We start from the raw sequence: 57671 nt of genomic DNA on the forward strand, positions 1-57671 counted from the left end.
TCACATACTTTCGCGCCATAATTTGCCGTATACCGATACCGTCACGCCAGACAAACCCAAAAACAGTGTTACGTCAGTAGTGATCCCTTCTGCAGGGGCCGACTATATTGAAGAGGCTTGTCTGTGTGCAGAATTTGCCGATAAATTCGCGACCGCATTACAGGAAATCGTGATTGTTACCGATCAGGATGCCAGCCATTTCCGCCCGTTGCCTGAGAAAGTCCGCATCGTCACGCTTAACCCTGAGACCAAATCCGGTGACTATCGTTATAAACAAATTTATCTCAGCCGCCTGATCAAACTGATGGCACCTTTGCAGGCCAAAACTGACGGTATTTTGATGATCGATTCCGATCTGAATTTACTCAAAATGCCTGAAATTCAGTTGCATGAAAATCACATTTACTCAAGTTTCCGCCAGGGAAAAATGATTGCCAAACTGGACGGTTGTGATCCTGAGATAATCCCGGCGTATTACAAAAACAGCGTGCGCCCTTATATTGTTGATCATGTCAACGGCGCTTTCTTAGCCGCCACCCGTAAAACCTGGGAGCGTTTGTGCCCGCTGTGGATTATGTTTTTCAGAGATACCTGGAACCTTCTGCCAGACAATCAGCCACCGACTGATCAGCTACCTCTGGCCGCCATGCTGGATACACTGGATATCAAAAGCGTCAATCTGGGCGACTGGATGAACTGGCCGGTATCGAAAAAAATTGGCGGTACGCCATCGGTTATCCCGAAAGAAGTGATTGGCGCTCATGGCGGCTTCCCGCTGACAGAATGGCAAAAATATCTGGCTTCACCGGATAATGAACTGTTATTCAAAGGGCAGGATTACACCCGTAAAGTACGTTATCTGACGGATGCCGAGAAAAAAACGGCCGATCCTGCGGCGTAACAACTGCGCCATTTTCAGCAAAAAGCCCGCTATTTCAGCGGGCTTTTTGCGTTCCCGGCGTACCGGATTACCAGTTGAGTATCACTTTGCCTGAATGCCCGGAGCGCATTGCATCAAACCCTTTCTGGAATTCATCAATAGGAAAATGGTGCGTAATGAGAGGGGTAAGATCTAATCCTGACTGAATCAGGGCGGCCATTTTGTACCAGGTTTCGAACATTTCCCTTCCGTAAATGCCTTTAATAAACAGCCCTTTGAAAATCACCTGATTCCAGTCGATCGCCATCTCAGTGGAGGGAATGCCCAGCATCGCAATCCGGCCTCCGTGATTCATGGCGTTGAGCATGCTGCGAAATGCGGACGGTGCACCTGACATCTCCAGTCCGACGTCAAACCCTTCCGTCATACCCAGTTCATCCATCACATTCTGCAAGCTTTGCTGACTGACGTTCACTGCACGCGTTACGCCCATTTTACGCGCCAGTTCCAGACGGTATTCGTTCATATCTGTAATGACAACATGGCGGGCACCAACGTGTTTACAAATCGCAGCGGCCATGATGCCAATCGGGCCGGCACCGCTGATCAGGACATCCTCACCGACCAGATCAAACGACAATGCGGTATGCACAGCATTCCCGAAGGGATCAAAAATCGCAGCCAGATCATCGGAAATATTGTCCGGGATTTTAAACGCATTAAAAGCAGGCAATACCAGATATTCCGCAAAAGCACCCGGACGGTTTACCCCGACGCCCTGCGCATTGCGGCACAAATGTGTGCGTCCTCCGCGACAATTACGGCAATGTCCGCAGGTAATATGCCCCTCACCCGACACCCGGTCGCCGATACTGAAACCTTTAACTTCCTGGCCGATACCCACCACTTCGCCGACATATTCGTGTCCGACAACCATCGGCACGGGAATCGTTTTTTGTGACCACTCATCCCAGTTGTAGATATGCACATCGGTGCCACATATGGCCGTTTTACGGATTTTGATCAGCAAATCGTTGTGCCCTAATTCAGGTACCGGCGCATCCGTCATCCAGATGCCTTCTTCTCGTTTGAGTTTTGCTAAGGCTTTCATCGACATTCCTCAGGCGATCACGCCAAGTTTTTTGCCAATACGGGTGAAGGCTTCAACGGCCTTTTCGATCTGTTCCGTGCTGTGCGCCGCTGACATTTGAGTACGAATGCGCGCCTGTCCCTGAGGCACCACCGGATAAAAGAAACCGGTGACGTAAATCCCCTCCTGCTGCAAAAGCGATGCAAATTCCTGAGCCAGACGGGCCTCGCCCAGCATCACCGGGATAATCGCGTGATCGGCACCCGCCAGCGTGAAACCAGCGGCGGTCATTTTTTCACGGAACAGTCTGGCGTTGCTGAGCAAACGTTCACGCAGGTCGTTGCCTTCTTCGAGCATGGAAAGCACTTTAAGCGAGGCGGAGACAATCGACGGTGCCAGAGAATTAGAAAAGAGGTAAGGCCGCGAACGCTGGCGCAGCCAGTCGATCACTTCCTGACGCGCTGCGGTATAGCCGCCGGAAGCACCGCCCAGCGCTTTGCCGAGCGTGCCGGTGATGATATCCACACGCCCCATCACATCACAATATTCGTGCGTTCCCCGCCCTTCGGCTCCGACAAAACCAACCGCATGAGAATCATCGACCATTACCAGCGCGTCAAATCGTTCAGCCAGGTCGCACACGCCTTTCAGATTAGCAATCACACCATCCATCGAAAATACACCGTCGGTTGCCACCAGAATATGGCGGGCACCGTCGTCTTTTGCCTGCTGCAAACGGGTTTCCAGTTCAGCCATATTGTTGTTGGCATACCGGTAACGCCTGGCTTTGCATAACCGGACGCCGTCGATTATTGAGGCGTGATTCAGCGCATCCGAAATGATGGCGTCTTCTTCACCCAGTAATGTTTCGAATAACCCGCCGTTGGCATCAAAACAGGAGGAATAGAGGATGGCATCATCCATACCGAGAAAGTCAGCCAGACGGTGTTCGAGCTCTTTGTGCGTATCTTGTGTACCACAGATAAAGCGGACCGAAGCCATGCCGAAACCGTGGCTGTCGAGACCAGCTTTTGCCGCGTCGATTAATGCAGGATGATTGGCCAGGCCAAGGTAGTTGTTAGCGCAAAAATTGATGACCGGATGGCCGCCAGCAACGGCGACTTCTGCCTGCTGGGGCGTGGTGAGAATGCGTTCTTCTTTAAACAGCCCTTCAACCCGAGCCTGATCCAGCTGATCTTCCAGCTGCCGATAAAACGAAACAGACATACAGTATTCTCCTGAAATGACTCATTCACGGAATACCTTACTAATCTGCATATGAAATAACGATGAAAGTGCTCACAATATCTTTGTTTTGCAGCATAGTTCACGCCTTACGCCCTGAAACATAAGAATCCCTGTTATAGGACACCTTCCCAATGTGAGCTTCATAATGAAGTGTTATGATATTACCCATTATACAGGCTGTGCATGGTGCGCAGTTCTTCAAATGATTAAAGGTGAATCCCATGATAATCGTCACTGGCGGCGCTGGTTTTATCGGCAGCAATATTATTAAATCGCTCAATGATATGGGATACCGCGATATTCTGGTGGTGGATAATCTGAAAGACGGCACCAAGTTCGTCAATCTGGTTGATCTGGATATTGCGGATTATTGCGACAAAGAAGATTTCATCGCCAGCATCGTCGCCGGCGACGATCTGGGTGATATCGACGCCATTTTCCATGAAGGCGCGTGCTCTTCCACGACCGAGTGGGACGGCAAATACATGATGGATAACAACTATCAGTACTCCAAAGATGTTCTGCATTATTGTCTGGATCGCAGTATTCCCTTCCTGTATGCCTCTTCCGCAGCAACCTATGGTAGTCAGAGCACCAGCTTTGTAGAAGATCGCCAATATGAGCAGCCGCTGAACGTCTACGGTTACTCTAAGTTCCTGTTTGACCAGTATGTACGCGAAATTCTGCCGCACGCTGAATCTCAAATCTGTGGTTTCCGCTATTTCAACGTTTACGGACCGCGTGAAGGCCATAAAGGCAGCATGGCGAGCGTAGCATTCCATCTGAATAATCAGATCAAAGCCGGGGAAAACCCAAAACTGTTCTCTGGCAGCGAAGGCTTCAAGCGCGATTTCATCTATGTAGGTGATGTGGCAGCCGTGAACCTGTGGTTCTGGCAAAACGGGGTTTCAGGCATTTTCAACTGCGGTACCGGCCGTTCGGAATCCTTCCAGGCTGTAGCAGACGCCGTTGTGGCGTACCACAATTCTGGCGATATCGAATACATTCCTTTCCCGGAAAAACTCAAGGGCCGCTACCAGTCTTTCACGCAGGCCGATATGACTGCCCTGCGTAACGCCGGTTATGACAAGCCCTTCAAAACAGTGGCTGAAGGTGTGACGGAATACATGAGCTGGCTTAACCGCACAGTTTAAGCCCTGCACCTTGAGGAATGGATTAACGGTATGAAAATACTGGTAATTGGGCCGTCATGGGTCGGTGACATGATGATGTCACAAAGTCTTTATCGCACCCTGAAAGCTGCGCACCCCGACGCTCAGATTGACGTGATGGCACCTGCATGGTGCCGTCCTTTACTTGATCGCATGCCGGAAGTGCATCAGGCGCTGGCAATGCCGCTGGGCCATGGAGCGCTGGAATTGGGCGAGCGTCGTCGTCTGGGTATTTCACTGCGCAATGAGAAATATCAGCGCGCATACGTTCTGCCTAACTCGTTTAAATCGGCGCTGATACCTTTCTTTGCCCGTATTCCTCAGCGCACCGGCTGGCGTGGCGAAATGCGTTATGGCCTGCTCAATGATTTGCGGGTACTGGATAAACCCGCATTCCCACTGATGGTTCAGCGTTATGCCGCACTGGGCTATGATGCCCGGCAAATCAAAACTGCCGCTGATCTTCCGCAACCTGTTCTGTGGCCGAAATTAGCGGTCAGCAACGCGGAAGTCACTGCGGTTAAAACCGCCTTCTCTGTGGATAATACCCGCCCGCTGATAGGTTTCTGCCCTGGCGCGGAATTTGGCCCGGCAAAACGCTGGCCTCATTATCACTACGCGGTGCTGGCTGAAAAGCTGATCAGCGAAGGCTATCAGGTGGTGCTGTTTGGTTCCGCAAAAGATAACGCTGCAGGTGAACAAATCCGCCTGGCGCTGACAGAAAACGCACAGCCTTTCTGCCTCAATCTGGCGGGGAAAACCTCCCTGGATCAGGCGGTCGTGATGATTGCCGCCTGTCATGCGGTGGTCAGTAATGATTCAGGTCTTATGCATGTTGCCGCTGCTCTGGATAAACCGCTGGTGGCACTTTACGGGCCCAGCAGCCCGGACTTTACGCCACCACTCAGTCATCAGGCAAAAGTTATACGTCTTATCACCGGCTACCATAAAGTCCGTAAAGGCAATGCGGAAGAAGGCTATCACCAAAGTTTAATTGATATTCAACCCGGGCAGGTTTACCAGGAACTCACCCAGTTGCTGAACGCAAGGAAGGAGCTTTAATGCGGGTTCTCATCGTCAAAACCTCGTCCATGGGCGACGTTCTGCATACTCTTCCGGCGTTAACGGATGCGATGCAGGCCATTCCTGGGATCCGCTTTGACTGGGTTGTGGAAGAAGGCTTTACCCAGATCCCCGGCTGGCATCCTGCCGTTGATCGCGTGATACCTGTCGCCATCCGCCGCTGGCGTAAAAACTGGTTCGGTTCTGAAACCCGGCATCAACGCTGCGATTTCAAACGCGAAGTTCAGTCTCAAACCTATGATGTCATCATCGATGCTCAGGGTCTGATGAAAAGTGCAGCACTGATCACCCGCGTCGCCAAAGGCGAAAAACACGGGCAAGATTGTAAAAGTGCCCGCGAGCCATTCGCCAGCTGGTTCTACAATCAACGCCATGAAATCGATAAAAAGCAGCATGCGGTAGAGCGTACCCGGGAGTTATTTGCGAAAAGCCTGGGTTATGAAAAGCCATCAGGCCAGGGGGATTACGCTATTGCGGCACGTTTCCTCTCCCATCTTCCTGCTGATACGCAGCCGTATCTGGTGTTTCTTCATGCCACCACCCGCGCAGATAAGCACTGGCCGGAAGAGCACTGGCGTGCGCTGATCAGCATGTTCGACGGGCAAAATATTTGCATCAAACTTCCATGGGGGGCAGACCATGAATATCAACGCGCATTGCGCCTGGCGGAAGGTTTTCCTTATGTCGAGGTGCTGCCTAAACTGAGCCTGGAAAAAGTTGCTGAGGTTTTAGCGGGGGCGAAAGCGGTCATTTCTGTTGATACCGGGCTGAGCCATCTGACCGCCGCGCTGGATCGTCCCAATATCACACTTTACGGACCGACCGATCCCGGCTTGATTGGCGGGTATGGAAAGAATCAGTTTATCCTCAAAGCCGATGACAACGCATTGAAAAACTTATCTGCAAAAAGCGTCTTTGAACGTCTGAGTGATCTGCTGGCGGCGAAAGAGGAAATGAACTGACCATGAGCTACGTGATTATTTTCATCTTGCTGTGGCCGTTCAAAATGCTGATGAAGCCTTTTCATCAGGGAAAGGGACGAAATCTGGTCATACAAACCGCCAAAATTGGTGACTTCGTCAATATTACGCCTTTACTAAAACACTTAAAAAAATCAGATGTTTTGCTCAGTAAAACGGTTATGCCTTTGGCTTCACATGATGCGACGATTGATTCTATTTATCTCATTGAAGATTATAAAAAATCTTTAGTCAGTAAAATTGGTCTCGCCTTTCACCTGCTTAACCGCTACGACAATGTTTATCTGCTGCAACCTAACAGCGTTAATGCTTTCTATGCCGCCTTCTGTAACGCCAGGCATAAAGCCTTTCTGATTGCTTATACCCGCAAGTGGTATCACGGGATTTTTTATCAGACGGCAGACGTTGTTCGTTTACACCAGAAAACTGATTTCACGCTGGAAAGTTACCTGAAGCTGGCAGATCCCAGCCTCAGCGCAGACAGTTATACTAAACATGCCACCCTTCCTTTGTGGGTGCCTGAAAAAATCTTGCCGGAGCTGGCTGAAAACAAGCAGATCAAAATAGGTATCAGCATTTCGGCAGGCAATAAAGCGAAAACAATTCCAACGGCAGTGTGGATCAAAATCCTTAACGCCCTGAAGGATATTCCTTGTCAGTTTTATATTTTTGGCCCGGAGAATGAGCAGAAATACCTTGACCAGTTGCTGGGAAAACTCAGTCACCGCGAAAATATCACTAGCCTGATCGGTAAGCTAAAATTGCATGAAGTCCCTCATGCCATTTCTCAGATGGATATGTATATCGCCTCAGACTCCGGCAATGTATATATCGCTGATGCCATGAAGATACCGGTGGTCTGTTTAGCGGGGCCTTGTGACTTAGCCGAACAACATCCGACCTATGCGCCGCTCATCCTGACACCAGAAGATAAGCAACTCGCGCCTGAATCGTTCATTTTCTCAGCACCTTATCAATTCAGGCACAGCGCTGAAGAACTCTTTTCCCTCAGTGATTCACAACTGGAGAAAATACGTTCATTTGTTATAAGCAAAACAAGTCAGGTACAAAACTATGTCTGACCATGAATACCTGAGCTACCTCGAGCATAAAGAAGAACTCGTAAACCATTTAGAGGATTCAGCCTTCCCTGTGGTTCATATCGCATTCGGAATAAATAATGCGTATGCCCGTGGTATGGGGATCACTGTCTTTTCTGTTCTGAAAAACAATCCTGACTTAGCGTTTCATATTCATATATTTGGCAGTGCGCTCGATGACAAATCAAAAGATCGGCTGCTCGAGCTGGCAGTAAATCAACCGCTGGCCATAACCTGTTACGTATTCAAAGAGTCTGCGTTCACGGATTTGCCGCTGATGGGCCGCTACCCGCAGGCTATTTATTACCGTTTGTTTACTCCTTATATCCTTTCTGATGTCACCTCAAAATTACTCTATCTTGACGCGGACACATTATGTTTAGGCAGTTATAAGGAGCTGAACGAGATGGATATCAGCGCCTGTACACTGGCGGCTGTCAATGATACGCGGCGGGCCAGAAATAAACTTTGTTCACAGTTAAGCCTGACAAAGGGTAACTACTTTAACTCAGGATTTTTATACATCAACATCCCTCAGTGGATCGAAAAAAATACCACTGAGCGGATCATCCAGGCGCTTTCCCGTCAGGGAAATGAATTTAAATTCCCTGATCAGGATGCACTTAATATTGTCCTTGAACATGAAGTTTTGCTACTTCCTAAAAAGTACAATTTCGTGTGTGATATTATTTTAAATAAAGTAGGGAACAAAGTTGATATTCCTAAAGATACCATCCTGATTCATTACACAGGTAAATGTAAACCCTGGCATCTTTGGGGAATGGGAGAACTGGCTGATGTTTATGATCACTATTATGCTCAATCTCCATGGCAAGCAGTTCCACATGACGTGCCTGTTTCCTACAAAGAAATGAAACGTTATGCGCAAGCGCTCTGGTATAAGGGTCGCTACCTGACCAGTTTGTGCTGGATGTCCAAGTATATGAACAAGAAGATTTTCAGGAAAAGTCCTTTATGATCAACGTGCTAATTGATAATATAAAGAAATCGTCTCTGGACGATAAACTGGCATCAGTATTTTTTTTATTTATTACTATCTCTATTTCTTTCTTTATGTATTCCGGTGAAATTACCCGTAATTTCTTTTATATCGTCACCTATATTTCAGTCATATACTTTATCTATATTACTCTACGGGTTGAAAAGAAAATTCACTTCTATCCTGTAGCCTGCATAATTCTGCTCCTGGGTATCAGCAAGTTACTTTGGGTTATGCTGACCGTCAACCATCAGTATCCGCTTATTGCATACCATTACCAAATCAGTGGCAAACGACTCATACTGGCATCATTCATCCTTTATGCCATTGAGCATAATATTCATAAATGGAAAATCCCCACACTGACAGTACGCACGGGCATTTCCATTATGACGCTTCTGTTTTTAATCATATCAGCAACGCGCATCGCTTATTATTTAAAAACAGGCGACCGTATTCAAATAAACTCTGATGCCCCGACATCCGGTGCCTATACATTCACGATTTTTTCCTTACTGGTCATGTACAGCCTGAAATATCATGCTTTAAAACATTACCGATTCATTTGCCTGATTGTAATGACCATGACATTTGCTGTACTTGCGGCCACCGAAACTCGTTCAGCAATGCTACTTTTTACGCTCATTAGTGCAGGCAGCGTCATTTACGACTTTGTCAAAAGTTCCCATACTTCTAAAATGATATACGGTTTTGGCATCACCGCTTTGATTATTGCCGCCGTTCTCTCAGGCCATCCTTATTACAATAAGGTACTCACCCGCCTCGACAACCTTCAGAACGAGGTCGCCTCATATCATGAAGGCAACCGCAATACTTCAGTCGGCGCGCGTTTCTCAATGTGGCGCGCCGGATTGAATGTTTTCGAACAACACCCGTTTGGTCAGTCTGCTGACAGCCGCAATGCACTGGCGACAACGTTCATCGATCAGCATGAAGGCGGCAATCCGGAAGCGTTACGTAATCTGCAGTTCCATCTGCATAATGACATTATCGATACCTTGTCATTACAGGGAATTTTCGGCGCATTGATTATGGTACTTTTCTTCGCTGTATTATTGCTCTATCCCTTCAGACTGATACCCAAAGGTTACGAATTTTTATTGCTGTCGGTTCCGGTAATTTACTTCAGTCAGGGCGATACCCAGTTTTATAATCGCGAATCACCGTATTTTATTGTGCTGGTCTTCGCCTATCTGTTGATGCTGAGAATGAGGACGCGGCCCTCTTTAGAAAAACAATGATTTTTCCGGGCTGTGAGCTCGCACCGGCCCGGTTGTTTGCCATCTTTATCAGTGGAAAATCTGTGATATGCCTTTAACAACGACATCGGACAACATTAAGCTCAGCGCGATTATTCCCCTGTATAACGCCGGGGAGATGTTCCGAAACTTTATGGATTCGCTCGTCGCCCAGACGCTGGAAAACCTCGAAGTCATCATCGTTAATGATGGCTCGACAGATGGTTCCGAGCGCGTTGCGCAAGAATACGCCAGCAAATACCCGCATATTCGCGTCATTCATCAGGCTAACGGCGGTGTTTCACGTGCGCGCAATGCTGGCCTGGATGTCGCCAAAGGTCAGTATGTCACTTTTCCGGATGCCGATGACATACTCTATCCGGACATGTATAAAACGCTGATTGAGCTGTGTGAACAAGATGATCTGGATGTCGCACAATGCAATGGTGAACGTTATTTTGTCAGCTCAGAAAAAGTTAAACCCATCATCCCCACCGATCGTTTAACGTCGACAGCCGTTCTGGATGGCCCGGACTGGCTTAAAATGGCGCTGGCAACAAACCGTTATTTGCACGTTGTATGGCTTGGAGTCTACCGTCTCCAGCTCATTAAAAAGCATAATCTGTATTTTGAACCGGGCCTGCATCATCAGGATATTCCCTGGACAACCGAATTAATGTTCAACGCACGCCGCGTGAAATATACCCAAAAGGTTCTTTATCGCTATTACATTCACGGCCAGTCAATCAGTAACCAAAAAAGAACTGGAATGAAAAACGTTGAATATCAAAGGCATTATCTAAAAATAGCCAAAATGCTTGATGCGTTAAATGAGCGATATAAAGACCAGGTAAAGATCTATGCGGAGTTTCCAAGACAGGTCACCCGTGAAGCCCTGACGGTCTGCCATTCTGTCCGCCGTGAGCCTGATCAGGCCGCCCGGAAAGCCATGATCGACGATATTTACACCTCCGGCACACGCAAAATAATGCTGCGTAACGCGCGCGGACTTAAACAATGGTGGCAACTGTTATTGTGGCTGTATCGCCTCCATAACCTGCGTAAAAAACTCGGTTAATCTGTTTCAGAAAGAGACGATTCCATTATGTCTTTAAGTGGAATCTAACTATTTCTTAAATGAAGTTATTTATCTTTCTATATCAGGAGGATAAATAACTTCACACCATACGATTCTTCACCTAAAATCAATTCACTATATTCTACTATCAGATAATAGAATGCCTAATTCAGAAGCCAAATACGCAGCATTCAGACCCCAAAGAATTCTTCTGGTGAAACTCCGTCATCATGGAGATATGGTGCTGACCACGCCGGTGATAAACAGGCTACGTGAGCATTATCCCGATGCTGAAATTGATGTGCTTCTGTATAAAGAAACCCGCCCTATTCTTAGTGAACACCCGGCCCTTTCCTATATCCATGTGATTGATAGAACATGGAAAAAACAAGGTGTCCGCTATCAGTTACAGCAAGAATATCAGCTACTCAAAGCGGTACGCGAACGACATTATGACCTGGTGATTAATCTGGCCGATCAGTGGCGTAGCGCGCTGATTTCCCGCTTCAGCGGTGCGAAAGTTCGTTTAGGATTCGACTATAAAAAACGACGTTCTGCTTTCTGGCGGGCAGGTCATACACAATTAGTGACCACCGAAAATCACAGCCTCCTGCATACTGTCGAACAGAATATGTCGATTTTGTCCCCTCTTGGCATCTCCACCGATAATGCGGTGACATCAATGCATTATTCAGAAAGTGACAAGTCTTTCTGTCAGCAATTACTTCTGAAAAACCAGGTAAGCGGCGAATATATTGTGATTCAGCCGACGTCACGCTGGACGTTCAAATGCTGGGATGATGACAAATTCGCCAATGTGATTGATGGACTCGCTGAAACCGGCCTGACGATTGTAATGACCTCCGGTCCGGATAAGAAAGAGCTGAATATGGTGCGCAAAATTCAGGATCTCACCCACAATCCGCAGGTTATCTCTGTTGCCGGGCAGCTATCACTGACACAGCTTGCGGCAATGATTGATGGTGCAAAACTCTTTATCGGGGTGGATTCTGCGCCGATGCATATGGCTGCCGCGCTTAATACACCTTGTGTGGCCTTATTTGGCCCGACGAAAATGCAGCACTGGCGTCCATGGGGCAATAACAATACCACTATCTGGGCCGGGGACTACGCGCCGCTGCCCGCACCCGATTCTATCGATACAAAAACTCAACAACGTTATCTGCATGCAATCCCTGTCAGCGATGTGATTGATGCCGCCAGGAGTTACCTGCATGACTAATGCTGCCAGTGAGAAAAACATTCGTTTAGCAATTGTCAGACAAAAATATCGCCCTGATGGCGGCGCGGAACGTTTTATCTCACGCGCTCTTGAAGCACTGGATGATCAAAATATTGATCTGAATATTATTACCCGCCAGTGGGAAGGCAAACCCAATCCGAAATGGAAAATTCACCTGTGCAATCCGGCAAAATATGGCCGGGTTTCACGTGAGAAAGGTTTTGCCGCCGCAGCACAACAATGTTGGGAACGGGAACAGTTCGACATTGTGCAAAGCCACGAGCGCATTCCAGGTTGCGATATTTTCCGCGCGGGCGATGGTGCACACCGTGTCTGGCTGGAACAAAGGGCGCGCGTTATTTCACCTCTCCAGCGTTTTCTCACACAAATCAGTTCATATCACCGGTATGTACTGCAGGCTGAGGAAGCCATGTTCCACTCTCCGGCGTTGAAAAAAATCATCTGTAATTCTGAGATGGTAAAACGCGATATCATCCGCTGTTACGGGGTGGAGGAAAGTCGTTTTGAGGTGATCTATAACGCCATTGATTCCCAAAAATTCGTACCGGCGACCCTTGCACAACGGCTTGCTTCACGTGAAATGCTTGCCATTCCTGCGCAGGCCGTGGCACTGATTTACGTAGGTTCTGGTTTTGAACGCAAAGGGTTGAAGCCCGCCATTGAAGCAATTGCTTCCGGCGATCGTTACCTGATTATTGTCGGACAAGATAAAGACCAGAAAAAATACGCATCGCTGGCTCAGCAAACAGGCTGCGCCGACCGGATCCGCTTTGTCGGGGTACAAAACAATGTCCTGCCTTATTACCACGCAGCCGATGGCATGATCCTGCCGACATTATATGACCCGTTCCCGAACGTTATTCTTGAAGCCATGGCCTGCGGATTGCCCGTCATCACCAGTGAAACTTGTGGGGGGGCAGAATTTATCAGGCAGGGGCGCGAGGGCTTTGTTTGCGATGCACTGGATGTGGCAAGCCTAAGCGAATATGTGAATAAAATTCCTTCCCGTCAGGAAAATGACGAGATGGGAAATGCGGCAAGAGAACGGATTTTACCTTACACTCCGAAAAACCTTTCACAGCAGTTAGTTACGCTTTATCACTCGTTACTGGTCTGAGGACGCAGGCGCTGACATGATGAGTCGATCACACTTATCTGATACCATGTGCCCATCTATCCGCCGGGACTATTTTCGCTTTATGAAATTAACTTTCCCTTATGCAACGCCTGATAAAAGATGAATATTTTTTATAATATAATCATATATTTAATTCAGCCATTGATTTGGATCCGTTTACTTTTGCGCAGCCGCAAGTCCCCGGCCTATCGTAAACGCTGGGCTGAACGTTATGGCTTCTGCAAGGGAAAGGTTGTCTCCGGTGGCATCATGCTGCATTCCGTTTCCGTCGGAGAGACGCTGGCCGCGATCCCTTTAGTCCGCGCATTGCGTCATCGTTATCCTTCCTTGCCGATTACCGTCACCACCATGACACCGACCGGCTCAGAGCGCGTTCAGTCCGCTTTTGGTAAGGGGGTGCACCACGTTTATCTGCCTTATGATCTGGCGGGTTCGGTAAATCGTTTCCTGGATGAGGTGAACCCAAAGCTTGTCATCATCATGGAAACCGAGCTTTGGCCGAACCTTATCAGCGCACTGCATCGTCGCCAGATTCCGCTGGTGATAGCCAATGCCCGCCTCTCTGACCGCTCGGCAAAGGGATATCAGAAGCTAGGCAAATTCATTCGTACCATTTTGCAACGCATCACCCTGATCGCGGCGCAGAATCAGGAAGATGGTGAACGCTTTCTGTCCTTAGGGTTAAAACGCAACCAGCTTGCGGTGACGGGTAGCCTGAAATTCGACATCTCGGTTACGCCGGAACTGGCAGCAAAAGCCATTGCACTGCGCAGCCAATGGGCGTCACGCCGTCAGGTGTGGATCGCCACCAGCACGCATGAAGGGGAAGAAACCTTGCTGCTGGAAGCGCACAAAGAATTACTGAAAGCACATCCGACCTTGCTGCTTATTTTGGTTCCACGCCATCCTGAACGTTTTCCGGTTGCTTGTGAGCTGACGCGCAAAGCCGGTCTTTCTTTTATCCAGCGTAGCTCAGGTGAAGTCCCTTCATCAGCCACCCAGGTGGTGATCGGCGATACGATGGGTGAATTAATGTTGCTGTATGGCATTGCTGATCTGGCTTTTGTCGGCGGCAGCCTGGTCGATCGCGGAGGCCATAATCCGCTGGAGGCGGCAGCCCATGCCATTCCGGTACTCATGGGGCCGCATACCTTCAATTTCAAAGATATCTGCGCCAAGCTGGCCCAGGACGACGGTCTGATCACAGTCACTGATACCGCATCACTGGTGAAAGAAATTTCTACACTGCTGACCGATGAAGATTATCGCTTGTATTACGGTCGCCACGCCGTTGAAGTTCTGCATCAAAATCAGGGAGCCTTACAGCGCCTGCTGCATTTACTGGAGCCTTATCTGCCTGTCCGGAGTCATTAATGACTGATAAAAAACGTTTATCCGTCGTACTGATTGCCCGTAATGAAGGGGATTTATTGCCGGCATGCCTTGAGTCAGTGACCTGGGCAGATGAAATAATTCTGCTCGATTCCGGCAGCAACGATGCGACACAGGATATTGCCCGCAGCTTCGGCGCCAAAGTATTCCTTAACACTGACTGGCCGGGGTTTGGCAAACAGCGACAGCTGGCGCAAAGCCATGCTACAGGCGACTATATTTTGATGATAGATGCCGACGAGCGTGTATCCTCTCCGTTGCGTCAGTCGATTGAAAATGTGCTGAATTGCCCGCAGGAAAATACCGTTTACAGCCTCGGACGCAGTAACCTGTTCCTCGGGAAATTCATGCGTCACAGTGGCTGGTATCCTGATCGTGTCAACCGTTTGTATCCTTCAACGTTCAGCTATAACGACGATCGGGTACATGAATCACTGAACACAGGGAATGCCACTGTCGTTCCGTTGCAAGGCGACCTGTTGCACCTCACCTGTCGCGACCTTTTCAGTTTCCAGCGAAAACAACTCAGCTATGCGCAGGCATGGGCAGAGCAACGCCATCAGCAAGGCCGCCGTTGCAGCTTCTTCTCGATTATTTCCCATACGCTGGGCGCATTCGTCAAAACCTGGATCCTGCGGGCCGGTTTTCTGGACGGAAAGCAGGGGTTGATCCTGGCGGGCGTCAATGCACAATATACTTTCAATAAATATGCCGCCCTGTGGGCGCTCAGCCACCAACTGCAAAAGTGAGCCGTTATGAGCACTAAGGCAATTTATCCCGGTACTTTCGACCCGATGACCAACGGGCATCTCGATATCGTCACCCGTGCGGCGCAGATGTTCGACCATGTCATTCTTGCAATTGCAGCCAGCCCAAGCAAAAAACCGATGTTCACGCTGGATGAACGCGTGGCGCTGGCAACTCAGGTTACATCCCATCTGGATAACGTTGATGTCATTGGTTTCAGCGATTTGATGGCAAATTTTGCCAGAGCTCAGGGCGCAAACGTGCTGGTACGCGGATTACGTGCGGTGTCTGATTTTGAATATGAGATGCAACTGGCGAACATGAACCGGCATTTGCTGCCCACGCTGGAAAGCGTGTTCATGATGCCGTCAAAAGAATGGTCGTTTATTTCTTCATCTCTGGTCAAAGAAGTCGCCCGCCACGGTGGAGATATTGCGCCTTTCCTGCCGCAAATCATCACACAGGCACTGATGGAAAAAATCAGCGCCTGAATCAGGTATTAACGCTGGCAGCGCGGGCAGAAAAATGTGGTGCGCTGCGCCTGTTTCTTACTTTCAATGGGCATACCGCATGCCCGGCATGGCTCGCCCGCTCTTCCATATACCTGCAATTCCTGTGCGAAATATCCCGGTTTCCCATCCGACTGGAGAAAGTCCTTCAGCGTCGTCCCGCCTTGTTCAATAGAGCGCAACAATACCGCTTTGATGGTTCTGACCAGCAACTCTGCCTCATCACGTTTGAGTGAATGTGCAGGCCGGTCAGGGGAAATTCCCGCTACAAACAAAGATTCACTGGCATAGATATTTCCTACGCCAACCACGAGTTTATTATCCATCAGCCAGGGCTTAATGGGGGATTTCTTCGTGCGGGATTTCTCACACAAGTAATCCGCCGTGAAATCTTCGCTTAGCGGCTCCGGCCCCAGATGGGCTAAAACATTGCTGGCAGTCAGATCCGAAGACCATAACCAGGCACCAAAACGGCGCGGATCGGTATAACGCAGCACATGGCCGGTATCCATCACCAGATCAACGTGGTCATGTTTGCCTGCTTCGGTTTCTTCCGGCAATACCCGCAAACTCCCTGACATACCCAGATGAATAATGATCCACCCGGTTTGCAGCTCAACCAGCAGATATTTTGCCCGACGCTGCACACTCAGAACCGGCTGATCGCTTAATGCTAAGATTTCCGCCGAGATAGGCCAGCGCAGGCGCGGATTACGCACGATGGCATGCAGTATTGTGTGGCCTTTAAGATAGGGTTCAATCCCTCTGCGGCTGGTTTCAACCTCAGGTAATTCCGGCATAATTTTCCCTTGAGCAAAAATCGTGTTCAGAGTTTGTCGCAGACACTGACATCAGGCAAATAAAAGTCGCAATGAAAAGAAATCATGAAATTCAGGCAATAAAAAACCCGGCCGGAGCCGGGTTTTAGCAATCCACTAAAATTATTTAATTTTAGCTTCTTTGTAGATCACGTGTTGACGGACAACTGGATCGAATTTCTTCAGTTCCAATTTTTCCGGCTTAGTACGCTTGTTCTTCGTAGTGGTATAGAAGTGACCAGTACCAGCAGAAGAAACCAGCTTGATCTTCTCGCGAACACCTTTAGCCATGATGCAGTTCCTTAATACTTCTCACCGCGGGCACGCAGATCGGCCAAGACCGTCTCAATACCCTTCTTATCAATAACACGCATACCTTTAGCAGATACACGCAGAGTTACAAAGCGCTTCTCAGCCTCAACCCAAAAACGGTGGGAGTGCAGGTTCGGCAGAAAACGGCGTTTGGTCGCGTTCATTGCGTGGGAACGGTTGTTACCGCTCACCGGGCGCTTGCCAGTAACTTGGCAGACTCGGGACATGTCTATTCTCCAAAAATCAAATCAGCTCGAGCTTCGTATAGGGTATGGCCGCCTCGTCAGGCTTTTAGAGCCCATCTCAGCAAACTCCACTGAGAACCGACTCACTGTCGTCGGGTAAAAAACCAATTCATCAGGTCAGAAACCTGCTGAGATAGGCTCTTAACGCCAAACCCAAGATTCTCAAAGGTGGCGTAGTATACGCTCTGTAGCGTAAGTGCTCAAGTCCCGAACAGCTAAAGATCCCTAAGGATCTTCAAAAAACGACGCTAAATCCAGCCGCGTTCGGCAAAAGATACCGTTTCTCCGTGGCCTACAACCAAATGGTCAAGGACGCGAATTTCCAGCAGCTGGCACGCACGAATAATCTGTTCAGTCACTTTTCTATCCATCAGGCTGGGCTCAGCCCGACCAGATGGGTGATTATGCGCCAGAATTAGGGCTGCCGCATTAACCTTCATCGCACCACGAACAATTTCGCGGGGATACACTTCTACGTGCCCAATAGTACCAGCAAACATCTCCTCATGGCGAATAACGCGATGCTGGTTGTCGAGAAAAAGTACCAGAAACACCTCTCTTTCCCGAAAAACGAGTAAATTCTGCAAATATTCGCGGATGACTGCGGGGCTGAGCATCGCATTTTCAGCACTCAGATGGCGTAAGTAGGCGCGGCGGGATAATTCGGATACGGCTACCAGCTGTGAAAACTTGGCCACTCCCATTCCTTTTGTGCGTGCCATGGTGTCAAAATCGGCCTTCAGTAATTTAGGTAATGAACCAAATTCATCCAGCAGATTTTTTGCCAACTCCATGACATGCAATCCCTTGCATCCCGTGCGCAAATAGATCGCCAGCAACTCCTGATCCGTCAGCTCTTTCGCTCCCTGTTGCAATAATTTTTCGCGTGGTGGCATCTCTCCCGGCCACGGGTCTTGCTGTTTCGTCATCCTGACTCCTTTTCGCGGCGATTGTGGCACAACATTCTCCCCGTCATGAGGTCCGGTGCGTCAGCTTGCGAGATGTTACGCAGAATTTTTATTCCTTAACTTTCGTAGTATCGCCAATAGCTGTCATCATTCCCCGTTATGCTAAAATGTCGCTTCTTTCAGCTTTCAACTAATCGGACAATGATGATGACGGGACTTTCCGGCAAACATATTGTGCTCGGTATCAGCGGTGGTATCGCTGCCTATAAAGCACCAGAACTGGTACGTCGCTTACGTGAAAGAGGCGCTGAAGTCCGCGTCGTCATGACAGAAGCGGCGAAATCTTTCGTGACGCCGCTGAGCCTGCAGGCGGTTTCCGGCTATCCGGTTTCTGACGACCTGCTTGATCCGGCGGCCGAAGCGGCAATGGGACATATCGAGTTAGGGAAATGGGCAGATTTAGTCATTATTGCCCCCGCCACTGCGGATTTGCTGGCTCGAATGAATGCCGGCCTGGCAAATGATCTGCTGACAACGGTATGTCTGGCGACAGCGGCACCGGTCGCAGTACTGCCTGCGATGAACCAGCAAATGTATCGTGCGGCCGTCACACAAGAAAACCTGCAAAGCCTGGCAGCACGGGGCACATTGATGTGGGGTCCGGACAGCGGCAGTCAGGCCTGCGGTGATGTGGGGCCTGGACGTATGCTGGATCCGCTGGTGATTGTTGATATGGCGAATACGCATTTTTCTTCACGCAACGATCTGGCGCACCTGAACATTATGGTGACCGCAGGCCCGACCCGCGAGCCTCTGGACCCTGTCCGCTTCATCAGCAATCACAGCTCCGGCAAAATGGGTTTTGCGATTGCCAGAGCCGCCGCTGAACGGGGTGCCAAAGTGACACTGATCGCCGGGCCGGTAACACAACCGACGCCCGCGAATGTCCGCCGTGTTGATGTGGAAAGTGCGCTGGAAATGCAACAAGCCGTGCAGCTTTCGGCGGCATCTCAGCATATTTTCATTTCCTGCGCGGCCGTGGCAGATTATCGCGCAGAGCATATTGCTGATGAGAAGATCAAAAAGCAAGGCGATGAAATCACGGTAAAAATGATTAAAAACCCTGATATCGTTGCCGGTGTTGCAGCGATGAAAGAGAACCGACCTTACGTCGTGGGGTTTGCCGCTGAAACCCAGAATGTGGAAGAATACGCGCGGCAAAAAAGGATCCGTAAGAATCTGGACCTGATTTGCGCCAACGATGTTTCACGTGCCGGGCAAGGTTTCAACAGCGATTCCAATGCTTTGCATCTTTTTTGGCAGGACGGGGATAAAATCTTACCGCTCAGCGATAAGTCCCTGCTTGGTCAACGATTATTAGAAGAGATTGTCAGCCGTTATGATGAAAAAAATCGACATTAAAATTCTCGACCCGCGCATCGGTTCGACTTTCCCTTTACCGGCTTACGCGACACCCGGGTCTGCGGGTCTGGATTTGCGCGCCTGTCTGGATGCTTCAGTAGAGCTGAAACCGGGTGAAACCACACTGCTGCCAACCGGTCTGGCTATTCACATTGGTGATGCTAATCTGGCGGCGGTTATTTTACCTCGCTCCGGCCTGGGGCATAAACACGGTGTCGTTTTGGGTAACCTTGTCGGTCTTATCGACTCTGATTATCAGGGCCAACTGATGGTGTCGGTGTGGAACCGCGGTCAAACAACATTTGTTATCGAACCAGGCGAGCGTATTGCTCAGATGGTGTTTGTGCCTGTCGTTCAGGCTGAATTCAATCTGGTGAAAGATTTTGACGCCAGTGAACGCGGCGAAGGTGGTTTTGGCCATTCAGGTCGCCAATAAGAACCTGTTCAGCACCGCTGATTTTGACGCGATATTGAACAGATCCTTATCACTATCAGACCGTAACAACACATAGGGAACGAAATAAGCCGCAGGATCACAGTGATTCATGCGGCAGTTGTGCGGTTTCTCCATGATTTTAGCCGTTTTTTAGCAAGGGTCTATTCAGACATGGCAGAGAAAGAAACGACAAAAAGGAACAGGCGCGAAGAGATTTTGCAGGCCCTGGCGCAAATGCTTCAGTCCAGCGATGGCAGCCAGAGGATCACGACTGCAAAACTCGCCGCCAGTGTAGGTGTTTCAGAAGCAGCGCTTTACCGTCATTTTCCCAGTAAAACACGCATGTTTGACAGCTTAATCGAGTTTATCGAAGACAGTCTGATCACCCGTATCAACCTCATTCTGCAGGATGAGAAAGATACATTAAACAGAATACGTCTGATTTTGCTGCTGATTTTGGGCTTCGCCGAACGTAATCCGGGACTGACCCGAATTATGACCGGTCATGCCCTGATGTTTGAACAAGATCGCCTGCAAGGCCGCATCAATCAGCTTTTTGAGCGAATTGAAGCGCAACTGCGTCAGGTGCTTCGGGAAAAGAAAATGCGTGAAGGCAGCGGATTCATCAGCGATGAAACTCTGCTCGCCAGCCAGTTACTGGCATTTTGCGAAGGGATGCTGTCGCGTTTTGTACGCTCTGAGTTTAAGTACAAACCGACGCAGGATTTCGATACCCGCTGGCCACTGATCTCTGCTCAGTTGCAATAAAACCTGCCCGGCAGAGGCAAACATCAGTATCAAAAAGGGCCGAAAGGCCCTTTTGTTTTACTCATAGGATAGTGACTACATTAAACGCCATATTCCTGCTGGTAAGCCCGGACAGCCGCCAGATGATCAGCCATTTCCGCTTTCTCTTCCAGGTACTCAATCAGGTCAGCCAGCGTAATAATTGAAATTACTTTGCAATGGTAATCACGCTCAACTTCCTGAATAGCAGAGATATCCGCCCGTCCGCGTTCCTGACGATCAAGAGAAATCAATACGCCTGCCAGAGTGGCTTTGTTCGCACTGATGATTTCCATTGATTCACGGATAGCGGTACCGGCAGTAATCACATCGTCGACCAGCATGACACGGCCCTGTAACGGGCTGCCGATCAGCAAGCCACCTTCACCATGATCTTTGGCTTCTTTGCGGTTAAAGCAATATGGCACATCGCGCTCATGATGCTCAGCCAGAGCAACGGCAGTGGTCGTCGCGATGGGAATACCTTTATAAGCCGGACCAAACACTAAATCGAAATCAATATTGGAATCCATCAATGCTTCGGCATAAAAACGTCCCAGTAACGCCAGATCACGGCCAGTATTAAATAAACCGGCATTGAAGAAGTAAGGACTGATGCGCCCGGACTTCAGGGTAAATTCGCCGAATTTCAAAACCTGTTTGTTCAGTGCGAACTCAATAAACTGGCGCTGATAGGCTTTCATTGATGGTCTCCTCGATAACGTCTTGTTTCTCATTGTCAGCCCGCAGGCCATAAAAAAGGCGACTTCTCAGTCGCCTTAAAAAATTATTCCGCCAGCGCCGCTTTCTGCGCCTGGAAGATAGTGTCGATGCCCTCTCGTGCAAGAGCAAGTAAGCCGAGTAACTCTTCGTGGCTGAACGGCTCACCTTCTGCGGTGCCCTGCACCTCAATCATGCGGCCATCTTCCATCATCACGACATTCATATCGGTTTCTGCCGCTGAGTCTTCAACATATTCGAGATCACACAGTGCTTCGCCTTTCACGATACCGACAGAAACTGCAGCAACCATACCCTTCATCGGGTTCGCTTTCAGTTTACCGGCAGCTACCAGCGCATTCAGCGCATCGGCCAGCGCAACACAAGCACCGGAAATGGACGCAGTGCGCGTGCCACCATCCGCCTGTAACACATCACAATCGAGCGTAATGGTGAATTCACCCAGCTTTTTCAGATCGACAGCTGCGCGCAGGGAACGGGCAATCAAACGCTGGATTTCCAGAGTACGGCCGCCCTGCTTGCCTTTTGCGGCTTCACGGGCATTACGGGTGTGGGTAGAACGTGGCAACATGCCATACTCTGCGGTGATCCAACCTTGTCCCTGACCTTTCAGAAAACGCGGAACACCTTCCTCCACCGTCGCGGTACACAGCACTTTGGTATCACCAAACTCCACCAGCACGGAACCTTCAGCGTGTTTAGTGTAATGGCGGGTCAGTGTTACGGGGCGCACTTGTTGTGCATTTCGGCCTGCTGGACGCATGGATACTTCTCCGGGTCGCGAATCATGTTTGGCTGCGCATTATACGGACTTCGCGAGGTAATGCCTATCATGACCCGCTCGCGGGGGCTATAATCGCTTCATCTTTACATTAACAGGTACGCATACATGATCCGTAGTATGACCGCTTATGCCCGACGCGAAATTAAGGGTGACTGGGGCAGCGCAGCGTGGGAACTCCGCTCCGTAAACCAACGTTATCTCGAAACCTACATCCGTCTGCCCGAGCAATTCCGCAGCCTGGAGCCGGTTGTCCGTGAGCGTATTCGCGCCCGGCTGACCCGTGGTAAAGTCGAATGTAATTTGCGTTTTGATCTCGACCCTGGCGCACAAAGCACGTTACAGCTTAATGAAAAGCTGGCGAAACAGCTGGTTGAAGCGGCGCAATGGGTGAAAATGCAAAGTGATGAAGGCGAAATTAATCCGCTGGAAGTCCTGCGCTGGCCGGGCGTTATGCTGGCCGAAGAACAGGATCTGGACGCCATCAGCACCGAACTGCTGCTGGCGCTGGAAACCGCACTGGACGATTTCATCAGCGCGCGCGAAAGCGAAGGTGCAGCACTGAAAACGATGATCGAACAGCGTCTCGACGGCGTGAGCGCAGAAGTGGTGAAAGTCCGCGCCCAGATGCCAAATATTCTGCAATGGCAGCGCGAGCGTCTGGTCAGTAAACTGGAAGATGCACAGGTCCAGCTGGAAAATACCCGTCTGGAACAGGAACTGGTTCTGATGGCACAGCGTATCGATGTGGCTGAAGAGCTGGACCGGCTGGAAGCGCACGTCAAAGAAACACACAAAATCATGAAGAAAGAAGAAGCCGTGGGCCGCCGTCTTGATTTCATGATGCAGGAATTTAACCGCGAATCAAACACGCTGGCGTCTAAATCCATCAATGCCGATGTCACAACGTCAGCTATCGAGCTGAAAGTGTTGATCGAACAAATGCGCGAGCAGATTCAGAATATCGAGTAAATCCTCTGCCCTGCTTAATAAAAAACGCCTCAGGTCATTAAAGTCCGAGGCGTTTTTTTATGCGTCAGCGAAAAAGGAAATTAGTCTTCCCAGCGTTTCAGCAGTACGCAGGCGTTCACGCCACCGAAACCGAAGCCGTTTGACAGCGCGTACGTAATATCATGTTTCTGCGCGATATTACCTACAATATTCAACCCCGCAGCCGCTTCGTCTTTGTTTTCCAGATTCAGCGTCGGAGGAACAATTTGGTCGCGTACGGCCAGAATGGTGAAAATGGTTTCCAGCCCGCCAGCCGCTCCCAACAGATGTCCGGTTGCAGATTTGGTAGACGTGACAGCCAGTTTACCGTCAGTGCCGAACAGGGTTTTAATCGCATTGATTTCACCCAGATCGCCCACCGGCGTAGAAGTTGCGTGAGCATTCAGATGCTGCACGTCTGAAGGCTGAATACCTGCCTGGCGCAGCGCGATTTTCATCGCGCGGCCCGCACCGTTGCCATCTTCCGCACCGGACGTCATGTGGTAGGCGTCACCGCTGGTACCGTAACCGACAATCTCAGCCAGAATTCTGGCGCCACGTGCTTTCGCATGCTCCAGTTCTTCAATCACCAGCATGCCCGCGCCTTCGCCCATAACAAAGCCATCACGTGCGCTGTCGAACGGACGGGAAGCTTTTTCCGGATGATCTTCATGGCCGGTAGACATGGCTTTCGCCGCCGCAAAACCGCCCAGGCTCACAGTATCGATAGCCGCTTCCGCGCCGCCACACAGTGCAACATCGGCTTCGTCATTGCGAATCAAACGCACCGCATCACCAATCGCCTGAACACCTGCCGCACAAGCCGTTACCGGCGCGCCAATCGGGCCTTTAAACTGATGTTTAATGGAAACCTGACCAGACGCCAGATTCACCAGGAACGACGGTATCGTGAAAGGCGACAAACGCTTAGCGCCACGGCTGTCGTTGGTACGCACGGCATGGGCAATCGCCGGGAAGCCACCGATACCCGAACCGATGACGGTTGCAGTACGTTCCTGTTGTTCCGGTGTTTCGGCTTTCCAGCCCGCGTCAGCAACGGCCATATCGGCAGCAGCCATAGCAAACAGGATGAAACGGTCCATTTTTTTCTGGTCTTTTGGTACCACGAACTGATCCGGATCGAAACCAGACTCAGGATCCTGTTCTTTAGTTTGTACCTGACCACCAATTTTCACGGTCAGTGTTTCTACAATTTCTTCCGGCAAAACACGGATACCAGACTGACCGGCCAGCAGACGCTTCCAGATAGTTTCGATATCACAGCCCAGAGGACTCACAGCCCCCATGCCGGTAATAACCACTCGACGATGAGTCATAAACATTCCTCTCTGTCTGTATAAGACGTAAGTTTCCGCAGGCGATATATGAACCGGCCAGAAACGGGTTTCTTGATAATAACGGCTGACAGTATGTGACGAATTACGTTTTTGTAAACCCGTAACCCAAAATTTTGTTGCGTCTACTTTGCCAGACTTCGCAGGACCAGGCTGGTGATCGCCTGAACACGCTCTTCCAATTGTTCAGGTGTTTTTTGTTCCAGCAATAACGGATGCGAAAATGGCGTTGTCACCGTGGTGATCGCCATACAAACCTCATCCAGTGGCGTTTTACGCTCAAACTCACCGGACTCCCGGCCATCGGTAACCACTTTTTCAACAATGCTGTAAATCATAGCACGATGATTTAATGTCGATTTCCATTGCTGAGCCGACGCTGTTGCAGCCAGATCATGCAATTTCCTGTCCTGGAAGAAGAGATCCAGACTACGCGTCAGCAGCGTTTTAAAAATAGATCTTAGGCGCAGGGTCGCACTTTGGTTACTTTGCGCAATAACCATGAGTGCCTCATCTATCTGACCCACCCGCTGCGAGCAAATAGCTTCGCCAATGGCCTGTTTCGATTCAAAAAATTTATAAATGTAAGCGCTTGAAACACCGATAGATTTGGCAAGATCAGCCACTGATGTTTTGGCATAACCATAAAGACGAAAGAGCTCAAAGGCCGCATTTATAATTTGTTCACGACGTTCATGCTCGGCAGGTCCACGCTGTGTTAACGCAACCGGAATATCGGGCTTCATACACTCCTCCGGAGCAGATTTAACAATTAAGCAATGCGTCAATGAGTGACGATTTTAATTAATCGTAACCTATAAAAGGAGAAAATTCACTGCTGAGAAGAAATCGGGGGCATGGATAAATGTTAAAGCAGGGTCAAAACAGGCAAGCAATCCCTGTTTTTCTAATCTAAAATAACCCGGCATTCTTCTTTATCCTTTTACTCTGGCGGATTGAAAGGCTATTCACATTAGATTTAATAATCCTAAAACCAATGCAAAAGAAAAATTCAGTCGAGCATCAATGAGGAACTCATTACTCTACGCGGCTACTGTTTTCCCATTTACTGATTTGTCTGGCGAACATCCATGTTACTCACCGTTCTTTATATTATTGGGATCACCGCAGAAGCCATGACCGGTGCCCTGGCTGCCGGACGTCGGAAAATGGACTCCTTTGGTGTCATTATTATTGCGGCAGCGACGGCCATTGGTGGCGGCTCTGTCCGCGACATGCTGTTAGGCCATTATCCATTGGGATGGGTGAAGCATCCGGAGTACATCGTGATTGTGGCTGTTGCAGCGCTCATGACCACCTGGCTGGCTCCTCTCATGCAACATCTGAGAAAGCTTTTTTTAGTGCTTGATGCCCTGGGGCTGGTGGTATTTTCCATTATCGGGACACAGGTGGCCCTCGATATGGGACATGGCGCTATCATTGCTTCCGTTTGTGCAGTCATTACCGGTGTTTTTGGCGGTGTGCTGCGGGACATGATGTGCAATCAGATCCCGCTGGTGTTTCAGAAAGAAATTTATGCCGGCGTGTCGTTTGCTTCCGCCTGGGTTTATATCGGGCTGCAATATTTCTCATTGCCCCATAATCTGGTCGTTATCATTACACTGCTGATCGGCTTTACCGCACGTCTTATCGCCCTGCGTTTTCGCCTTGGATTGCCTGTCTTTAATTACCCGCATTCGGACCATTAATGCGCCGCCGTGTAGCCCGCTAGCGGAATGCAGGCAATTGCGCCTGCTTCAAAGCATTGGCCAAAACCTCAACGTCCGGATGATGTATAAAGTCAAAAACCTGAGCGGCCCGTTTGGCCCCGATCCCCTCAGTCATCTCCCAGTCGTGAGAGGTCAGCTGTGTCAACCTGTTCCAGCTTTGCTGCTGTTCTGCAAATCCCAGTGCAAAAGAAGGAAATCCTATTGCTGACAGCCAGCGCCGGAAGCCTTTTCCGCGCGCAAGATGAATCTGCGCCATCAGTTTTTGCGCCTGTTTAATACTGATACCCGGAACAGCATCCAGTTCTTTTTCATTAAGACTTAACCAACTGATGAGAGAACCCCCCGGGGAAGCATCCAATAACTTTTGCCATGTGGCCCCGCCAAACCCTGCCATATCCAACGCTTCCGGCCCGCTGAGCCAGATCAGGCGTGAGAGAAATTGTTGTATGCAGTCCGGTTCAGGTGTAAAGCAGGAAAGTGCGTTATAGCGCGTTGGATCAGGCAAAGGCATCTCCGTACGCTCATTTACCCGCCATGTCACTTCATCAAGTCGTGGGATCCCCTGTCCGGCCAGCGCGATTGCGACCTGATCACCGGGAAGAACATCCCATTGCCGGAACCGGCTGACCGATCCCAAACTCACCTTACTGACTAACTTATCGTCCAGCCGCAGGGGTTTCAGATTGAGGATAACGGTGACTTTCCCGTTTCGTCCTGTCGTGGTGCTGATGCCCGTGACATCGGTGAGCTGTCTGGCGGGCGGATATTTCCAGGCGACCGCCCAGATTGCAGGCTTACTTTGCCAATATTTCCCCGCAGGTTCTTCTTGCTGACGAACGACCACGCCATCCGTCGCAAAAGGCAGGGGTTGGTGAAACCAGTCTTCACGCCATTTTTCGACGTCTTCGACAGAGCTCACCGCCAGCGTGAACTGAGCCACAACCGGAAAACCGAACTGTCTGAGTTTCTCCAGGTGATCAGCCATAAGCACCGGACCGTCCGGCCATGACCAGATAAAAATACCCGTTTGCTTCAGCAGGTCAGAAGCAGAGGTACGCATCATTGCACCTGCGACTTTTGATCTTGCATTCATCCCGCCATCAACATTTTGATGATGACCGTTCATCTTCAGATAAAGCTCGCCCTGCAATACCAACTCAGGGCTCATGTCCGGAATGTTGAGCGGGATCGCCGGAATTGACGCAGCTTTTGCCGTCCAGTTTTGCCCTTTCTCGCCATCGCCGCGACTTACCAGTGCGGCCAGTTTCCCGTAACGGTAAATCAGCGATACTGCAACGCCATCGATTTTGGGCTGTACCCACAGATTCTTTCGTCCCTGCATCCAGTTTGCGACCGCGTGTTTATCTTTCATTTTATGCAGGCCGGTATGGGCCACCGGATGCACATATTCTGCATCATCACTGGCTGGCATTGTCAGCTCAGGTACCGGTTGGCTGGCGCACTGCAACCAGAATTGTTGTTTTTGACGCAAATGATCATAGACCGAATCTTCAATCGGGCTGCTGCCAGACTGATGATAGGCGGCATCCCATTGGGTCAACTGAGCGGTGAGGTGACGGGTTTCCTGTGTCAGACGTTCTGATGGCCAGCCGGGACATTCCGGCGACAGCGTATCCTGACCTGAAGCAGAGAAAACAAAAGTGAGCAGGCAGATAAGATAAATAAACTGGCGCATTAGCACCTCCTTGTGGAGACCAGTAAACGCCGGTGTGATTTTTCCTGCCAGTGGCATAACCCCTTATTGCGAGATGCCTTCCTGATTATTTCATCTGTTGCTGCAACGAAAAAAAAATGTGGAATGCAGCACGTAAATCTCTCAGGAAAGGCTATTTTCTGCGGCAAAGTTGCGATGAAATACGTCTGGACGCTGCACCGAATGCGGCGAGCGTGTATACTGTGCGGGAGATCACTCTTCGCATACTTCCTATCAACCCATTCAGTTGAAACGTCATTATGGTTCAAGGCACGCTGTATATTGTCTCCGCCCCGAGTGGAGCAGGTAAATCAAGTCTGATTCAGGCTTTACTTAAAACACAACCGCTCTACGACACACAGGTTTCTATTTCTCATACCACCCGTGCTATACGTCCGGGCGAGAAACATGGCGAGCATTACTTCTTTGTCGACAAAGAAGCGTTTCGCGAGATGATTGAACGTGATGCCTTTTTAGAACATGCAGAAGTTTTCGGTAATTATTACGGGACGTCGCGTGAAACCATCGAGCAGGTTTTAGCGTCGGGTGTGGATGTTTTTCTGGATATCGACTGGCAGGGCGCGCAGCAAATCCGGAAAAAAATGCCGCAGGCACGCAGTATTTTTGTCTTGCCGCCATCGAAAGATGAGCTAGACCGACGCTTGCGTGGCCGCGGGCAAGACAGCGAGGAAGTTATCGCAAAACGTATGGCACAAGCCGTGGCTGAAATGACCCACTTTGCCGAATACGACTATTTAATTGTCAATGATGATTTTGATCTGGCTTTATCGGATTTAAAAACCATTATTCGCGCTGAACGTCTGCGTCTGAGCCGTCAGCGGCTCCGTCATGACGGATTAATCACCAAACTATTGGCAGACTGAAGACACTTTCAGTATTATGCCCAGTCTTTCGTCACCCTGTGGAGTAGCACATATATGGCACGCGTAACTGTTCAAGACGCTGTTGAAAAAATTGGTAACCGTTTTGACCTGGTGTTGGTGGCTGCACGTCGCGCACGCCAGCTGCAATCTGGTGGTAAAGATCCACTGGTTGCTGAAGAAAACGATAAATTCACTGTCATTGCCCTGCGCGAAATCGAAGAAGGCCTGATCACCAATCAGATCCTCGACGTTCGTGACCGTCAGGAGCAACAAGAGCAGGAAGCCGCAGAGATTCAGGCAGTGACTGCCATCGCTGAAGGCCGTCGTTAATTAACGAAACGGATCCCACTTGTATATCTTTGAAAGCCTGAATCAACTGATTCAAAAATACCTGCCGGAGGAGCAAATTAAGCGCCTCGTGCAGGCTTACCTCGTGGCGCGGGACGCGCACGAGGGGCAAACACGTTCCAGCGGTGAGCCGTATATTACTCACCCGGTAGCCGTGGCATGTATTTTGGCTGAAATGAGGCTCGATCATGAGACTTTGATGGCGGCGTTATTACACGACGTTATCGAAGACACGCCTGCAACTTACCAGGATATGGAACAACTGTTTGGCAAAAGCGTTGCTGAACTGGTTGAAGGCGTTTCAAAGTTAGACAAGCTGAAATTCCGCGATAAGAAAGAAGCACAGGCGGAAAACTTCCGCAAAATGGTCATGGCGATGGTGCAAGACATTCGCGTCATCTTGATCAAACTCGCTGACCGTACCCATAACATGCGCACGCTGGGCTCTTTGCGTCCGGACAAACGTCGCCGTATTGCCCGCGAAACGCTGGAAATTTACAGCCCGCTGGCACACCGGTTGGGTATCCACCACCTGAAAACCGAGCTCGAAGAGCTGGGCTTCGAAGCCCTCTATCCAAACCGTTATCGCGTCATCAAAGAAGTGGTGAAAGCCGCGCGGGGTAACCGTAAAGAGATGATCCAAAAAATCCTCTCGGAGATTGAAGGCCGTTTAACCGAAGCCGGTATTCAGTGTCGTGTCAGTGGTCGCGAAAAACACCTGTATTCTATCTATTGTAAAATGCACCTGAAGGAACAGCGTTTCCATTCCATTATGGATATCTACGCCTTCCGGGTGATCGTTAAAGAACTCGATACCTGTTATCGCGTGTTAGGGCAGGCGCATAGTCTGTACAAACCGCGTCCGGGTCGGGTTAAAGATTACATCGCCATCCCCAAAGCCAACGGCTATCAATCTTTGCATACTTCGCTAATCGGCCCGCATGGTGTGCCGGTTGAAGTGCAGATCCGTACTGAAGATATGGATCAGATGGCGGAGATGGGGGTTGCGGCGCATTGGGCTTATAAAGAGAACAGTGAAACCAGCACTACGGCGCAGATCCGCGCTCAACGTTGGTTACAGAGTCTGCTTGAACTGCAACAAAGTGCGGGCAACTCCTTTGAATTTATCGAGAGCGTAAAATCAGATCTGTTCCCGGACGAGATTTACGTCTTTACGCCGGAAGGTCGTATTGTCGAATTGCCTGCGGGTGCGACACCGGTCGACTTTGCTTACGCCGTGCATACCGATATCGGCCATGCCTGCGTTGGCGCGCGCGTTGATCGCCAGCCTTATCCGCTCTCGCAGCCGCTGACCAGCGGACAAACTATCGAAATTATTACCGCACCGGGTGCCCGCCCGAATGCCGCCTGGCTGAACTTTGTCGTGAGCTCACGCGCGCGCGCCAAAATCCGCCAGATGCTTAAAAACCTGAAACGTGATGACTCCGTTTCACTGGGGCGTCGCCTGCTCAATCATGCGCTGGGTGCGGGTAAAAAACTGTCAGATATTCCGCCGGAAAACATTAAAAACGAGCTGGATCGTATGAAGCTCCCGGCGATGGATGACCTGCTGGCAGAAATCGGCCTCGGCAATGCCATGAGCGTTGTGGTGGCCAAAAACCTGATGGGTGACCAGTCTTCAATGGCATCGTCAGGAACCCGTAATCTGCCGATTAAAGGCGCAGATGGCGTGCTGATCACGTTCGCGAAATGCTGCCGTCCGATCCCAGGCGACCCGATTATTGCGCACGTCAGTCCAGGTAAAGGGCTGGTGATCCACCATGAATCCTGCCGTAATATTCGCGGTTATCAGAAAGAACCTGAGAAATTCATGGCCGTTGACTGGGATGACCACCAGGAAACTGATCAGGAATTTATCGCTGAAATAAAAGTCGATATGTTCAATCATCAGGGCGCACTGGCGAACCTGACCGCCGCGATAAATGCCGCGCAGTCGAACATTCAGAGTCTGAGCACCGAAGAAAAAGACGGTCGCGTCTACAGCGCCTTTATCCGCCTGACGACTCGCGATCGCGTTCATCTGGCGAATATCATGCGTAAAATTCGTATTATGCCGGACGTCATTAAAGTTACCCGCAACCGAAACTGATTGTTATGACCCCAGAACGTTATGCACGCATCCGCGAAATGCTTACAGCCCGACAGCCAGACCTGACGGTTTGCATGGAGCAGGTGCATAAACCGCATAACGTTTCTGCCGTCATCCGCACGGCAGACGCCGTCGGCGTTCACGAAATTCATGCTGTCTGGCCCACCACCCGAATGAAGACACTGGTCTCTTCGGCGGCGGGTAGCAACAGCTGGGTTCAGGTCAAAACGCACAAAAATATTCAGGATGCCGTCGCCAAAATGAAAGCGAAGGGCATGCAAATCCTGGCAACAAACTTGTCAGAGAAAGCCGTCGACTTCCGCGCGATTGATTACACCCGCCCGACCTGTATTTTGCTCGGTCAGGAAAAAACCGGTATCACACCTGAAGCATTAGCGCTGGCAGACAGCGATATCATCATTCCGATGATCGGTATGGTGCAATCTTTGAACGTTTCTGTCGCCTCAGCGTTAATCCTGTATGAAGCGCAGCGCCAGCGCGAAAATGCCGGTATGTATCGTCGCGACAACAGCCTGTTGAACGAGAAAGAACAGCAGCGGCTGCTGTTTGAAGGCGGCTATCCGGTCCTGTCGAATGTGGCAAAGCGGAAGAAACTGCCCCGCCCTTTCATTGACGATCGCGGGCAAATCATTGCCGATGATGAATGGTGGTCTGCGATGCAAATGACGGTTAAGAAAAGATGAAAGGCCGCCTGCTCGACGCTATCCCACTGACGTCGCTTTCCGGCGTCGGAGCCAGCCAGGCAGACAAACTCGCCAAACTCGGCCTTGAAACTATTCAGGATTTACTGTTTCATCTTCCTTTACGCTATGAAGATCGTACCCGCCTTTACACCATCAATGATTTACAACCCGGCATTTTCGCGACGATAGAAGGCGAAGTCCTGCGCAGCGATATCAGTTTTGGTCGCCGCAGGATGTTGACCTGTCAGATAAGTGACGGCACAGGTATGGCGACGTTACGCTTCTTCAACTTTAACGCCGCAATGAAAAACAGTCTGGCTGCAGGGCGTCGTGTTACCGCTTATGGTGAAATCAAACGCGGCACGATCGGCGCTGAAATCATTCACCCGGAATACCGTATTCAGGGTGAAAACAGCGAAGTCGTGCTGCAGGAATCACTGACGCCGGTTTATCCGACAACAGAAGGTATCCGCCAGGCGACATTGCGTAAACTGACGGATCAGGCACTTGAACTGCTCGACACAGTACCTATTGCCGAACTGTTACCAGAGGAACTGAGCCGTTCGCTGATCCCGCTTCCTCAGGCGCTGCATTTACTGCATCGCCCGCCGCCTGATATCCAGCTCGTCGATCTTGAGAAAGGTCATCATCCGGCTCAACGCCGACTGATTATGGAAGAATTGCTGGCACATAATCTCAGTATGCTGGCCGTCCGTGCCGGTACTCAGAGTTATAAAGCTCTGCCGCTGCGTCATGACGATCGCCTGAAAAATCAGTTCCTTGCCTCTCTTCCTTTCAGCCCCACCGGTGCGCAGCAACGGGTTGTGGCGGAAATTGAACAGGACCTGGCCAAAAGTTATCCCATGATGCGTCTGGTGCAAGGCGACGTGGGCTCAGGTAAAACGCTGGTGGCCGCCCTTGCCGCACTTTGCGCTATTGCTCAGGGGCAACAGGTCGGATTAATGGCACCGACAGAATTGCTGGCCGAACAGCATGCGAATAATTTCCGTCAGTGGTTTGAACCGCTGGGTATTCAGGTCGGCTGGCTGGCGGGTAAACAAAAGGGTAAAGCACGGCAGGCGCAACAGGATGCGATCGCCAGCGGACAGGTTTCGATGGTGGTGGGGACGCACGCTATCTTTCAGGAACAGGTTTTGTTCTCGTCATTGTCGCTGGTCATTATCGATGAACAACACCGTTTCGGTGTGCATCAGCGTCTGGCGTTGTGGGAAAAAGGTTTGCAACAGGGCTTCCACCCGCATCAGCTGATCATGACCGCCACGCCGATCCCACGCACACTGGCAATGACCGCTTACGCTGATCTGGATACGTCAGTCATCGACGAATTGCCGCCAGGGCGCACGCCGGTGACTACTGTCGCCATTCCGGACACACGACGCAGCGACATTATCAGCCGCGTCAAAAGTGCCTGCGAGCAGGAAAATCGTCAGGCTTATTGGGTGTGTACACTGATTGAAGAGTCGGAGATGCTGGAAGCGCAGGCCGCAGAAGCCACATGGGAAGGCCTGAAGGAGGCACTCCCGGCTCTGAATATCGGACTGGTTCACGGTCGCATGAAAGCCCTGGAAAAGCAGGCCGTCATGCAGGCCTTCAAACAAGGTGAAGTACAACTTCTGGTGGCAACGACTGTCATTGAAGTCGGCGTTGACGTACCGAACGCCAGCCTGATGATTATCGAAAACCCGGAGCGTTTAGGGCTGGCCCAGTTACACCAGTTACGCGGGCGCGTGGGTCGTGGTGCCGTGGCTTCTCACTGTGTTCTGCTCTATAAAACGCCGCTCAGCAAAACAGCACAGAAACGTTTGCAGGTTTTACGCGACAGCAACGACGGCTTCGTTATTGCTCAGCAGGATTTAGAAATCCGCGGGCCAGGTGAACTATTGGGCACGCGTCAGACGGGCAGTGCCGAGTTTAAAGTCGCTGACTTATTACGTGATCAGGCGATGATCCCGGATGTACAGCGCATTGCACGTTATCTGCAGCAACAATTCCCTGACCATGCCCAGGCCCTGATTGAGCGCTGGCTGCCAGAAAGAGTCCGTTACACTAACGCCTGATCTCTCTTCTCGCTCATTCGCACTTCATCAAATCATTATTAATAATGATGTTTTGTTTTCAACATATTCTCTTCCCTTTTCCCCATTGCGTCTTCAAAACAGCTTTCCGCTCAGGTTATTTGATAACCTTCACAGAGTGGGGCAAAGCAGGTAACCGGTTCCACACCCCGCCACTACACTGATGATTATTAAGGCAACCCTGTCTGATGTCCTCAACATAAGGTCAAATCATCATGAGTATCAGTCAATCCCTCTTTACCTTTATAGAACAAAAAATCAGCCCCTTTGCCGCACGACTGTCTTCACAGCGACATGTCATGGCGGTGCGGGATGGCTTTATTTCAGCAATGCCCTTTATGATTGTGGGTTCGTTTTTACTGGTTTTTGTTCACCCGCCGTTCTCGCCTGAATCGTCCTGGGGCTTTGCCAGAAACTGGCTGGCGCTCTCGGCAAAATATGAAGTGCAGATCCTGACACCGTTCAATATGACGATGGGCATCATGTCTATCTACATCTCGGCATCGATTGCCTACAATCTGGCGAGAAGTTATAAACTCGATCCGTTCATGACCGCAATGCTGGCGCTGATGTCTTTCCTGCTGGTCGCAGCACCGCAGATTGATGAAAAGATGTCGACGGCAGCGCTGGGCGGCGTGGGGATCTTTACCGCCATTCTGGTGGCAATTTATGTCACCGAACTGACGCGGTTACTGAAAAAATACAATATTGGTATCCGTTTACCCGAACAGGTGCCTTCAAACATTAAGCATTCGTTTGATTTGTTGATCCCGATTGTTGCCGTGGTGATTACGCTTTTCCCGCTGAGCTTACTGGTACAGTCAGGGTTTGATATGTTGTTGCCACAGGCGATTATGGCGCTGTTTGAACCGCTGATTTCTGCCGCAGACTCACTGCCTGCAGTACTTCTCGCCGTGCTGATTTGCCACCTGCTGTGGTTTGCGGGCATCCATGGCTCGGCCATTGTTTCCGGTATGTTGCAAGCGTTTTGGTTAACCAATCTCGGTCTGAATCAGACCGATCTCGCTGCCGGTTTACCCATGACACACATCATGACCGAGGCCTTCTGGAATTTCCTGATCGTTATTGGCGGTTCAGGAGCGACGATGGGGCTGGTGCTGTTATTCTGCCGAAGTAAATCAGCACATCTGCGTACGATGGGGAAACTCAGCCTGGTGCCAAGTTGTTTCAATATCAATGAGCCGGTGATTTTTGGCACGCCTATCGTCATGAACCCGGTATTTTTCATCCCTTTCCTTCTGGCACCGATGGTCAATGCTGTTATCGCCTATTTTGCCGTTTCGACGGATATTCTTCCGCACATGATTTCACTGGTTCCGTGGACATCGCCAGCGCCGATTGGTGCGGCATGGGCAATGGGCTGGGATTTCAAAGTATCAATACTGGTCATACTACTGATGGCGCTGTCGATGGTGATTTATTACCCGTTCTTCAAAGTTTATGAGAAGCAGTTACTGACGCAGGAGAAAACCGCTGAAGCCGAACCGATGTTCACTAAAAAAGCGGACGCAGCACAATAAACCTGACGGGAAGGAATGAGTCAGGCACAGAAGCGACGTTTCTGTGCCTGTTTTTTTAACTGATCGCCGGGAATACGGGCAACATCAGATAGAGTTTAATCACAATCGCATTAGCAATATCAATGAAGAACGCCCCCACCATCGGCACCACCAGAAACGCAAGATGCGAAGGACCAAACTGATTGGTGATCGCCTGCATATTGGCAATAGCCGTCGGGGTAGCACCCAGCCCGAAACCACAGTGTCCTGCCGCCAGCACCGCTGCATCGTAGTTTTTTCCCATCACGCGATAAGTCACGAAAATTGCGTAACACGCCATCGAGAGCGTTTGCACGATAAGAATCGCCATCATCGGCAACGCGAGAGATGCCATCTCCCATAATTTAAGACTCATCAAAGCCATGGCGAGGAACAGCGACAAACTGACGTTACCCAGCACGGATACCGCACGGTCAAAGACACGGTAAAAACCGAGCCATGCCAGTACGTTACTCATGATAACGCCCACGAAGAGCATGCAGACAAAGGTTGGGATTTCAAAGGCCGAACCTTGCAACATGCTGGAGGTATATGTGCCTGCCATCAGGCAAATCGCGATCAGGGCGATAGTTTCCACCATCACCAGTGGCGTAATCATTCTGCCAATTGACGGTTTCTCAAATGCGCTCGGATCGACCGTATCTTCAGGATTTCCGTTGGGGGAGGAAGAATGGCTAACCAGATAGCGCGCCACCGGACCGCCAATAATACCGCCAAGAACCAGTCCAAAAGTCGCGCAGGCCATAGCGACTTCTGTGGCATTTTCAAAGCCATAACGCTCAATAAACAGTTTGCTCCATGCCGCCCCGGTGCCATGCCCGCCGGAAAGGGTAATCGACCCCGCCAGCAATCCCATCAGCGGATCCAGCCCCAGCATTTTCGCCATACCGATGCCGATGGCATTTTGCAAAAGCAGTAAACCCAGAACAACAAAGACCAGCAGAAACAGGGATTTCCCACCTTTCCGCAGGCTTGCCAGATTAGCGTTAAGACCGATCGTGGCAAAAAACGCCAGCATCAGTGGCTCTTTTAAAGACATGTCGAAACCGACTTCCCAGCCGAACATCTGATTAGCGAGCAGCAGCAATAAAGCGACCAGTAAACCACCGGCAACAGGTTCAGGAATGGTGTATTTCTTGAGGAATTTGACCGACTGGACGCATTTTCGTCCTAAAAGGAGTACCAACGTGGCAGCAACCAGGGTGCCGTAGGTATCGAGTTGAATCATTGACGAACTCCATTCTGAAATAAATCCAATAAAATTATTGGCTTATAAAATTTACACTGACATATTTTTTCCCAGAAACTGAATTAGAAGTCATACACACTACATCAGGCAAGAAAAACAGGTCATAAATCCCACCCAATCCCAAACCTGCTGCGGAAAATCCCGCTTAGCAAACGATTGCTTTTGTCGCTGATTTCTATAAAAATGCCCGCTTTGCCGCTTATTGGAATGCCACAGCATGAGTTCGCAAACCGCAGAACAAGAAACACAGCAACCCGATCTCTCCCGCCAGCAAAAAAGTGAACTGATTTACCGGCTCGAGGACCGTCCGCCATTACCACAGACATTATTCGCCGCCTGTCAGCACTTGCTGGCGATGTTTGTTGCGGTAATAACACCCGCATTGCTGATTTGTCAGGCGCTGGGTTTACCTGCACAGGATACGCAGCACATCATCAGCATGTCGCTGTTCGCCTCCGGTCTGGCCTCTATTTTACAGATTAAGACCTGGGGACCGGTCGGCTCGGGTTTACTCTCTATTCAGGGCACCAGCTTTAACTTTGTGGCACCGCTTATCATGGGCGGGATGGCGCTGAAAAATGGCGGTGCGGATGTGCCGACCATGATGGCGGCGCTGTTCGGTACGCTGATGCTGGCTTCCTGTACCGAAATCATTCTTTCCCGTTTCCTGCATCTCGCGCGCCGCATTATTACGCCGCTGGTTTCCGGCATTGTGGTGATGATTATCGGGCTGTCACTCATTCAGGTCGGTCTGACGTCTATCGGTGGCGGTTATGCGGCCATGAGCGATCACACTTTTGGGGCACCGAAAAATCTGCTGCTGGCTGCCGTTGTGCTGGTGGTGATTATCCTGCTAAACCGTCAGCGCAACCCTTATCTGCGTGTCGCGTCTCTGGTTATCGCGATGGCCGTGGGTTATCTGGTAGCCTGGATGACGGGCATGTTGCCAACCGTCGCGCCAGCCACACAAAGCAACTGGATAACATTACCGACACCGTTGTATTACGGTCTGGGTTTTGACTGGAATCTGCTGATCCCGCTGATGCTGATTTTCATGGTGACATCACTGGAAACCATCGGGGATATTACGGCCACTTCAGACGTTTCTGAACAACCGGTCAGCGGCCCGCTGTATATGAAGCGCATAAAAGGTGGCGTGCTGGCCAATGGTCTGAACTCAATGCTTTCTGCAGTATTTAACACCTTCCCGAACTCCTGCTTCGGACAAAACAACGGCGTCATTCAACTGACCGGCGTTGCCAGCCGTTATGTTGGTTTTGTGGTCGCGCTGATGTTGATTATCCTCGGGCTGTTCCCTGCCGTTGCAGGATTTGTGCAGCATATTCCTGAACCGGTGCTGGGCGGTGCCACCATCGTGATGTTCGGTACTATTGCCGCTTCAGGTGTGCGTATTGTTTCCCGTGAGCGTCTGAATCGCCGCGCGATTATGATCATGGCGCTTTCTCTCGCCGTCGGCATGGGGGTTTCACAGCAGCCGCTGATCCTGCAATTCGCGCCAGACTGGCTGAAAACCCTTCTGTCTTCTGGCATTGCGGCGGGCGGTATTACTGCGATTGTTCTGAATCTGGTTTTCCCTCACGAAAAGTGATCACGGGATGTAATCTGTGTGCAACAGCGGCAGTGGGTCTGGAACCCCTGCCGTTTTTTATTGCCTCCGTTCTGCTAACCTGTTGAGAAAAGTCGCTGTTTGCGGCATAAACAAAGAATCTTTTTTCCACTTTCCCGTTACAGGGCTCCAGACGATGAGATTTATCGGTAAAATTTTGCTGACGTTCGCCTTACTTCTGGTGCTGGCGATCGTGCTGGTATACGTCCTATTACAAACCCGCTGGGCGGCTGGCTGGGTCAGCCGCTGGGTCAGCAATAACAGCGAGTATCGTCTTTCCGTGGAGAAACTCGACCATAACTGGTCGTCGCCGGGTCGCGTGACGTTAACCCATGTGATTTTCGGGCAGAAGAATCAACCGGAAGTGCTGAATGCCGGTGAAGTTGATCTGGATTTAAGCTGGCGGCAAATCACCGAACCGCGCTTTTTCGATCGCGTCGTTTTGGTCAACGGACGCCTCAACGTCAGTCCCTCCTCAATCAGATTGCCGTTGCAGGCCAATACTTTGCAACTGAGCAAGATGGCGCTTACCGGCAATGCCGCGGGCTTAGACATTCAGGGCCAGCAAATTAACGCCGGTATTTCGCCGTGGCAGCCAAAATCCAATCAACTATTAGGGGATAAGGCTGACTTCCAGCTGAGCGCTGCCGGCCTGACGGTCAACGGGCTGGCAACCGAAAATGTGCTGATTCAGGGCAATATCGATCATAAAAATCTGACGCTGAGTAATTTTGGCGGCGATCTGGCCCGCGGTCAGTTAACGGGCAAAGCCACACAGGCCGCCGACGGTAGCTGGAACATTGAAAACCTGCGTCTGAGCAATGTGCGCCTGCAAACTTCAAAACCGCTTTCCGCTTTCTTCGATGACTTCCAGACCCTGCCAAAAGTGACTATTCAACGCCTTGATCTGATTGATGCCCGTTTGCAGGGAACGGACTGGGCATTCAGTGACGTTGATTTATCCGTGCAGGATCTGACGCTCGAAAAAGGCGACTGGCAAAGCGACGAGGGTGAAATCACCCTGAATGCGACCGATATGATTGATGGGAATCTGCATATTCAGGATCCGATCATTAGCCTCGACCTTTCGCCGCAGGGTATCGCTATCAAACAAGCCACGGCGCGCTGGGAGCGCAGTTTATTGCGCACGACCGGTAACTGGCTGCGCGCCAACAAACGTCTGCAGCTTGATGAGGTTTCCGTCGCGGGCCTGGAATACACGCTGCCGGAGAACTGGAAACAACTCTGGAACCAGGCGCTGCCAGATTCGCTGTCTGAAGTCTTTATCAGCCGGTTTATTGCTAACCGGAACCTGATTATTGATATCAATCCGCAGTTCCCCTTCCAGCTGACCGCGCTTGATGGCCTTGGCAATAACCTGCTGCTGGCGCGTAATCATCAATGGGGGATCTGGAGCGGTAAACTGAATCTGAATGCCAGCGAAGCAACGTTTAACCGCAATGACGTGCGTCGCCCTTCCATCACGCTGGAGGCGAACGACCGACAGGTGAATATTTCAGAGCTGAGTGCCTTTACCAAAGAGGGATTGCTGGAAGCCAGCGCGACGGTTGATCAGCAGCCACAGCGTCATTTCTCTATGAAAATGACCGGTCGCTCCGTACCGGCAAATCAGCTGGAAAACTGGGGATGGCCACATGTTGCACTGGAAGGTAATGCCAATATGCAGCTGAATCTGCAAGGACAAATGCCGGCAAACGTTGATTACAAACCGACGCTCAGCGGTACATTGCAGATAAACGGCAGCCAGACAATTGAACAGAGGATGGTGAACGGATTGGTTTCCGGTGCACCCGCGTCCGCAGCCCCTTAGTTCTGATCAGAACCGTAAATATAAAAAGGCACCGCAATGCGGTGCCTTTTGTTTGCGCGGAACCGGTCAGTTAATCTCAGGCTCCAGCGGTGCGCCGGGCGCGGCGGGCAGCACCAGATAGGTGCCTTCAAACACTGCGCCGTCGATCTCATCGCCATATAAATTCACTTCGAGCTGCACGCGCGCTTTACGACCGCGAGCCAGACGGTCGAGATCACCGCGAACAGAACCCAGGTCAGCCACGGCACGCGGCCTGCCGGTCACCGGCATGCTGTAACGAATGTGTGCATCAGCCAGCACAATAGTGCCGCCCAGATGACGTTCGCGCAGCAGCAACCAAATAAGCCCCCAGCCGGTCAGCGTTGCCAGCGAAAATAAACTGCCCGCAAACAACGTATGGTGCGGATTCTGGTTGCCCGTTTCCGGCATCGTGGTGACAAATCGCTGGCCGGTGTACTGACTGATACGCACGCCCATTTTTTCACTGAGCGGGATATGATCATACCAGGCCTGTTGCAGCTGGCCGCACCAGTCGGGGCGATGCAAAATATCATCCAGCGTTTCGATGGGTTTAATCATCAGAAAATGGCGAACCGGCGTTGTTTGCGGCGTGGTGATTTCGCCCTGATTCATAAAGCCCAGTTTGGCAAAGAAATCCACAGCATCTTCACGGGCGCTACAGACCACACGTTTTACCCCTTCCTGACGCGCCACAGACTCCAGGGTCATCGCGACCAGCGTTCCCAACCCTTTGTCCTGAACATTTGGATCAACCGCCAGAAAGCGGATAGAGGCTTCGTTATCAGCATTGATGTATAAACGGCCAACCGCCACCGGCTCGCCGTCTTCATCAACCACCATCTGGTGATGTGCAATGGAATCGTAGGCGTCCCGCTCTGAACCCTCCGGCTGGTGCAACGGTTTACGCAGCATTTCCCAGCGGAACCGATAATAGGCGGCCAGTTCTTTTTCAGTCGTCGGTACTCTCAGATGATACATAGATGCTTTCTCTCCGGCGTTATGCCTTATCGATCAGACTTGTAGCCAGAAGGTCACCGGTCCGTCGTTCACCAGTGCCACTTTCATGTCCGCAGCAAAGCGTCCGGTTTCGGTAACAACGCCCTTTTCCCGGCATTGCCCGCAAAAATATTGATATAACCGGTCGGCTTCTTGTGGTTCAGCCCCGCGAGAGAATCCCGGACGCATGCCTTTTTGTGTGTCTGCCGCCAGCGTGAACTGCGACACCACCAGCAGGCTGCCGCCAGCCTGCTGCACATTCAGATTCATCTTGTCATTTTCGTCACCGAAGATCCGGTACCCGATCACCCGTTCACAAAGGCGTTTGGCTTTTTGTTCATCATCACCCTGTTCGACGCCCAGTAAAACCAGTAAACCCGGCCCTATCTGGCCGCAGATTTCTCCATCAACCGTAACGCTGGCATTCAATACCCGCTGAATTAACGCAATCATAAAAATCCTTCGGACTGATTATTCTTCTGCCACATATTGAGCAGATTGCAATTTTCGCAGAGAACGAAACTCACCCAGCGTGACGGTAATTTCCGCCCCGAGAAGTACGATACACCAGCTGACATAGACCCAGAGAAATAAAATCGGGATCACAGCCAGTACACCGTAAATCAACTGATACGACGGGAAAAGCTGAATGTATAAGGTGAAGATTTTTTTACTCAACTCGAATAATGCACCGGAGACCAGCGCGCCTATCAGCGCATCTTTTGCCGGCACTCTGACTGTTGGTACCACCTGATACAGCAGCCAGAATGTTACCCAGGAGATCAGTAAAGGCAGAATGCGCAGCGCGTGGTCGATCACCGAATGTACACCGCTGATGTTCAGCCAGTTCAGGGAAAGCAGATACGAGCTGACAGCCACGCTGGCTACCAGCAAAATGGGTCCGAGCGTTAATACCATCCAGTACACCGCAAAGGAGAACACAATCGGACGTGTAGTTTTGCTGTCCCAGATTTTGTTCAGCACGCTGTCTACGGAGGCTATCAGAAGTAATGCGGTAACGATTAATCCGCAGGTGCCCACGGCCGTCATTTTGCTGGAGTTGGCCACAAACTGTTCGAGATAACGCTGGATGGTATTACCGGTCGCTGGCATAAAGTTAGAAAAGATGAAGGTTTTCAGCTGAGCACTGATATCTGAAAATACCGGGAATAACGCAAACAGCGAAAATACTACGGCGATCAGCGGAACCAGTGAAAGCAAAGAGACATAGGCCAGATGGCCCGCAAGAAGCGTCAGGCCATCTTTATCCGAACGCTTTAAGAGCAGGCGTGTAAATTTCCACAACGATTTTGGGTAGTGGCTCAGTGCCCTTTTCTGCATCCTTACATCCTTTAGGAAAAATATTTCGGTACCGTCTGGTTATCTTCCACCCATACAGCCTCAATGCCAACCGTCCGGGCGGCTTCGATATTTTCAGCAACATCATCAAAGAACACAGCCTGATCGGCGGAGAACCCTTCTTTCTCCAGAACGTGCCGGAAAATTTCAGGCTCCGGTTTGCGCATACCCAGATTTTGCGAGAGGTACATCGCATCAGTATTCGCTTCGATTTCAGGATAATGATGTGGCCAGAAATCCAGATGCAAGCGGTTGGTATTAGAAAGCACGACAACGCGATGACCTTCTTTGCGCAGCTTCTGGAATAACGTGATAACGTCAGGACGGAGGTCAACGAAAACGGCATGCCAACCCGCACTGAACTGCTCGAAGCTGAGCGCAATGCCCATTTCATTGCACAGATCGGCAGCAAACTGCTCGTCGCTGATTTCACCCCGCTCGTGCTTCTGGAACACCTCTCCCATTTTGAACCGCTCGGTCAGCGTGGCCAGCGGCGTTCCGCTGAGATGGCTCCATACGCCAAGGACACGTTTGAAATCAATATCAATAATGACGTTTCCCATATCAAAAATGTACAGCATTGCACGCTCCTGATTTCAAAGATGACTTTTAACTTTAGCGGTAAAACATACAGCTGAACAGTGACAGAGTTGCGGTGTTTATCTCTGCGTTAGAAAAATGCCAAAAAAAAACAGGGTTCCCGAGGGCACCCTGTTTCTGTGTAACGACAAGCGTTAAAGAAGATTAACCTTCTTTAGGACCACGCATTGCACGTTTACGATCATTCTCGGTCAGGTGACGTTTACGGATACGCACAGACAGAGGAGTCACTTCGACCAGTTCGTCATCATCAATGAATTCCAGAGCTTGCTCCAGAGACATTTTGATAGCAGGAACCAATGTCGTTGCTTCGTCAGTACCGGACGCACGCATGTTGGTCAGTTTCTTACCAGTCAGGCAGTTGACAGTCAGGTCGTTAGAACGTGAGTGAATACCGATGATCTGGCCTTCATACACTTCTGCACCATGACCCAGGAACAACTTGCCGCGATCTTGAAGACCGAACAGAGCAAACGCAACCGCTTTACCCTGACCGTTAGAGATCAGCACGCCGTTCTGACGCTGGCCGATTTCGCCCGGACGAACGTCATCGTAATGACTGAACGTGGAGTACAGCAGACCGGTACCTGAAGTCATGGTCATGAATTCAGTACGGAAGCCGATCAGGCCGCGTGCAGGGATCAGGTAATCAAGACGGATACGCCCTTTACCGTCAGGGATCATGTCCTTGACATCGCCTTTACGCTCCCCCATGGCCTGCATCACAGAACCCTGGTGCTGCTCTTCGATATCCAGTGTCACGTTTTCGAATGGCTCTTGCATGCGGCCATCGATTTTACGGTTGATAACTTTAGGACGGGAAACCGCCAGCTCGAAACCTTCACGACGCATGTTTTCGATCAGAACCGACAGGTGAAGTTCACCACGGCCTGAAACGCGGAATGCATCAGCATCTTCAGTTTCTTCAACACGCAATGCAACGTTGTGCACCAGTTCTTTGTTCAGACGGTCAAGGATCTGACGTGAAGTCACATACTTACCTTCTTTACCACAGAACGGAGAGGTGTTTACGTTGAAGTACATGGTTACGGTTGGTTCATCAACGCTCAGCGCTGGCAGAGCTTCAACATTCGCCGGGTCACAGATAGTGTCGGAGATGTTCAGTTCGCCCAGGCCGGTGATTGCGATGATATCGCCCGCTTCAGCAACGGTCGCTTCGATACGCTCAAGACCCATATGGGTCAGAACTTTACCCACTTTACCGTTACGGGTTTTGCCTTCGCTGTCGATGACAGTGATTTGTTGGTTAGGCTTAACAGTACCGCGTTTGATACGGCCGATGCCGATGACGCCAACATAGTTGTTGTAGTCCAGCTGAGAGATTTGCATCTGGAATGGTGCATCCATCTCAACTTGTGGTGGAGATACGTGGTCAACGATCGCCTGGTACAGCGGGGTCATGTCTTCGGCCATATCGTTATGGTCGTTACCCGCGATACCCATCAGTGCAGATGCATAGATGATTGGGAAATCGAGTTGTTCGTCGGTTGCGTCCAGGTTGACGAACAGGTCGAAGACCTGATCAACAACCCAGTCAGGACGCGCGCCAGGGCGGTCAACTTTGTTGATTACCACGATCGGTTTCAGACCATTAGCGAAGGCTTTTTTGGTCACGAAACGGGTTTGCGGCATTGGGCCATCCATTGCATCCACAACCAGCAGCACCGAGTCGACCATTGACATCACACGCTCAACCTCACCGCCGAAGTCGGCGTGTCCTGGGGTATCCACGATGTTGATGCGGTAGTCTTTCCAATTAATGGCGGTGTTTTTTGCGAGGATGGTAATCCCACGCTCTTTCTCCAAATCGTTGGAGTCCATTACGCGTTCGGTAGCTTCTGCACGTTCTCCGAAAGTACCGGATTGTTGCAGCAGCTTGTCGACCAGGGTGGTTTTACCATGGTCAACGTGGGCAATAATGGCGATGTTACGCAAATTTTCGATCACAGCTTTGCCTCAGGCATTAGAAATAGCGCGCTATTGTACACGTATTAAGCGAGGTTCTAAACAAGATCACAAGGATCTTGTTGAAACAACTTATGGATGGTTACTTTGTGATCCCTTTCACGGTGCAAAAAGACCACTGAACCATTATGACGCACCCTTTTGGTGCCTTGCCTCTCGCAATCAGCACCATTTTAGTGCATGAATTCCGTTATGGTGCATACTTATCGAGTGCAAAAGCCCTGTAAAATGGCGTTGTTTGCATTTTCTCAAAGTTGGCACAGTTTTCGCTAATAGTTTTTAGAGTAAAAGTTTTTTAGGGTAAAAAATTTTTTACAGGGTGAAGGACCTGACCAGACAAATAATAGCGCTGTTCAGCCTACACGCCAGTTCCAGTAAGGCTGTTATTTCCAACTAAAGACCAAAAATGGTTATTCGTTCCACGACGATAATGAGAAATTCGGGAGAACTAGTATGTCCGCTGAACACGTTTTGACGATGCTGAATGAGCATGAAGTGAAATTCGTAGATTTACGTTTCACTGATACCAAAGGCAAAGAGCAGCACGTCACCATTCCTGCGCACCAGGTTAGCGCTGACTTCTTCGAAGAAGGCAAAATGTTTGATGGCTCTTCAATCGGTGGCTGGAAAGGCATTAACGAATCTGACATGGTTCTGATGCCAGATGCGAGCACTGCTGTTCTTGACCCATTCTACGAAGAAACTACCCTGATCATTCGTTGCGATATCCTTGAGCCAACCACGCTGCAAGGTTATGACCGCGACCCACGCTCTACCGCAAAACGTGCAGAAGATTTCCTGCGCTCTTCCGGTATCGCGGACACCGTACTGTTCGGGCCAGAACCAGAATTCTTCCTGTTTGATGATGTGCGCTTTGGCAGCAGCATCTCCGGTTCTCACGTCGCTATCGATGATATCGAAGGCGCATGGAACTCAAGCACCAAATACGAAGGCGGCAACAAAGGCCACCGTCCTGCAGTAAAAGGCGGTTACTTCCCGGTTCCTCCGGTTGACTCTTCTCAGGATCTGCGTTCTACCATGTGTCTGACCATGGAAGAAATGGGTCTGGTTGTTGAAGCTCACCACCATGAAGTCGCCACCGCGGGTCAGAACGAAGTGGCAACCCGCTTCAATACCCTGACCAAAAAAGCCGACGAAATCCAAATCTACAAATACGTGGTGCACAATGTGGCTCACGCGTTTGGCAAAACGGCGACCTTCATGCCAAAACCAATGTTTGGCGATAACGGTTCCGGTATGCACTGCCATATGTCCCTGTCGAAGAACGGTAACAACCTGTTCTCTGGCGACAAATACGGCGGCCTGTCTGAAATGGCACTGTTCTACATCGGCGGTATCATCAAGCACGCTAAAGCGATCAACGCCTACGCTAACCCGACCACTAACTCTTACAAACGTTTGGTCCCGGGCTATGAAGCGCCAGTAATGCTGGCTTACTCTGCGCGTAACCGTTCTGCATCTATCCGTATTCCACACGTATCAACGCCTAAAGCAATGCGCATCGAAGCACGCTTCCCTGATCCAGCGGCTAACCCATACCTGGCGTTTGCTGCACTGATGATGGCTGGCCTGGACGGTATCATCAACAAGATCCACCCTGGTGATGCGATGGACAAAAACCTGTATGACCTGCCACCGGAAGAAGAAGCAGAAATTCCAAAAGTTGCAGGTTCACTGGAAGAAGCCCTCAATGCATTGAACGATGACCGCGAGTTCCTGACCCGTGGCGGCGTGTTCACAGATGACGCTATCGATGCTTACATCGGTCTGCGTAAAGAAGAAATGGACCGCGTGCGTATGACTCCGCATCCGGTTGAGTTCGAACTGTACTACAGCGTCTAATTTCCGAATGAGACCCTGAACTCAGTGCCCGTCTTATAGCAGGCACTGAGTGTAATACCCGACTGAAGGCTGTGTTAATAACCCCTTCAGCGTCAAAATTAAGTCAGACGATTTATATTTGTTGCCGTGGAAACTTTCAGCCCATCTCCGGATGGGCTTTTTTCTCCACACTCTTTCCTGCTTAACCCCTCAGGCCCGTGATTTCGCCGGGTAACGAGATAAAATGCACCAATCAGGTGCGGGAGACTGCGGTATGGCAACTGGCAAGCTGCCCGATGCTGGGCAGATCCTGAATTCACTTATCAACAGCGTTCTGCTGTTAGACGACGAATTGGCTGTGCATTATGCCAATCCGGCCGCTCAGCAGTTACTGGCGCAAAGTTCACGAAAGCTTTTTGGCACTCCTTTGCCAGAACTGGTGGGATATTTTTCGCTGAACATCGAATTAATGCGTGAAAGTCTGACAGCCGGACAGGGCTTTACAGACAGTGAAGTGACACTGGTCGTGGATGGCAGGGCACATGTGTTGTCACTGACTGCTCAGATGCTGCCGGAAGGTTTCATTCTGGTAGAACTGGCACCGATGGATAATCAACGCCGTCTGAGCCAGGAACAATTACAGCACGCTCAACAAGTTGCCGCGCGTGATTTGATCCGCGGTCTGGCACATGAAATTAAAAATCCGCTTGGCGGTCTGCGTGGTGCAGCGCAACTTTTATCCAGGGCACTGCCTGATCCGGCCTTGCTGGAATACACCAAAGTCATTATTGAGCAGGCTGACCGTCTGCGTAATCTGGTCGACAGATTGCTGGGTCCGCAACGTCCGAGTCAGCATGTGACACAAAGTATTCATCAGGTTGCGGAACGTGTTTGCCAACTGGTGTCGATGGAAAAGCCAGATAACGTTCAACTGGTGCGGGACTATGACCCGAGCCTGCCGGAACTGGCGCATGACCCTGATCAGATAGAACAAATTTTATTGAATATTACCCGTAACGCCTTGCAGGCGCTGGGGGAGGAAGGCGGCACAATTACATTGCGCACACGTACTGCTTTCCAGATTACGTTACACGGCGTGCGTTATCGCCTGGTGGCCCGTATCGATATCGAAGATGACGGCCCCGGCGTACCGGCGCATTTGCAGGACACCCTTTTTTACCCCATGGTCAGTGGCCGCGAAGGAGGCACCGGTTTGGGCCTGTCCATCGCGCGCAGTTTGATTGATCAGCATTCGGGTAAAGTTGAATTTAACAGTTGGCCTGGACATACCGAATTCTCGGTATTCCTGCCTATTCGCCAGTGAGGTTCTTATGCAACGAGGGATAGTCTGGATCGTCGATGACGATAGCTCCATCCGCTGGGTACTTGAACGTGCGCTCACTGGAGCCGGTTTAACCTGCACGACGTTTGACAGCGGCAATGAAGTGCTTGATGCCATTGCGACTCAAACCCCTGACGTTTTGTTATCCGATATCCGGATGCCGGGAATGGACGGTTTAGCGCTGTTAAAGCAGATTAAACAACGTCATCCGATGCTTCCGGTCATCATAATGACAGCGCACTCCGATCTGGATGCTGCGGTCAGCGCCTATCAGCAAGGTGCATTTGATTATCTGCCAAAACCGTTCGACATTGACGAAGCCGTGGCACTGGTTGAGCGTGCCATCAGTCATTATCAGGAACAGCAGCAACCGGCACGCAGCCAGCCGGCAAGTGGCCCGACCGCAGATATTATCGGCGAAGCGCCGGCGATGCAGGACGTATTCCGCATTATCGGCCGTTTGTCCCGTTCTTCAATCAGCGTGCTGATCAACGGAGAATCAGGCACCGGTAAAGAACTGGTCGCGCATGCCTTACATCGCCACAGCCCGCGCGCTAAAGCGCCCTTTATCGCACTGAATATGGCTGCCATCCCGAAAGACCTGATCGAGTCCGAATTATTCGGGCACGAGAAAGGGGCATTTACCGGCGCCAACACTATCCGCCAGGGACGTTTTGAACAAGCCGATAACGGCACGCTCTTTCTTGATGAAATCGGTGATATGCCACTCGATGTGCAAACCCGTCTTCTGCGCGTGCTGGCAGATGGTCAGTTTTATCGTGTGGGCGGTTATGCGCCAGTAAAAGTGGACGTGCGCATCATCGCCGCAACTCACCAGAATCTGGAATTACGGGTTCAGGAAGGAAAATTCCGCGAGGATTTATTCCACCGCCTGAACGTTATCCGTGTCCATTTGCCGCCACTGCGTGAACGCCGTGAAGATATTCCGCGTCTGGCGCGTTACTTCCTGCAGGTAGCGGCCAAAGAGCTGGGTGTGGAAGCGAAAAATCTGCATCCGGAAACGGAAACGGCACTGACGCGATTGCCATGGCAGGGCAACGTGCGCCAGTTGGAAAATACCTGCCGCTGGCTCACCGTCATGGCAGCCGGTCAGGAAGTCCTGATCCAGGATTTACCCAGCGAACTGTTTGAGACCTCGGCCCCGGAAACCGGTGGTCAGAGTCTGCCGGACAGCTGGGCGACGTTGCTGGCACAGTGGGCCGACCGCGCACTGCGTTCCGGTCATCAAAACCTGCTGTCAGAAGCGCAACCTGAAATGGAACGTACGTTACTGACCACGGCGCTGCGCCATACGCAGGGGCATAAACAGGAAGCGGCACGGTTGCTGGGCTGGGGACGAAATACCCTGACCCGCAAACTGAAAGAACTGGGCATGGAATAAAAGTCCCTGCACCAGACAGCAAAACAGCCGCTCATGCGGCTGTTTTGCTTTACTGCGAATAGATTTTTGCAGCGCAGGCTGTCAGATAACGCGGGAGAATTGTTGCTGGCGCACCTGACGGCGCAGATAAATATCAAAGCACATGCAGATATTACGGATCAGCAAACGCCCGCGTGGCGTCACCAGAATATGCGTATCACTCACCTCAACCAGCCCGTCTTCTGCCAGCGGCTTCAGCAGTGCCAGGTCATCAGCAAAATAGTCGGTGAAGCGGATATCATAACGCTGTGCAATATCGCCGAAATTCAGCTCAAAATGGCAGATTAGCGATTTAATAACGTCACGACGCAGGCAGTCATCGCTGGTCATTTCCAGACCGCGCCATAACGCATGCCCCTGCTCTTCCACCCGGGCGTAATAGGTTTTGAGATCTTTTTCATTCTGCGCATAGGTGTCGCCGAGCATGCTGATAGCAGAAACGCCCATTCCGAGCAAATCGCTGTCGCCCTGTGTAGTGTAGCCCTGGAAATTGCGGTGCAATTTACCTTCGCGCTGGGCAATAGCCAGCTCATCATCAGGGCGGGCAAAGTGATCCATACCGATAAAGCGGTAACCGGAACCGGTCAGCGAAGCGATGGTTTCCTGCAGAATTTTCAGTTTCTCTTCTGCGCCTGGTAAATCAGCATCTTTGATTTTGCGCTGAGCGGCGAACAGTTTTGGCATATGCGCATAGTTAAACACACTCAGGCGATCGGGGTTCAGCTCTGCCACGCGTTGCAACGTGTAGGCAAAACTTTCTGCCGTCTGCTTCGGCAGGCCGTAAATCAGATCGATATTGGTCGAACTGAAACCCAGCATACGGGCGCGTTCAATCAGGGCAAAGATGAAATCTTCGTCCTGCTCACGGTTAACCAGACGTTGCACTTCTTTGTTGAAATCCTGCACGCCCATGCTCAGGCGATTAAAGCCTTCGCGACGCAAATGGTCGAGCACATCCAGCTCGATTTCGCGCGGATCCACTTCCAGCGACATTTCTGCGTCGGACAGGATATTAAATTGTGCCCGCAGAAGGCCCATCAAACGGCTTATCTGGGCTTTACTGAGGTAAGTCGGTGTACCACCGCCCCAGTGCAGCTGACTCACCTGACGGCCCTTAAAGAACGGCGCACGGTGACTTATCTCTTTTTCCAGCACGTTGAGATATTCTTCGGCTTTATGCTGCTGACGGGTCACCAGTTTATTGCAGCCGCAAAAGTAGCAGAGCTTATGGCAGAAAGGAATGTGTACGTACAATGAGAGAGGACGTGCCGGATAACGGGCGGCCGCCTTTTCGAAAGCGGTATTATCGTAGCTTTCACTGAACTCAAGCGCTGTTGGATAGGATGTGTATCGCGGACCCGAATAATTGTATTTCTGGATCAGCGCTAAATCCCAGACGGTAGTCTGTTCTGACATGGGTGACTTACTCCTTCCGGCGTCGGATGCTGCCGGTTCGCCTTACAGGCAGGCTTTTGGCCTGCCGTGCAAAGGTCGCTCTGCGCAAACGTGCTCTGGTTTTCGATAACCGGCGTAGTTTACCGAATAACCAAAGCAGATAACATGCAAAGAGTAAGGCTATTGCCGGGATAACCCAGCGCATAGCTTAGAAACCGTCTTTTGGGTTTCCGCGCTTAAGCAACTGCATCATGTCTTCGTTCTTCACGGCTTCTTCGTCATCTTCATCTTCGCCGAGTTCAATGCCGAGGATTTCCATCAGAACATCAATGCGATCCAGAGTCTGGTCAACATAAGCCTGATCTTCTGCGTTTAATGCTTTGCCATCGTCGATGAGATCCAGCAAAGAATCCAGACGTTCATCGTTTTCAAGTAACGTCAGTTCTTCTTCCGGTGTCATTTTAGGTTTTGCATCTTGCTTCGGCTGTGCAGCTTTTTTGGCTTTCGCCGCATTGTTCGTGACGGTTTCAACGATCAATGGCACGGCTTTTTTGCTGCCGATACGCGGATCGGCTTTTTTCGCCCCCGCGCCGCTTTGGTTCTGAGCGGCATCAGGGTTAGCGCGTGAGCCTGCTTTATGGCCGCGGCGCTTGTTGTCACGCTTGCGTTCGCGCGCTTCGATATCAAGCTCGACACGACTTTTCTTCTTCGTTTTAGCTGTCGCGGTATTGGCGCGCGGTGCTTTCGCTGGCTGTTTCATGGCATCTGCTCTTAGGTGTGTACATTTAGTATAGATTTGCGGCGGAATCTAGCAGAAAGCGGACAAAGAAAAAAGGCAGCAAGGTAACCTTGCTGCCTTTTTCTTTCCTTCTTCAGAAGGATATTCATCAAACACTTTCCCTGTATAGCCTCAACGTCCCGGTTTTTCCTTTGCCTTTCAGAGCCTCCGGCTCCGTTCATCCTTAAATCGCGATGCATTTCCAGTGATCCGTGAATGCAATTTTCGTCCATGTTTCCATTCTTGCCTTCATCGCGTAAGAATCACTTTACCCGACTGATACAAAGGCTCAAGATACCCACCAGCCGCGTTGAGCGTTCAAAGAACACATTAATTTTATCTTATTGAAATATATAAAAATTAAAAAACAAGGCGAGAAAACAAGCGAAATAACCCGCATCATGAATAGCAAATGTCTTACATCATGAAGGCAATTTTCCCCCGCCTTCATCTCTGTGGTCCCTTCGCCTCATCATTCGGATTTTAAAAACACGAACACATCCCGGCGCAGTTGCAGTTATAATCGCCAGCCAGATACTCATGCCTCACGGAGACGCACGTTTTGACCAGCCAAATTTACAACTATCATATGACCCATTTCGTCATGAGTGCCCCGGATATCCGGCATTTGCCATCTGACGCAGGCATTGAAGTCGCATTTGCTGGTCGTTCAAACGCCGGCAAATCCAGTGCGCTGAATACCCTGACTCAGCAGAAAAGCCTCGCACGTACCAGTAAAACACCGGGACGTACCCAGCTTATCAATCTCTTTGAAGTGAAACCGGGCATTCGTCTGGTCGACTTACCGGGCTATGGCTACGCAGAAGTCCCGGAAGAAATGAAGCGTAAATGGCAGCGTGCTCTGGGCGAATATCTGCAAATGCGTAACTCCCTGAAAGGTCTGGTTGTGCTGATGGATATCCGCCACCCGCTTAAAGATCTCGATCACCAAATGATTCAGTGGGCTGTTGACGTAGGTACGCCGGTCATGTTGCTGCTCACTAAAGCAGACAAACTGGCTTCAGGCGCACGTCAGGCGCAGATCAAAATGGTTCGTGAAGCGGTGAAAGAATTCATGGGCGATATTCAGGTGGAAGCGTTCTCGTCACCAAAGAAAATGGGCGTGGATAAACTGAGTGACAAACTGAACACCTGGTTCAGCGAAATCCCACCGGAAGTGCTGGATGAAGAGGTTTCTGACGAAGGCGAATAACAACGCTCCCGTAACGGGGAAATGTCAGTAATGTACAGAAAGGGGTGACCGCAAGGTTACCTTTTTTTATGGGAATAATACGGTGAAAATCCCATAAAAAACGCCCCAGACATAAAATGCCTGGGGCGGCTAAAATATTCAGCCAAATCCGATTACGTGAAGTAAAAGGTCTGAAAGATAGAACATCTTACCTCTGTACCCTACAAGAGAAACTTTACCCTATTTTCTGACGGGGAAAAAGAACTTTTTGTAGTTTACTTACACAAAAATCGCGGATTATGCGATCACTCTCATGGTATGAGCACATAATTGTGTAGCTTAATTACAAAAAAAGCTTAATAACTATTCACTTAGTGTGCCTGATCCCAGTTGTCGCCCGTGCCCACATCCACTTTCAACGGAACGGCCAGCGTCATGCTTGCTTCCATCAGATTGCGGATTTTTTCGCTTGCCGCTTCGACATCATCTTTATGCACTTCAAACACCAGTTCATCGTGTACCTGCATGATAATGCGGGCACGCGGCGCGTCAGGTTGTTGCAGCCAGTCAGCGACGCTGATCATGGCGCGCTTGATAATGTCAGCAGCTGTACCTTGCATCGGGGCGTTGATGGCTGCACGCTCGGCACCTTTGCGGCGCATGGCATTACTGGATTTGATGTCCGGCAGATACAGACGGCGTCCATCCAGCGTTTCAACATAGCCCTGTTCAGAAGCCTGAGCACGGGTACGTTCCATGTATTCCAGCACGCCAGGATAGCGCTCAAAATACAAATCCATATAACGCTGGGATTCTTTACGCGCGATATTCAGCTGGCGTGATAAACCAAAGGCGCTCATGCCATAAATCAGACCAAAGTTGATCGCCTTCGCACTGCGGCGCTGTTCGCCAGTCACGCTGTCCAGCGGCGTGCCAAAGACCTCCGCTGCCGTTGCGCGGTGGATATCTTTACCCTCGGCAAATGCTTTCAGCAGACCTTGATCTTTCGATAAATGCGCCATGATGCGCAGTTCAATCTGTGAGTAGTCGGCTGCCAGAATGATGTAGTCTTTTGGCGCGATAAAAGCCTGACGGATACGCCGCCCTTCATCATTACGCACCGGAATGTTTTGCAGGTTTGGATCACTGGAAGACAGACGCCCCGTTGCCGTGACTGCCTGATGATAAGACGTATGCACACGCCCGGACTGCGGATTGATCATCAAGGGCAGTTTATCGGTATACGTCGATTTCAGTTTCGCCAGCCCACGGTATTCAAGAATCACTTTTGGCAGCGGATAATCCAAAGCCAGCTCAGCCAGAACTTCTTCATTGGTTGACGGGGCGCCACCCGGTGTTTTCTTGAGGATCGGCAATTTCTGTTTTTCATACAGAATGGCCTGTAACTGTTTGGTCGAAGACAGGTTAAAAGGCTCTTCAGCCAGTTCATGCGCTTTGTTTTCGAGTTCATTCAGACGAATAGCCAGTTCTTTCGAATGGGCTGCGAGAATATTCTGATCAATCAGAACACCGGTGCGTTCGATATGAGACAGCACAGGCACCAAAGGCATTTCGATGTCCGTGAATACTGCCTTCAGGGATTCACTTTGTGCAATCCGTGGCCAAAGTGACTGATGCAACTGCAACGTAACATCAGCATCTTCCGCCGCATACGGTGCCGCTTGTTCAAGCGCAATTTGGTTGAAGGTCAGCTGATTTTTACCTTTACCCGCGATCTCTTCAAAGCTGACGGTTTTATGGCCAAGATAACGATCGGCCAGGCTGTCCATATCATGACGGCCAGATACGCTGTCGAGTACATAGGACTCAAGCATGGTATCGAAGGCAATGCCTTTCAATTCGATGTCATAACGCAGTAACACACCGCGGTCGAACTTCAGGTTCTGACCGACTTTCAGCTGCTTTTCATCTTCAAGCAAAGGCTTCAGTTGTTTCAGCACCTCATCGCGATCCAGCTGCGCCGGCGCATCCAGATAATCATGTGCAACAGGCAAATACGCCGCTTTACCCGCTTCGGTGGCGAATGATAAGCCGATGAGGTTGGCAGTCAGCGTATCCAGGCCATCAGTTTCTGTATCGAATGCAAACACATCCGATGCTTTCAGATAACCGATCCATTCATCAAGTGTCTTTTGATCCAAAATGGTGACGTAACCGTCCTGAGAAAGCTGGTTAGGTTCAACAGGCGCAGTGGTGGCAACTTCCTGAGTGGCAGCGCCTTTCTTCGCTGCTGCCTTACCCGTAGATTTTTTACCGCTTAGCCAGGTCCCGGATTCAACATCGGCCAGCCAGCGTTTGAATTCATAGCGACCAAATAACTGATGAAGTTCAGCCGCGTTCGGTTCTGAGACTGTCAGCTCTGCACAGGTCAAGTCCAGCTTAACATCTGTCTTAATGGTCGCCAGTTGGTAAGATAAATAAGCGACGTCTTTATTCTCAGCAAGTTTAGCCGCCATGGTTTTAGAGCCACGAAAACTGAGTGTCGACACCTTATCCAGATCAGCATACAAAGCATCAAGGCCACCAATGCCCTGTAAGAGAGCCTGCGCCGTTTTCTCACCTACACCCGGCACGCCTGGTATGTTATCCGAGGAATCGCCCATCAAAGCCAGAAAATCAATGATCAGTGAAGGTGGAACGCCATATTTATCGACAACTTCATCTGGCCCAAGAATCGTATTGTTCATGGTATTAATTAATGTCACGCCCGGGGTCACGAGCTGCGCCATGTCTTTATCACCGGTACTGATCAGCACCGCATGCCCCGCCTGTTCTGCTTCAAGAGCCAGCGTGCCGATCACGTCGTCAGCTTCTACACCAGAAACCACCAGCAAAGGCAGCCCCATAGCTTTGACCATTTGATGAAGAGGCTCAATTTGAGAGCGCAGGTCGTCTGGCATCGGGGGACGGTGAGATTTATATTGTTCAAAAAGTTCATCACGGAAAGTTTTGCCTTTCGCGTCAAAAACCACAGCAACATGGCTTGGTGTGTATTGCAGCAGTAAACTGCGCAACATGTTGAGCACACCGTACATCGCACCGGTCGGTTCCCCAGCAGAGTTGGTCAGCGGAGGGAACGCATGATAAGCGCGATAAAGGTAAGACGAACCGTCTACCAGGATTAAGGGGTTTTCTGCTATCTGGGCCATAACTCTTCTTTATTCGTGATCAGACATACACTAAGGATGCCATAGCCAGCGGGAAAGACGAACCTTGAGAGGGAAATTCATTGCGAAGTTGCGAGGGATCTCGAAGGATCATCCTGTGGATAACTTTGTGAATAGTTTTTATAGCAAATTACTATCTGATCATATTCTGAAAATACTCCAGAATTTTAATTACTGGTTTCATGAGCTTATCGGTATTTTTTATGAAATAACGTTGTAATAGAAGCTTAATAGCTATTGTGGATAGTAATATTTAGAAGAAACATTCCAGGGATAAATTATTTAGATTTCCAGAAGTAAGCACTTTGGCTGTTATTTTTCCCTGACAATATAACGCCAGCCCGAAGGCTGGCGCTAAGCTCAGGAATAGTTATTTTTTAGTCGCTAAGAAATTGATCACATCAGAATATTGTTTCACGTACATATCCTGTGAGCTGGTATCAAGCCCGTCATTTTTAACCATATATTTGCCGTTCACAAATACAGAAGGAACGCCTTGCAGACCCAAATCAGCGGCTGCTTTTTCCTGCTGAACAACCAGTGATTTCACGACGAAGCTGTTAAGTGCAGCATCATAATCCTCGCCCTTCACGCCAGCCTGAATAAAGACTTTACGGATATCATCAGCATTTTGTACAGACTGTTGTTTTTGTACGGCATCAAACATCAACGGGCTAACTTTATCTTCAACACCCAGAGCAATAGCCACAGCCCACGCCTGTGTTAGTTGTTTACCTAACGGGCCAAGGAACTCAACGTGGTATTTAGTGTATTTTACATCTTTCGGCAGGTTCTTACGGATGCTGTCAGACACATGCCAGACTTGTTCAAACTGATAGCAGTGCGGGCAATAAAATGAGAAGAACTCAAGTACCTGTGGCTCATTAGCTACGGTTTTATCGAGAGTAACATATTGCGCGCCAT

51 protein-coding genes (2 of these 51 cut by a window edge) are annotated in these 57671 nt (G+C 50.3%); 30 read left to right on the forward strand and 21 right to left on the reverse strand.

Going from position 1 to position 57671, the window contains the following annotated elements; translation table 11 throughout:
* On the forward strand, positions 1-901 hold the 3' portion of the coding sequence (locus tag EVX52_RS22910; protein WP_129992187.1) for a hypothetical protein. It extends 29 nt beyond the left edge of the window; the window shows 901 of its 930 coding nt (coding positions 30-930); the start codon falls outside the window, past its left edge; the stop codon is at positions 899-901.
* A 67-nt stretch (positions 902-968) separates the two neighbouring features.
* Here the strand turns inward: EVX52_RS22910 and tdh are convergent, their stop codons facing one another.
* Together tdh and kbl are read right to left on the reverse strand one after the other, a co-directional pair.
* Positions 969-1991 (reverse strand): L-threonine 3-dehydrogenase, encoded by a 1023-nt coding sequence (gene tdh / locus EVX52_RS22915; protein ID WP_129955284.1) that lies wholly within the window; start codon positions 1989-1991, stop codon positions 969-971.
* Positions 1992-2000: 9 nt separating this feature from the next.
* Complete coding sequence (gene kbl, locus EVX52_RS22920; RefSeq protein WP_129955283.1) at positions 2001-3197, reverse strand: glycine C-acetyltransferase; 1197 nt, start codon at positions 3195-3197, stop codon at positions 2001-2003.
* 242 nt (positions 3198-3439) lie between these two features.
* Here kbl and rfaD point away from each other — a divergent pair, with 242 nt between their 5' ends.
* The 12 genes from rfaD (at position 3440) to coaD (ending at position 15922) form a co-directional block, all read left to right on the forward strand.
* Entirely contained in the window at positions 3440-4372 is a 933-nt protein-coding gene (gene rfaD / locus EVX52_RS22925; RefSeq protein ID WP_129955282.1) for an ADP-glyceromanno-heptose 6-epimerase, read from the forward strand.
* Between the two features lie 30 nt (positions 4373-4402).
* Positions 4403-5452, forward strand: a complete 1050-nt coding sequence (gene rfaF / locus EVX52_RS22930) for an ADP-heptose--LPS heptosyltransferase RfaF (protein ID WP_129992188.1) — start codon at positions 4403-4405, stop codon at positions 5450-5452.
* On the forward strand, positions 5452-6435 hold the full coding sequence (gene rfaC / locus EVX52_RS22935) for a lipopolysaccharide heptosyltransferase RfaC (protein ID WP_129955280.1): 984 nt from the start codon (positions 5452-5454) through the stop codon (positions 6433-6435). Before rfaF ends, rfaC begins: the two co-directional genes overlap by 1 nt.
* A gap of 2 nt (positions 6436-6437) precedes the next feature.
* Entirely contained in the window at positions 6438-7535 is a 1098-nt protein-coding gene (locus tag EVX52_RS22940) for a glycosyltransferase family 9 protein (protein ID WP_129992189.1), read from the forward strand.
* Positions 7528-8532: a glycosyltransferase family 8 protein gene (locus EVX52_RS22945; RefSeq protein WP_129955278.1), complete on the forward strand. Its 1005-nt coding sequence runs from the start codon at positions 7528-7530 to the stop codon at positions 8530-8532. The genes EVX52_RS22940 and EVX52_RS22945 overlap by 8 nt, the downstream gene beginning before the upstream one ends.
* Positions 8529-9815: an O-antigen ligase gene (locus tag EVX52_RS22950; RefSeq protein WP_129955277.1), complete on the forward strand. Its 1287-nt coding sequence runs from the start codon at positions 8529-8531 to the stop codon at positions 9813-9815. The genes EVX52_RS22945 and EVX52_RS22950 overlap by 4 nt, the downstream gene beginning before the upstream one ends.
* A 67-nt stretch (positions 9816-9882) precedes the next feature.
* On the forward strand, positions 9883-10890 hold the full coding sequence (locus tag EVX52_RS22955) for a glycosyltransferase (protein ID WP_129992190.1): 1008 nt from the start codon (positions 9883-9885) through the stop codon (positions 10888-10890).
* Between the two features lie 160 nt (positions 10891-11050).
* Positions 11051-12133: a putative lipopolysaccharide heptosyltransferase III gene (gene rfaQ, locus EVX52_RS22960; protein ID WP_129955275.1), complete on the forward strand. Its 1083-nt coding sequence runs from the start codon at positions 11051-11053 to the stop codon at positions 12131-12133.
* The gene (locus EVX52_RS22965; RefSeq protein ID WP_129955274.1) at positions 12126-13271 is read left to right on the forward strand and encodes a glycosyltransferase family 4 protein; all 1146 of its coding nucleotides are present in this window, start codon (positions 12126-12128) and stop codon (positions 13269-13271) included. The genes rfaQ and EVX52_RS22965 overlap by 8 nt, the downstream gene beginning before the upstream one ends.
* Before the next feature lie 120 nt (positions 13272-13391).
* The gene (gene waaA, locus EVX52_RS22970; RefSeq protein ID WP_129955273.1) at positions 13392-14666 is read left to right on the forward strand and encodes a lipid IV(A) 3-deoxy-D-manno-octulosonic acid transferase; all 1275 of its coding nucleotides are present in this window, start codon (positions 13392-13394) and stop codon (positions 14664-14666) included.
* Entirely contained in the window at positions 14666-15433 is a 768-nt protein-coding gene (locus tag EVX52_RS22975) for a glycosyltransferase family 2 protein (protein WP_129955272.1), read from the forward strand. The genes waaA and EVX52_RS22975 overlap by 1 nt, the downstream gene beginning before the upstream one ends.
* A 6-nt stretch (positions 15434-15439) precedes the next feature.
* Complete coding sequence (coaD, locus tag EVX52_RS22980; RefSeq protein WP_129955271.1) at positions 15440-15922, forward strand: pantetheine-phosphate adenylyltransferase; 483 nt, start codon at positions 15440-15442, stop codon at positions 15920-15922.
* Positions 15923-15930: 8 nt separating this feature from the next.
* Here coaD and mutM read toward each other — a convergent pair whose 3' ends face one another.
* The 4 genes from mutM to radC form a co-directional block, all read right to left on the reverse strand.
* Complete coding sequence (gene mutM, locus EVX52_RS22985) at positions 15931-16740, reverse strand: bifunctional DNA-formamidopyrimidine glycosylase/DNA-(apurinic or apyrimidinic site) lyase (RefSeq protein WP_129992191.1); 810 nt, start codon at positions 16738-16740, stop codon at positions 15931-15933.
* Positions 16741-16881: 141 nt separating this feature from the next.
* Positions 16882-17049, reverse strand: coding sequence for a 50S ribosomal protein L33 (rpmG, locus tag EVX52_RS22990; protein WP_004392084.1), 168 nt, complete (start codon positions 17047-17049; stop codon positions 16882-16884).
* A gap of 11 nt (positions 17050-17060) precedes the next feature.
* A complete protein-coding gene (gene rpmB, locus EVX52_RS22995) occupies positions 17061-17297 on the reverse strand; it encodes a 50S ribosomal protein L28 (RefSeq protein WP_004931195.1) in 237 nt (78 codons plus the stop codon).
* 266 nt (positions 17298-17563) lie between these two features.
* On the reverse strand, positions 17564-18244 hold the full coding sequence (gene radC / locus EVX52_RS23000; RefSeq protein ID WP_129992192.1) for a DNA repair protein RadC: 681 nt from the start codon (positions 18242-18244) through the stop codon (positions 17564-17566).
* Between the two features lie 183 nt (positions 18245-18427).
* Here radC and coaBC point away from each other — a divergent pair, with 183 nt between their 5' ends.
* The 3 genes from coaBC (at position 18428) to slmA (ending at position 20849) form a co-directional block, all read left to right on the forward strand.
* Positions 18428-19645: a bifunctional phosphopantothenoylcysteine decarboxylase/phosphopantothenate--cysteine ligase CoaBC gene (coaBC, locus tag EVX52_RS23005; protein WP_205951624.1), complete on the forward strand. Its 1218-nt coding sequence runs from the start codon at positions 18428-18430 to the stop codon at positions 19643-19645.
* Positions 19623-20081, forward strand: a complete 459-nt coding sequence (dut, locus tag EVX52_RS23010; protein ID WP_165385196.1) for a dUTP diphosphatase — start codon at positions 19623-19625, stop codon at positions 20079-20081. The genes coaBC and dut overlap by 23 nt, the downstream gene beginning before the upstream one ends.
* Positions 20082-20252: 171 nt before the next feature.
* Positions 20253-20849, forward strand: a complete 597-nt coding sequence (gene slmA, locus EVX52_RS23015) for a nucleoid occlusion factor SlmA (RefSeq protein ID WP_013577628.1) — start codon at positions 20253-20255, stop codon at positions 20847-20849.
* Between the two features lie 80 nt (positions 20850-20929).
* Here slmA and pyrE read toward each other — a convergent pair whose 3' ends face one another.
* Positions 20930-21571 carry an orotate phosphoribosyltransferase gene (gene pyrE, locus EVX52_RS23020; protein WP_129992193.1) on the reverse strand — a complete coding sequence of 214 codons (642 nt, stop codon included), beginning with the start codon at positions 21569-21571 and terminating at the stop codon, positions 20930-20932.
* Between the two features lie 83 nt (positions 21572-21654).
* Entirely contained in the window at positions 21655-22371 is a 717-nt protein-coding gene (gene rph / locus EVX52_RS23025) for a ribonuclease PH (protein WP_129992194.1), read from the reverse strand.
* Positions 22372-22497: 126 nt separating this feature from the next.
* Between rph and EVX52_RS23030 the strand changes: the two genes are divergently transcribed.
* Complete coding sequence (locus EVX52_RS23030) at positions 22498-23361, forward strand: YicC/YloC family endoribonuclease (protein ID WP_015699232.1); 864 nt, start codon at positions 22498-22500, stop codon at positions 23359-23361.
* Positions 23362-23441: 80 nt separating this feature from the next.
* Here the strand turns inward: EVX52_RS23030 and fabF are convergent, their stop codons facing one another.
* Both fabF and EVX52_RS23040 read right to left on the reverse strand, forming a co-directional pair.
* Positions 23442-24716 carry a beta-ketoacyl-ACP synthase II gene (gene fabF, locus EVX52_RS23035; protein WP_129955266.1) on the reverse strand — a complete coding sequence of 425 codons (1275 nt, stop codon included), beginning with the start codon at positions 24714-24716 and terminating at the stop codon, positions 23442-23444.
* 143 nt (positions 24717-24859) lie between these two features.
* A complete protein-coding gene (locus EVX52_RS23040) occupies positions 24860-25480 on the reverse strand; it encodes a TetR/AcrR family transcriptional regulator (protein ID WP_129955265.1) in 621 nt (206 codons plus the stop codon).
* Positions 25481-25825: 345 nt separating this feature from the next.
* Between EVX52_RS23040 and EVX52_RS23045 the strand changes: the two genes are divergently transcribed.
* Positions 25826-26443: a trimeric intracellular cation channel family protein gene (locus EVX52_RS23045; protein WP_129955264.1), complete on the forward strand. Its 618-nt coding sequence runs from the start codon at positions 25826-25828 to the stop codon at positions 26441-26443.
* Between the two features lie 19 nt (positions 26444-26462).
* Here the strand turns inward: EVX52_RS23045 and ligB are convergent, their stop codons facing one another.
* Entirely contained in the window at positions 26463-28160 is a 1698-nt protein-coding gene (ligB, locus tag EVX52_RS23050) for an NAD-dependent DNA ligase LigB (protein WP_129992195.1), read from the reverse strand.
* 278 nt (positions 28161-28438) lie between these two features.
* On the opposite strand from ligB, the gene gmk reads away from it, so the two are divergent.
* The 6 genes from gmk to EVX52_RS23080 all read left to right on the forward strand — a co-directional run bounded on the left by gmk (position 28439) and on the right by EVX52_RS23080 (position 35861).
* Positions 28439-29062, forward strand: coding sequence for a guanylate kinase (gene gmk / locus EVX52_RS23055; protein WP_129955262.1), 624 nt, complete (start codon positions 28439-28441; stop codon positions 29060-29062).
* Between the two features lie 54 nt (positions 29063-29116).
* Positions 29117-29392 (forward strand): DNA-directed RNA polymerase subunit omega, encoded by a 276-nt coding sequence (rpoZ, locus tag EVX52_RS23060; protein ID WP_015699238.1) that lies wholly within the window; start codon positions 29117-29119, stop codon positions 29390-29392.
* A 19-nt stretch (positions 29393-29411) separates the two neighbouring features.
* Entirely contained in the window at positions 29412-31520 is a 2109-nt protein-coding gene (gene spoT, locus EVX52_RS23065; RefSeq protein WP_129955261.1) for a bifunctional GTP diphosphokinase/guanosine-3',5'-bis pyrophosphate 3'-pyrophosphohydrolase, read from the forward strand.
* Between the two features lie 5 nt (positions 31521-31525).
* Entirely contained in the window at positions 31526-32224 is a 699-nt protein-coding gene (trmH, locus tag EVX52_RS23070; RefSeq protein WP_129955260.1) for a tRNA (guanosine(18)-2'-O)-methyltransferase TrmH, read from the forward strand.
* Entirely contained in the window at positions 32221-34302 is a 2082-nt protein-coding gene (gene recG, locus EVX52_RS23075) for an ATP-dependent DNA helicase RecG (protein ID WP_129992196.1), read from the forward strand. The genes trmH and recG overlap by 4 nt, the downstream gene beginning before the upstream one ends.
* A 233-nt stretch (positions 34303-34535) precedes the next feature.
* On the forward strand, positions 34536-35861 hold the full coding sequence (locus tag EVX52_RS23080; RefSeq protein ID WP_129955258.1) for a PTS sugar transporter subunit IIC: 1326 nt from the start codon (positions 34536-34538) through the stop codon (positions 35859-35861).
* A 55-nt stretch (positions 35862-35916) separates the two neighbouring features.
* On the opposite strand, the gene gltS is transcribed toward EVX52_RS23080, so the two are convergent.
* Positions 35917-37128, reverse strand: coding sequence for a sodium/glutamate symporter (gene gltS / locus EVX52_RS23085; RefSeq protein ID WP_129992197.1), 1212 nt, complete (start codon positions 37126-37128; stop codon positions 35917-35919).
* 238 nt (positions 37129-37366) lie between these two features.
* On the opposite strand from gltS, the gene EVX52_RS23090 reads away from it, so the two are divergent.
* Together EVX52_RS23090 and EVX52_RS23095 are read left to right on the forward strand one after the other, a co-directional pair.
* On the forward strand, positions 37367-38758 hold the full coding sequence (locus EVX52_RS23090; RefSeq protein ID WP_129955256.1) for an NCS2 family protein: 1392 nt from the start codon (positions 37367-37369) through the stop codon (positions 38756-38758).
* 154 nt (positions 38759-38912) lie between these two features.
* Positions 38913-40607, forward strand: a complete 1695-nt coding sequence (locus EVX52_RS23095; RefSeq protein WP_129992198.1) for an AsmA family protein — start codon at positions 38913-38915, stop codon at positions 40605-40607.
* A gap of 66 nt (positions 40608-40673) precedes the next feature.
* On the opposite strand, the gene fabY is transcribed toward EVX52_RS23095, so the two are convergent.
* The 5 genes from fabY to typA form a co-directional block, all read right to left on the reverse strand.
* Positions 40674-41606: a fatty acid biosynthesis protein FabY gene (gene fabY / locus EVX52_RS23100; protein ID WP_129992199.1), complete on the reverse strand. Its 933-nt coding sequence runs from the start codon at positions 41604-41606 to the stop codon at positions 40674-40676.
* A gap of 33 nt (positions 41607-41639) precedes the next feature.
* On the reverse strand, positions 41640-42077 hold the full coding sequence (gene dtd / locus EVX52_RS23105) for a D-aminoacyl-tRNA deacylase (RefSeq protein ID WP_129955253.1): 438 nt from the start codon (positions 42075-42077) through the stop codon (positions 41640-41642).
* 18 nt (positions 42078-42095) lie between these two features.
* On the reverse strand, positions 42096-42965 hold the full coding sequence (locus EVX52_RS23110) for a virulence factor BrkB family protein (protein ID WP_129955252.1): 870 nt from the start codon (positions 42963-42965) through the stop codon (positions 42096-42098).
* Positions 42966-42976: 11 nt separating this feature from the next.
* Positions 42977-43564: a glucose-1-phosphatase gene (yihX, locus tag EVX52_RS23115; RefSeq protein WP_129955251.1), complete on the reverse strand. Its 588-nt coding sequence runs from the start codon at positions 43562-43564 to the stop codon at positions 42977-42979.
* Positions 43565-43727: 163 nt separating this feature from the next.
* Complete coding sequence (gene typA, locus EVX52_RS23120; RefSeq protein ID WP_129955250.1) at positions 43728-45551, reverse strand: ribosome-dependent GTPase TypA; 1824 nt, start codon at positions 45549-45551, stop codon at positions 43728-43730.
* A gap of 471 nt (positions 45552-46022) precedes the next feature.
* Here typA and glnA point away from each other — a divergent pair, with 471 nt between their 5' ends.
* The 3 genes from glnA (at position 46023) to glnG (ending at position 50155) form a co-directional block, all read left to right on the forward strand.
* Positions 46023-47432: a glutamate--ammonia ligase gene (gene glnA, locus EVX52_RS23125; protein ID WP_129955249.1), complete on the forward strand. Its 1410-nt coding sequence runs from the start codon at positions 46023-46025 to the stop codon at positions 47430-47432.
* 253 nt (positions 47433-47685) lie between these two features.
* A complete protein-coding gene (gene glnL, locus EVX52_RS23130) occupies positions 47686-48735 on the forward strand; it encodes a nitrogen regulation protein NR(II) (RefSeq protein ID WP_013577653.1) in 1050 nt (349 codons plus the stop codon).
* Positions 48736-48742: 7 nt separating this feature from the next.
* A complete protein-coding gene (gene glnG, locus EVX52_RS23135; RefSeq protein WP_095924078.1) occupies positions 48743-50155 on the forward strand; it encodes a nitrogen regulation protein NR(I) in 1413 nt (470 codons plus the stop codon).
* Between the two features lie 81 nt (positions 50156-50236).
* Here the strand turns inward: glnG and hemN are convergent, their stop codons facing one another.
* The gene (gene hemN / locus EVX52_RS23140) at positions 50237-51610 is read right to left on the reverse strand and encodes an oxygen-independent coproporphyrinogen III oxidase (protein ID WP_129955248.1); all 1374 of its coding nucleotides are present in this window, start codon (positions 51608-51610) and stop codon (positions 50237-50239) included.
* Positions 51611-51797: 187 nt separating this feature from the next.
* Complete coding sequence (gene yihI / locus EVX52_RS23150; RefSeq protein ID WP_129955247.1) at positions 51798-52349, reverse strand: Der GTPase-activating protein YihI; 552 nt, start codon at positions 52347-52349, stop codon at positions 51798-51800.
* Positions 52350-52929: 580 nt separating this feature from the next.
* On the opposite strand from yihI, the gene yihA reads away from it, so the two are divergent.
* Complete coding sequence (yihA, locus tag EVX52_RS23155; RefSeq protein WP_129955246.1) at positions 52930-53580, forward strand: ribosome biogenesis GTP-binding protein YihA/YsxC; 651 nt, start codon at positions 52930-52932, stop codon at positions 53578-53580.
* A 350-nt stretch (positions 53581-53930) separates the two neighbouring features.
* Here the strand turns inward: yihA and polA are convergent, their stop codons facing one another.
* A complete protein-coding gene (polA, locus tag EVX52_RS23160; protein ID WP_129992200.1) occupies positions 53931-56729 on the reverse strand; it encodes a DNA polymerase I in 2799 nt (932 codons plus the stop codon).
* 388 nt (positions 56730-57117) lie between these two features.
* Positions 57118-57671 carry the 3' portion of a thiol:disulfide interchange protein DsbA gene (gene dsbA / locus EVX52_RS23165; RefSeq protein WP_129955244.1) on the reverse strand. It continues 70 nt past the right edge of the window, so 554 of the gene's 624 nt are visible here — the last part of the coding sequence; its start codon lies off the right edge, out of view; its stop codon occupies positions 57118-57120.

It is taken from the genome of Rahnella sp. CFA14(1/10), from assembly GCF_004195095.1.
Taxonomy (GTDB): Bacteria; Pseudomonadota; Gammaproteobacteria; order Enterobacterales; family Enterobacteriaceae; genus Rahnella; species Rahnella perminowiae.

What these genes read in the sequence shown, in the direction of transcription:
- tdh (WP_129955284.1), bottom strand. Translation starts at nt 1,991, where the DNA reads ATGAAAGCCTTAGCAAAACTCAAACGAGAAGAAGGCATCTGGATGACG.
- kbl (WP_129955283.1), bottom strand. Translation starts at nt 3,197, where the DNA reads ATGTCTGTTTCGTTTTATCGGCAGCTGGAAGATCAGCTGGATCAGGCT.
- rfaD (WP_129955282.1), top strand. Translation starts at nt 3,440, where the DNA reads ATGATAATCGTCACTGGCGGCGCTGGTTTTATCGGCAGCAATATTATT.
- rfaF (WP_129992188.1), top strand. Translation starts at nt 4,403, where the DNA reads ATGAAAATACTGGTAATTGGGCCGTCATGGGTCGGTGACATGATGATG.
- rfaC (WP_129955280.1), top strand. Translation starts at nt 5,452, where the DNA reads ATGCGGGTTCTCATCGTCAAAACCTCGTCCATGGGCGACGTTCTGCAT.
- EVX52_RS22940 (WP_129992189.1), top strand. Translation starts at nt 6,438, where the DNA reads ATGAGCTACGTGATTATTTTCATCTTGCTGTGGCCGTTCAAAATGCTG.
- EVX52_RS22945 (WP_129955278.1), top strand. Translation starts at nt 7,528, where the DNA reads ATGTCTGACCATGAATACCTGAGCTACCTCGAGCATAAAGAAGAACTC.
- EVX52_RS22950 (WP_129955277.1), top strand. Translation starts at nt 8,529, where the DNA reads ATGATCAACGTGCTAATTGATAATATAAAGAAATCGTCTCTGGACGAT.
- EVX52_RS22955 (WP_129992190.1), top strand. Translation starts at nt 9,883, where the DNA reads ATGCCTTTAACAACGACATCGGACAACATTAAGCTCAGCGCGATTATT.
- rfaQ (WP_129955275.1), top strand. Translation starts at nt 11,051, where the DNA reads ATGCCTAATTCAGAAGCCAAATACGCAGCATTCAGACCCCAAAGAATT.
- EVX52_RS22965 (WP_129955274.1), top strand. Translation starts at nt 12,126, where the DNA reads ATGACTAATGCTGCCAGTGAGAAAAACATTCGTTTAGCAATTGTCAGA.
- waaA (WP_129955273.1), top strand. Translation starts at nt 13,392, where the DNA reads ATGAATATTTTTTATAATATAATCATATATTTAATTCAGCCATTGATT.
- EVX52_RS22975 (WP_129955272.1), top strand. Translation starts at nt 14,666, where the DNA reads ATGACTGATAAAAAACGTTTATCCGTCGTACTGATTGCCCGTAATGAA.
- coaD (WP_129955271.1), top strand. Translation starts at nt 15,440, where the DNA reads ATGAGCACTAAGGCAATTTATCCCGGTACTTTCGACCCGATGACCAAC.
- mutM (WP_129992191.1), bottom strand. Translation starts at nt 16,740, where the DNA reads ATGCCGGAATTACCTGAGGTTGAAACCAGCCGCAGAGGGATTGAACCC.
- rpmG (WP_004392084.1), bottom strand. Translation starts at nt 17,049, where the DNA reads ATGGCTAAAGGTGTTCGCGAGAAGATCAAGCTGGTTTCTTCTGCTGGT.
- rpmB (WP_004931195.1), bottom strand. Translation starts at nt 17,297, where the DNA reads ATGTCCCGAGTCTGCCAAGTTACTGGCAAGCGCCCGGTGAGCGGTAAC.
- radC (WP_129992192.1), bottom strand. Translation starts at nt 18,244, where the DNA reads ATGACGAAACAGCAAGACCCGTGGCCGGGAGAGATGCCACCACGCGAA.
- coaBC (WP_205951624.1), top strand. Translation starts at nt 18,428, where the DNA reads ATGATGACGGGACTTTCCGGCAAACATATTGTGCTCGGTATCAGCGGT.
- dut (WP_165385196.1), top strand. Translation starts at nt 19,623, where the DNA reads ATGATGAAAAAAATCGACATTAAAATTCTCGACCCGCGCATCGGTTCG.
- slmA (WP_013577628.1), top strand. Translation starts at nt 20,253, where the DNA reads ATGGCAGAGAAAGAAACGACAAAAAGGAACAGGCGCGAAGAGATTTTG.
- pyrE (WP_129992193.1), bottom strand. Translation starts at nt 21,571, where the DNA reads ATGAAAGCCTATCAGCGCCAGTTTATTGAGTTCGCACTGAACAAACAG.
- rph (WP_129992194.1), bottom strand. Translation starts at nt 22,371, where the DNA reads ATGCGTCCAGCAGGCCGAAATGCACAACAAGTGCGCCCCGTAACACTG.
- EVX52_RS23030 (WP_015699232.1), top strand. Translation starts at nt 22,498, where the DNA reads ATGATCCGTAGTATGACCGCTTATGCCCGACGCGAAATTAAGGGTGAC.
- fabF (WP_129955266.1), bottom strand. Translation starts at nt 24,716, where the DNA reads ATGACTCATCGTCGAGTGGTTATTACCGGCATGGGGGCTGTGAGTCCT.
- EVX52_RS23040 (WP_129955265.1), bottom strand. Translation starts at nt 25,480, where the DNA reads ATGAAGCCCGATATTCCGGTTGCGTTAACACAGCGTGGACCTGCCGAG.
- EVX52_RS23045 (WP_129955264.1), top strand. Translation starts at nt 25,826, where the DNA reads ATGTTACTCACCGTTCTTTATATTATTGGGATCACCGCAGAAGCCATG.
- ligB (WP_129992195.1), bottom strand. Translation starts at nt 28,160, where the DNA reads ATGCGCCAGTTTATTTATCTTATCTGCCTGCTCACTTTTGTTTTCTCT.
- gmk (WP_129955262.1), top strand. Translation starts at nt 28,439, where the DNA reads ATGGTTCAAGGCACGCTGTATATTGTCTCCGCCCCGAGTGGAGCAGGT.
- rpoZ (WP_015699238.1), top strand. Translation starts at nt 29,117, where the DNA reads ATGGCACGCGTAACTGTTCAAGACGCTGTTGAAAAAATTGGTAACCGT.
- trmH (WP_129955260.1), top strand. Translation starts at nt 31,526, where the DNA reads ATGACCCCAGAACGTTATGCACGCATCCGCGAAATGCTTACAGCCCGA.
- recG (WP_129992196.1), top strand. Translation starts at nt 32,221, where the DNA reads ATGAAAGGCCGCCTGCTCGACGCTATCCCACTGACGTCGCTTTCCGGC.
- EVX52_RS23080 (WP_129955258.1), top strand. Translation starts at nt 34,536, where the DNA reads ATGAGTATCAGTCAATCCCTCTTTACCTTTATAGAACAAAAAATCAGC.
- gltS (WP_129992197.1), bottom strand. Translation starts at nt 37,128, where the DNA reads ATGATTCAACTCGATACCTACGGCACCCTGGTTGCTGCCACGTTGGTA.
- EVX52_RS23090 (WP_129955256.1), top strand. Translation starts at nt 37,367, where the DNA reads ATGAGTTCGCAAACCGCAGAACAAGAAACACAGCAACCCGATCTCTCC.
- EVX52_RS23095 (WP_129992198.1), top strand. Translation starts at nt 38,913, where the DNA reads ATGAGATTTATCGGTAAAATTTTGCTGACGTTCGCCTTACTTCTGGTG.
- fabY (WP_129992199.1), bottom strand. Translation starts at nt 41,606, where the DNA reads ATGTATCATCTGAGAGTACCGACGACTGAAAAAGAACTGGCCGCCTAT.
- dtd (WP_129955253.1), bottom strand. Translation starts at nt 42,077, where the DNA reads ATGATTGCGTTAATTCAGCGGGTATTGAATGCCAGCGTTACGGTTGAT.
- EVX52_RS23110 (WP_129955252.1), bottom strand. Translation starts at nt 42,965, where the DNA reads ATGCAGAAAAGGGCACTGAGCCACTACCCAAAATCGTTGTGGAAATTT.
- yihX (WP_129955251.1), bottom strand. Translation starts at nt 43,564, where the DNA reads ATGCTGTACATTTTTGATATGGGAAACGTCATTATTGATATTGATTTC.
- glnA (WP_129955249.1), top strand. Translation starts at nt 46,023, where the DNA reads ATGTCCGCTGAACACGTTTTGACGATGCTGAATGAGCATGAAGTGAAA.
- glnL (WP_013577653.1), top strand. Translation starts at nt 47,686, where the DNA reads ATGGCAACTGGCAAGCTGCCCGATGCTGGGCAGATCCTGAATTCACTT.
- glnG (WP_095924078.1), top strand. Translation starts at nt 48,743, where the DNA reads ATGCAACGAGGGATAGTCTGGATCGTCGATGACGATAGCTCCATCCGC.
- hemN (WP_129955248.1), bottom strand. Translation starts at nt 51,610, where the DNA reads ATGTCAGAACAGACTACCGTCTGGGATTTAGCGCTGATCCAGAAATAC.
- yihI (WP_129955247.1), bottom strand. Translation starts at nt 52,349, where the DNA reads ATGAAACAGCCAGCGAAAGCACCGCGCGCCAATACCGCGACAGCTAAA.
- polA (WP_129992200.1), bottom strand. Translation starts at nt 56,729, where the DNA reads ATGGCCCAGATAGCAGAAAACCCCTTAATCCTGGTAGACGGTTCGTCT.